The organism is Microbacterium sp. (assembly GCF_026393345.1).
GTDB lineage: Bacteria > Actinomycetota > Actinomycetes > Actinomycetales > Microbacteriaceae > Microbacterium.
In genome coordinates this window covers 1-56422 of record NZ_JAPLAI010000055.1, presented here as the reverse complement: position 1 = coordinate 56422, position 56422 = coordinate 1, and the positions used below count along the sequence as shown (strand labels likewise).

Below are 56422 nucleotides of genomic sequence, written 5' to 3'. Positions count from 1 at the left end.
TGATCCCCTCGCGGACGAAGGGCGGTTCGCGCCGGTACTCCGTGCACGATGTCGCCCTGCTGCGCGAGGTCGGCCGCCTCTCCGCCGACGGCATGAGCCTGCCCGCGATCGCCCGCATCATCGAGCTCGAGAACCGCGTCCGCGAACTCCACGGTCGCGTGCAAGACCTCGAAGCCCGGATGCAGGCGGAGCTGGCGCGCCGGCCCGGCGCCCGCGTGTTCGCCGCCGGCTCCACCGGCTCGGTCATCACTCTGCGCTCCGGCACCCGGGTGCGCCGCGCGACGGACGTCGTGATCTGGCGTCCGCGGCGTGACCTGCCCCACACCGACGAGTAGGTCCACCGCCCCCCGCTCGCCTGTCGCATGTTGCGACCGAGGGTCGCCGTTTGTGACAGGGGAACCGCGTGGACGCGCGGGCTCTCGCCGTAGAGTGCTGCTGTGGAAGCCGGGGGAACGGACGACCGAGGCGGCAACGCGCGCACGCGCGCGTGGGAACGCGTCATGTACTGGCCGTTCACGATCGCCGCACTCATCTTCATCGTCGTCCGCACCGCGCAGGTCGTGGGAGACCTCGACGGCATCGCCCGCGTCATGACCGCAACGGCGACCGCGGCGCTGTGGGTCGTCTTCGTCGTGGACTACCTCGTCCGGCTCCTCCTCGCCGGACGCGAACGCTGGCGGTGGGCGCGCCATCACCTGTTCGATCTCGCCGTGGTGGTCTTCCCCGCGCTGCGGCCGGTGCGGCTGCTCCACGCTGCCACCCGCATCCGCATCTTCACCCGCACGGCCGGCAACTCGCTCCGTGCCCGGCTGCTCATCTACGGTGTCGGCGCGGCCCTGCTGCTGATCTGGGATATCTCCCTCGCCGTGCTCGAGGTCGAACGCCACGCCCCCGGCGCGAACATCACCCGGGTCGGGGATGCGGTCTGGTGGGCGTTCTGCACCGTGACCACGGTGGGGTACGGCGACTACACGCCGGTGACATGGCAGGGACGGTTCCTCGCGGTGCTCCTGATGATCGGCGGCGTCGTGCTGGTCGGCATGATCGTCGCGACGTTCTCGTCGTGGGTCATGGAGCGCGTCACCCGCGGCCACGAGGACCAGCAGCCCGCGACGAAGGCCGACATCACCCGCGCGCTGGCGGCTCTCCGGCCCGCCGACCCCGCGGCGACGACCCCGGACCCCTCACCGCCCGCGCGCCAGGACTGACCCGCCCGCGCGGGCGGGTGTGGCGAGGTCGGACCGTCGTGAGTCCGTCGACTCGGGGTGGGTGACGCTCAGGCGGGCGGCAGCCGCAGGATGCTGTCGGACTCGGCGAGCGGCAGGTCCTCGACGGCGCGGAGCGTGCGGGCGAGCGCGTCCACCGCATCCAGGACCGTCCCGAAGCGCTCGCGGTCGCCGCCGACGGCCTGCAGCGTGACGAGGTGCGTGCCGAGGTCCCAGGTGTACGTCGCGAACGGCGGGGCGGCGGGGTTCTGCGGCAGCGCCACCACGAGCTTCTCGCCGACACCCAGGTGTGGATTGCGGAAGTCCTCGGTGTCGTCGTACTCCATCGGCATCATCGCCCGTGCCGTGCGGAGCTGATTCGTGGCCTCCTGCACCTGTGCGAGCACGACCACGAGCTCCGGATCGGCCTTCCACATCCACGCGAGCACCCGACCCGCGGCCCGTCGCATGAGCAGCGGTGCCGCCTGGCTGGCCGCCCACGCCGCGAAGCCGGAACCCGGACGCGGCTCGGCGCCGGCGGCGGCGTTCGCACCGGACAACAGCATCCCGATCGCGCGCTTGCGGTGCCGTCTTCCGCGCAGGCCCAGCGAACCGGTCACCGGAACCCAGGTCTCGGCGGGCGCATCCGCCTGCAATCGCAGCATGACTCCAGGGTAGGTGGCTCGCCGCGCACGGGGAGGCGTTCCCCGGCCCCGATCGGGCATCGGGGTACAGTGGAGGGGAACGCGCACACCCCGACGCGAACGCCGCAGAGATAGGCAGCCACCATCCCGTGACTTCCCCCGCGACCCCCCCTGACGATTCGGCCGACCCGCGCCTGACGATCCTCATCGGGGCGGACACCTTCACCCCCCATGTGAACGGCGCCGCCCGTTTCGCCGAGCGACTCGCCGCAGGTCTCGTGAGCCGCGGCCACGACGTGCATGTCATGGCGCCCAGCGCCGGGCACGCCAACCACGGCGTCTTCCGCGAAGAGGTCGAGGGCGAGGAGATGACGGTGCACCGGCTGCCGGCCTACCGGTGGCCCCCGCACGACTGGCTGACGTTCGCCCTGCCGTGGCGGGTGCGCGGCTACGCACGCCGGACCATGGATGCCATCAAGCCGGACGTCGTGCATATCCAGTCGCACATCGTGATCGGCCGCGGCCTCGCCCGGGAAGCGCGCCGTCGCGGGATCCCGGTGATCGCCACGAACCACGTCATGGCCGAGAATATCCTCGACTTCACGACGCTGCCGGACGCCTTGAACAAGCTGCTGCTGAAGTTCGCCTGGGGAGACGCCGCCCGCACCTTCGCGCTCACCCGCGCCGTCACCACTCCCACGCGCAAGGCCGCCGATTTCCTCGAGTCGACGATCGACATCACCGGGGTCATCCCCATCAGCTGCGGCATCGACAAGCGGAACTACACACCGGATCTCGGTCCGCGCGAGAGCAACCGCATCCTGTTCGTGGGGCGGCTGACGTCGGAGAAGCAGATCGACGTCGTGCTGCGCGCGATGGCGAAGCTCGACCCGGCGCTCGATGCCACCTTCGACATCGTCGGCAGCGGCGATCAGCGCAAGGCACTGGAGCAGTTGGCGGAGCAGCTCGGCGTCGCGGAGCGGGTCCGCTTCCACGGCCACACGTCGGAGGAGGAGCTGCGCGAGCTCTACTCGCGCGCCACCGTCTTCGCCATCGCCTCGATCGCGGAGCTCCAGTCGATCGCGACCATGGAGGCCATGGCATCCGGTCTGCCGATCGTCGCCGCCAACGCGGTCGCCCTACCGCACCTCGTGCACGACGGCGAGAACGGCTACCTGTTCACCCCCGGCGACTCCGACGAACTCGCCGCCCGGCTCACGGATGTCCTCACCGCATCGCCCGAGGACCGGCGACGGATGCAGCAGGCCTCGCTCGACGGTGTCAACATCCACGACATCAACCGCACCCTCGACACGTTCGAGGCGCTGTACCGCGGCGAACCGTTGCCCGAGTAATCGCCGTGCACGTCGTGTTCTTCGGCGACCAGCACCTGGAGTCGCTGGGCGGGGCGCAGGTGTCGATGCGGCTGCAGCGGCGGTTCCTGGAACGCGCCGGGCACACCGTCACGGTGGTCGCGCCGCGCATGCATCTACCGCGTCCGGGTCTGTCCGATCCCGGCTACCTGGATCTGCCGTCGGTGCCGATCACCCCGGACCGGGAGTACTCGCTCACCTGGCCCGGCGCCCGCACCGACCGGTGGCTCGACGCGGCGATGGCAGGCCGGCCGCCGGTGGACGTCGTGCACGTGCAGGCCGACTTCTGGGGCGCCTTCATCGGTCACCGGTTCGCGGCGCGGCACCGGCTGCCGGTGGTGCACACCATGCACAACCGGGTGGATGTGGGCATCGCCGCCGTCGCCCCGGCACCGGCGCTCGTGCTCCGCGGTCTCAATCTGTGGCAGCGGCGGGTGCTTCGCGGTGTGCCCGCACGGGCAGCGCGGACGGCTGGATCGATGCGCGAACCTCGCAGAATCGCGCGAGCCTCGCAGGATTCGGCGGAAATCCTGCGACCTTCGCGCGATTCTGCGGAGTTCGTGACGGCGGACGCGGACGGCTGGGCGTACCTGCGCCGGTTCGCCGAGCGATCGGATGCGGTCACCGCGCCGTCCGGACACTTCGCCCGGCGCCTCGAAACCCACGGCGCGGCGCCCGAGTCCGGTGCGGTCGACGTGATCTGGAACGGCATCGACGACGACGTGCTGGATGCAGCGCTGTCCGGCGGGGCGCGGGAACCCGGTCGGCCGCGGCTGGTCTGGGTCGGACGGATGAGCCCGGAGAAGCGGCTGCTGCCGTTCCTCGAGGCGATCGTCGCATCGGGGATCGACGCCGACGTCGAGATCATCGGCGGTGGCGGGCAGCTGCGCGCGGCGCGGCGGCTGCTGGCGCGGCGGCCGCCGACCGCATCCGTCTCGTTCGCGGGGCGGCTGCCCTACGCCGAGACGCTTCGCCGGCTGGCCGCGGCCGATGCGGTGGTGCAGACCTCGATCGGCTTCGAGACCCAGGGGATGACGGTGTTCGAGGCGGCGTCGCTCGGCACGCCCGCCGTGGTCAGCGACCCCGACATCGCGGGGGAGCTCGGCGCGGGCGTGTGGGTGCCGGGCGACGGATCCGTCACCGCGCTCGCCCGGACGCTGCGTCGCGCGGTAACCGATATCGCCGCGGGCACCGCGCCCGTGCCCGACCCGACGGTGGCGGAGCGGTTCCGGCAGTCGTCGCGCACCGCCGCGATGGTGGACGTGTACCGGCGGGTCGTCGCGGGCTGACCCACAGACCCGGCCGTCATCGGGTCTGGAGACGCGCGCGAGCGGTGCGCCGGCTGGCGCGGCGGCGGGACACCACTCCTCCGGCCGGGTGGCTGGATGCGGTCTCCGGCGGTGCCGGGGGCAGCTCTTGCGGAGTTGTGTCGGCGGCGACGGCGTTACCGCGTTCGCGGACGCGCGTCCACTCGGTGGGGAGCGGGCGGTAGCCGTCGTTCAGGACGGCGGCGAGGGTGGCGACGATACCGAGGAGGGCGAGGATGCCGAGGATGCTGAGAAGAGTGATCATGGCAGAAACACTACGAATGGCGGAAACTCGCCACGAGTGGCAGGATGGACATGAAGCATCCGATATCTGCCACATGCCTGGAGGTCCCCGTGCACAGCGTCGCCGTCATCGTGCAGCCCGGTTTCGCCCCGTTCGAGTTCGGCCTCGCCTGTGAGGCGTTCGGCCTGGATCGCAGCGACGACGGCATTCCGAACTTCGACTTCCGCATCTGCGCGGCGGAGCCCGGCCTCGTGCCGTCGAACCTCGGCTTCTCGATCACGGTCGACCGCGACCTCTCCGCCGCGGAGGATGCCGATCTCGTCGTCGTGACCCCGGTGCAGAAGGAGCAGTGGCGTCAGATCGACACCCGTATCGCCGGTGTCGTGCGGCGCGCGGCGGAGCGCAACGCCTGGCTCCTCAGCGTCTGCAGCGGTTCGTTCGTCCTCGCCGCCGCCGGGGTGCTCGACGGGCGGAGCGCCACCACCCACTGGCGCTACGCGGACACGATGGCGCGGATGTACCCGGAGGTCACCGTCGACCCGGACGTCCTCTACGTGCAGGACGGCAAGATCATCACGAGCGCGGGCACCGCGGCCGGGCTCGACGCCTGCCTGCATCTGCTGCGTCAGGAGATCGGTGCCGAGGCCGCGAACATCGTGGCGCGACGTATGGTCGTCGCCCCGCAGCGCGACGGCGGCCAGGCGCAGTTCATCGCCAAGCCCATCCCCGAGGCGGCCTCGCTCTCGCTCGCCCCCGTGACCGACTGGATGCTGCAGAACCTGCGCCGTGACCTCACGGTCGAGCAGCTCGCCGCCCGCGCGCACATGTCGCCGCGGACGTTCGCCCGGCGGTTCCGCGCGGACATGGGCACGACGCCCGCCGCGTGGCTGAACCGGCAGCGTGTGCTCCACGCGCAGCGGCTGCTCGAGCAGACGGACCTCGGCCTCGATCGGATCGCCGACGAGTGCGGGTTCGGGTCGGCCGCGGTGCTGCGCCAGAACTTCGCGCGGACGCTCGACACGACGCCCACCGCGTACCGCGCCCGCTTCGCCTGCGTCCCCGCATCCGCATCCGCCGCCTGAGCCGCGCTCTCCCGCAAGACGCACTCTGGCCGCGAGACGGGTTCTGGCCGCGAGACGCGGGGGTTTTCCCACCCCTCGGGGCACAGAACCCCTCTCGCGGAAATGCCTCCGCCCTGGTAAACTTGAGTCAACAAGACTCAAGTTAATACGTCCACGGAAACAGGAGAGCGAATGAACGCCACGCAGCAGCCCGGTCAGGAGGACGCGCGGAGCGCCCTCGAGCAGTTCGGCATCAACCTCACCGAACGCGCGCGGCAGGGCAAGCTCGACCCCGTCATCGGTCGGGACAGCGAAATCCGTCGCGTCAGCCAGGTGCTGACCCGTCGTACCAAGAACAACCCCGTGCTCATCGGTGAGCCCGGCGTCGGCAAGACCGCCGTCGTCGAAGGTCTCGCCCAGCGCATCGTCGCGGGCGACGTCGCCGAGTCGCTGAAGGACAAGGAGCTCGTCTCCCTCGACATCTCCGCGCTCGTCGCGGGCGCCATGTACCGCGGTCAGTTCGAGGAGCGGCTGAAGAGCGTCCTCAAGGAGATCACCGAGTCCGACGGCCAGATCATCACGTTCATCGATGAGCTGCACGTGCTCATGGGGGCCGGTGGCGGCGAAGGATCCGTCGCCGCATCCAACATGCTCAAGCCCATGCTCGCGCGCGGTGAGCTGCGGCTGATCGGCGCGACCACCCTCGACGAGTACCGCGAGTTCATCGAGAAGGATGCGGCGCTGGAACGCCGCTTCCAGCAGGTGTACGTCGGCGAGCCGAGCGTGGAGGACACCATCGCGATCCTCCGCGGGCTCAAGGAAAGGTACGAGGCCCACCACAAGGTCGCCATCGCCGACGGTGCGCTGGTGGCCGCCGCATCCCTGTCGAACCGGTACATCCCGTCGCGGCAGCTGCCCGACAAGGCCATCGACCTGATCGACGAGGCCGCGTCGCGCCTGCGCATGGAGATCGACTCCGCGCCGCTCGAGATCGACGAGCTGCGTCGTCACGTCGACCGCCTGAAGCTGGAAGAGCTCGCGCTGAAGAAGGAGAAGGACCCCGCCTCGCAGGAGCGGCTGGCGAAGCTGCGCACCGACCTTGCCGCCGAGGAAGCCAAGCTCGCCGAGCTGCAGACGCGGTGGGAGCAAGAGCGATCCTCGCTGAACCGCGTCGGTGAGCTGAAGACGCGCCTCGACTCGGCGCGCGTCGAGGCGGAGCGGGCGCAGCGAGAGGGCAACCTCGAGAAGGCGTCGCGACTGCTCTACGCCGAGATCCCGGCCCTCGAGCGCGAGCTGGGCGTGGCCGAGAAGGCCGAGTCCAGCGATGACCGCATGGTCGGCGACCAGGTCACCGACGAGGACATCGCATCGGTCATCGCGATGTGGACCGGCATCCCGGTGGGGCGCCTGCTGCAGGGCGAGACCGAGAAGCTCGTGCACCTCGAGGCGGAGCTCGGCAAGCGGATCATCGGCCAGAAGGAAGCTGTCAAGGCGGTCTCGGATGCGGTCCGCCGCTCTCGCGCCGGCATCAGCGACCCGAACCGGCCCACCGGCTCGTTCCTGTTCCTCGGTCCCACTGGTGTCGGCAAGACCGAGCTCGCCAAGGCGCTCGCCGAATTCCTCTTCGACGACGAGCACGCCATGGTGCGCATCGACATGTCGGAGTACGGCGAGAAGCACTCGGTCTCGCGCCTGGTCGGCGCTCCTCCCGGATACGTCGGGTACGAGCAGGGTGGCCAGCTGACGGAGGCCGTGCGGCGCCGGCCGTACTCGGTCGTGCTGCTTGACGAGGTGGAGAAGGCGCACCCCGAGGTGTTCGACGTGCTGCTGCAGGTCATGGACGACGGGCGCCTGACCGACGGCCAGGGCCGGACGGTCGACTTCCGCAACGTCATCCTCATCCTCACCTCGAACCTGGGCTCGCCGATCCTCATCGATCCGACGCTCTCCCTCGAAGAGAAGCGGATCCAGGTGCAGGCGCTCCTCCGGCAGGCGTTCCGTCCCGAGTTCCTCAACCGGCTCGACGACACCGTCATGTTCGAGGCGCTGTCGCAGGACGACCTCGCGCAGATCGTGGAGCTCTCGGTGGACGCACTGCAGCGCCGTCTCCGCGACCGTCGCCTCATGCTCGCCGTCACCCCCGATGCGCGGGCCTGGCTGGCCGAGCGCGGGTACGACCCGCTCTTCGGGGCGCGGCCGCTGCGCCGCCTCATCCAGTCGGAGATCCAGGACCGCCTCGCCATGGCGATCCTCTCCGGCGGGGTGCGCGACGGCGACACGGTCCGTGTGGACGTCGCCGCCGACGGGTCGCAGCTGGTGCTCACCAGCGAGGGTCCTGCCGGTGCTCCTTCTTCGCGCGACGAGGACGAAGACGACGTGATCGAGGCCGAGCTCCTCGACGACTGACCCCCGCGGCTCCGGTTGTCACGCCGACCCACCCCCGTCCCGCCGACCCACCCCTTTCCGTCCAGCACGGAGAGGGGTGGGTCGCGTATAGGGGGGTGGGTCGGCGAAGGGAAGAGCCGCCAGCATCCGGATGCGGCGGCGGTAGCGTCGGGGCATGCGCTCCGCTCTCGCCGCCCTCCGCGCGCTGTGGGCCTCGTCGCATCCGGGTCCCACCGTGGTCGTCACCGTGCTGTCGTTCGCGCTGGGTCTCGCGGCGGGACTGGATGCGGCCCGGCTCGTGCTCCTGACGCTGTCCGTGTTCGCGGGGCAGCTGTCGATCGGCCTCTCCAACGATGCGATCGACGCGAAGCGCGACCGGCAGGTGGGCCGCACCGACAAGCCGCTCGCCCGCGGCGCCGCCCGCATCCGGACCGCCTGGATTGCGGCTGTCACGACCCTGGTGGTGGCCCTCGCGCTGAGCGCGATCCTCGGCGGCTGGATGCTGCTCGCCCACGCCGTGCTGCTGGCCTCGGCGTGGTCCTACAACGCCGGGCTGAAGGCCACCGTGTTCTCCCTCGCCCCGTTCCTGCTGAGCTTCGGGCTGTTTCCGTCGCTCGCGACCCTCTCCGCTCACGTGCCGGCGCCGGCGGCGTGGTGGGCGACGCTTGCCGGAGCCGTGCTCGGCGGGGCCGTGCACCTCACGAATGTGCTGCCCGACCTCGACGACGACCGGCGCACCGGCATCCGCGGGTTGCCGCACCGGCTGGGTGCGCGCCCGTCGGCGGCGCTCGCGGCGCTGGCCGTCGTCGGTGGAGCCGTCGCCGTGCTCCTGGGCTCGGCGGACGGAGACATCGCCGCGATCAGCGTCCTCTCCTGGGTCTTCTTCGCCGCGGTGGTGGCCGCAGCGGTGCTGGCGGCGGTCCTCGTGCTGCGCGGGTCGCCCGGGCGAGTCGTGTTCCGCCTCGTGATGCTCGCCGCCCTGCTCCTTGCCGTGCAGCTCGTGACCACCGGGGCGGGATTGACCGGGTGAGCCGCCGCGTCGTGTCGGAATTCAGGCTGAGCGGGTGATTCCGGCGGAATGCGCCGCGTTCCGCGCACCACAGCCTGAATTCCGACACTCCCGCACCTGAGCCGGGCCCGGTTCACAGCTCAGGACCGTTCGCGGTGCCCCCGGGGGCTGCCGGGGCGCCGCCGCACGAATGTCCGGAGTTGTGAACGAGCTGCGGCCGGGACGAGGGTCGACTCAGGCGTCGCGGTCGAAGCCCATTGCGTAGGCGTGGGCAAGCAGGCGGCCGGTCGGGGGCGCGAGCAGGATGCGGAGGAGTCGCTGCCGCGCCGCATCCGCGGTCGGTGCGAGGGGGCGCCCGAGCGCGGTGTTCAGGGTCGCGATGGTGGCCGACGTGCGGGCCGAGGCCACCCGTCGACGCTCCCAGTGATCGAGCGCGTCGGTGGGCGGCTCGCCCTGCCTCAGCCACTGCGTCAGCAGCGGCGCGAGGGTCACGGCGTCGAGGAGGCCCAGGTTCATGCCCTGCCCGCCGATGGGGCTCACCTCGTGCGCTGCGTCGCCGATGACGAAGAGTCGGTCGCGGCGCAGCCGCGGGGCGACCGCCCGCCGCACTCGGAAGCCGGTCGCGGCCGTGACCTGCGCGGCGGCCGCGTCGAGTCCGTGTGCGACGAGCGCGGCCTGCAGCCGCTCCCGCTGGTGGGCGGGGTCGTGATCGTCCGGCACAGGATCCCACGCGACGAAGCGCCGACGGCCGCCGGGCAGCGGGAACGACTCCAGCACGCCGGGCCGGTCGAGATGGACGATTGCGACCGGATGCTTCGCGGTGTCGACGGCGACATCGGTCATGAGGTAGCGATCGGCGTAGGCTCGCACCCGGACCGCGCCCTTTCGGTACGCCAGCTCTCGCCCGGCGGCACCTCCGGCGACGACCACGATGCGGGCACGCACGTCGCCGCCGGTGGTGCGCACCCGCATCCGTCCGCCCTCCGGCTCCACCCGCTGGACCCCGGTGCCGCGGTGGACGCCGGGGCCGCCGATCGCGGCCTCGGTGTCGGCCTGCGCGAGGGTGGCGACGAACGGGAACCGCCGGTCGAGTCGGTCGAACCGCACGGTTCCGAGCAGTCCCGCCCGGGATCGCGCCTCCCCCCGGGAGACGCGCGTGGCCGTCGCGAGCAGCCGGTCCGTGATGCCGGACGGTTCGAGTGCGGCGAGCACCGGCGCGTGCACCCCGATGGCGCGGGTGCCCCCGCCGACGCTGCTGCGGCGTTCCAGCAGGAGCGGATCGACGCCGCGCCGCGTGAGTTCGGCCGCGAGGAGCAGCCCGACCGGACCCGCCCCGACAATGACGACCTCCGCGGTATCCGGCAGGGATGCGGCGGCGCCGGGCCGCACCGGCTCAACCATCGCCCTGGCCCACCGCGAGCAGCCGGAACGGTACCGGGCGCGCGATCTCCCAGGTGCCGGTCGAGGCGAGCGCGGCGCCGAGCTCACCGGCGCGGTAGCTGCGGCGGATCGAGCGCAGCCCGTCCGTGCGCAGGAACGTCCCCGGGGCGAACGGGGTGATCCCGACCGCGTAGAGGCCGTAGGCCCGCACGTCGCGGGCGATGTCGGCGTGCAGCACGGGGCCGCTCGAGAGTCGCAGCGAGTCCGCGGCGAACTGTTCCAGTTCCGCCGGCGTCAGATGATGCAGCACATGGTTCGACACGACGAGGTCGAAGCGTTCGCCGCCCCGCAGCAGTGCGGTGGAGTCCGCCTGCACGAACCTCACCCCGTCACCGGCGCGCCGGCGCGCCACCGGCAGCGCCCGCGGATCCGGGTCGGCGCCCACCCACTCCGCCTCGATCCCATCGGCTCGCGCGAGGGCGGCAAGCCGCGCCAGGAGATCGCCGCCGCCGCATCCGAGGTCGAGCACCCGTGCCGGGTGGCCGAGTCGCTGCAACGCCGGGCGCACCCGGTCGCGGTAGACCGTGCCCCAGCCGGAGATCAGCCGGTTCACGGCGCCGAACCGGCGGAGGGTGCGGGCGAGCCGCACCGGGTCGCAGTCGGGGTCGTCCATGAGCTCCGGCAGCGACCGCTCCCGCTCCCGGAGGTTCATGCACCCTCCGCGGTGCGGCGCCGCAGCCGCGCGGATTCGACGGTAAGCCCGGGGCCGAAGGCGAGCGTGCCGATGCTCGCCCCGTCCGCCAGCTCCGGGTCGTGCAGCAGGTCGCGGAGGATGAACAGCACCGTGGCGCTCGACATGTTTCCGTAGTCGCGGAGCACGCGTCGTGACGGCGTCATCGCGGTCTCGTCGAGGCCGAGACCCGCCGCGACCCGGTCGAGGATGCTGCGGCCGCCGGGGTGCACGGCCCACGCGTCCGCATCCAGGAGATGCCCTGCCGCCGCCCGCACCTCCCGGCCGACGATCCGCGGCACCTCGGCGGTGAGCACCATCCGGAAGCCGTCGTCGCCGACGGTCCACGTCATGTCGTCCTCCCCGTCCGGGACGAGCGCGGTGGCGAAGTCGCCGAGCTCCAGCCGCGCGTGCCCCGGCGTGCCCGCCCGGACAACGGCCGCCGCGGCGCCGTCGGCGAAGACGGATGCGGCGACGATCTGCTGCGGATCATCGGAGGTGTGGATGTGCAGCGAGCACAGTTCCGCGCACACCACCAGGACCACCGCGTCCGGTTGTGCGAGGACGAGCCGGTGCGCGGCGCGGAGGGCGGGGAGCGCGGCCGCGCAGCCGACGAAGCCGTGGTGGTAGCGCTCCACCGTGGTGCGAAGGCCCAAGTCGCGGACGAGGAGGACGTCGGGACCGGGGGCGAACACGCCCGTGCACGAGACCGTGATCACGTGGGTGACCGCATCCGGTGCCACCTCGGCGTCGTGGAGTGCACGCGTCGCCGCCTCGGCGAAAAGCGCCGGGACGAGGCGGCGGTACTCGGCACTGCGGGCAGCGGTCGAGGGCGACAGCAGCGTCCCGTCCGCATCCCGCACCCGCAGCGCCTCGGGCTCGTCGGGATCGACGAGCCCCCGCAGGACGGTGTGGCGGTGGGCGATGTCGGCGGCGTTGAACGCCGCGTGGATGAGCCGCTGGCTCCGGCGGTCGAGGCCGGGCTGTGCGGCAAAGAGGTCCCGGACGTCGTCCTGGCGGAGGCGGGTCGACGGCACGGCGGTGCCGATCGCCACGATGCTGGGCGTGACGGGGGGCGCGATCATGCTTCACCGTACGTCCGCCGCGGGTCTGCGGGGCCGGGCTGGTGGTCCGCGGCGCAGCGCCCTACAGTGTCGCGCTCGCGCCGCGCCGACCCACCCCGCTCACGACGAGCCACCCCTATCCGGACGGTGCGGACAGGGGTGGCTGGGTGAGAAAGGGGTGGGTCAGTCGTCGGTGAGAAGCGTCTCGGCCAGCGGGCGACGGGTCCGCGGAGTGGCCTCGCGCTCGCGGATCTGCTCGCTGGCGCCGGCCGGGTCGCCGAGGTGCCCGACAGCCATCACGGCAAGGGGCTGCAGGCGGGCGTCGAGGCCGAACGACTCGGAGATCTGGTCCCGGTGGAAGCCGCCCATCTGGTGGGTGGCGAGACCACCCGCGTGCGCTTGCACGGTGAAGAACGCCGCGGCCTGGCCGGTGTCGTACACGGCCCACGGCAGCGGCTCGCCGTCCTCGCGGAGGGTGTCGGCGATGAAGACGACGAGGGCGGAGGCGTCGCCGGCCCAGGCCTGGTTGAAGCCCATCAGCGCCTCGAAGACCTTGGCGTGCGTCTCGGTGCCCCGGCGGGCGACGATGAGCCGCCACGGCTGGGTGTTGCTGGCCGAGGGCGCCCAGCGGGCGGCCTCGAGGGCGCTGGCGAACGCCTCCTCATCGAGGGGCGCCGTGGCGTCGAAGATGCGGGTCGACCAGCGCTGGGCGAAGACGTCGAGAACGGGGACGTCGGTCTGGGCAGGGTTCGTGACGACGAAAGACATGGGACTCCAGGTGATGCGAGAGATGTACGAGACACCGTCGGCCCGCCTTCCCTTCCACGGTATCGCGCGCAACGCACAGAAGGATCCGTCCGGCAGAAGGACTGGCGAACTTCACGGGTGCGGACCCGGTGCGTTGCCGCATCCGGTCGCTACGGTGGCTGCATGACGATCGCGACGGCAGACCTCTACGACGACCGCGGCGACGCGCTCGACTCGCTCGCGCTGCAGCTCCACGACATCGGCGGCCGGGTGGCCTTCGACGGTCCGATCCGCACCGTGCGGTGCCACCGCGACAACGCGCTCGTGAAGGCGGTGCTCGCGACGCCCGGCGACGGCGCGGTGCTCGTCGTCGACGGCGCGGGGTCGCTGGAGTCCGCCCTGGTGGGAGATCTCATCGCGGCATCCGCCGTCGACAACGGCTGGGCCGGGATCATCGTGCACGGCGCGATCCGGGACCGCGAGGCGATCGGTCGGCTCCCCCTCGGGGTCAAAGCGCTCGGCTCCAACCCGCGCAAGAGCGCCAAGGACGGTGTCGGCGAGGTCGACGTGCCAGTGCAGATCGCCGGGGTCACCTTCACTCCCGGCCGCCACGTGTGGGCGGATGCGGACGGGATCCTCGTCGAGCGCTGACGCCTACGGCAGCGAGGGCCAGGATGCCGGGCCGGCGGTGCCGGCGGAGTATTCGTCGAGCGGAACATCGCCCCGATGCCACGCGTCCAGCACCGGCTGCACGATGCGCCAGCATTGCTCGGCCGCATCCCCACGTACCGACAGGGCGGCGTCGCCGTCGAGGATGTTGGCGAGCACGTCGGCGTAGGCCCGGAGCGCCCCGGTGCCGAGGGCGGTCGACAGCGTCGCCCGCGACAGCGCGAACGGGTCCTCGGCGCCGTTGACGTTCAGTTCGAGCGACATCTCGTCCGGGCCGAGCGAGAACCGCAGCACCGATCCGAGCGCCTGGCCGCTGAACCCGTCCGGCAGGTGCCGCACCGGACGGAATGTGAGCACGATCTCGTGCGTCGCCGAGCCCACGCCCTTGCCTGACCGCAGCGTGAACGGCACCCCGGTCCAGCGGGCCGTGCGGACGTCGAACGTCACCTCGGCCAGTGTCTCGGTGTGCCGCTCCGGGTCGACCCCCGGCTCGTCCGTGTAGGCGGGCATCTCCTCACCACCGGCGCGACCCTCGGTGTAGCGCGCCCGCCGGGAGGAGTGCACCGGGTTGTCGTCCCAGACGGTCGTGGCACGCAACGCCGCCGAGGTCGCGTCTCGCAGGTCGACCTCGTGCAGGCTCGCGGGCGGCTCCATGGCGACGATCGCCAGCACCTGCAGCAGGTGGCTCTGGATCATGTCGCGGAGGGCCCCGGCCTGGTCGTAGTACCCCGCGCGGTCTTCGAGGCCCAGGGTCTCGTCGTATCGGATGAGGACGGACTCGATGTGTTCGGCGCCCCACACCGGCTCCAGCACCCGGTTCGCGAAGCGCACGCCCAGCAGGTTCAGCACCATCGAACGGCCGAGGAAGTGGTCGACGCGGAAGATCTGGTTCTCCGGCACGAGGTGACGCAGCGTCCGGTTGAGCGCGCGGGCGCTCGCCTCGTCGGCGGCGAACGGCTTCTCCATCGCGAGGATCGTGCCCTCGGGCAGGTCGTCGGGTGACAGTGCCTCGCACGCCGCCTGCGCCACGGCGGGCGGCACGGCGAAGTACAGGATGCTGCGTCCGTCGTGCTCCGCGAGCAACGCCCTCAGCTCGGCGGCCTTGGTGATGTCGAGCTGCCGGTAGACGGCGGCCTTCGCCACCGACAGCGCGTGCTCCGACGCGTCGGAGCCGAACGCCGTGCGGATGCGGGTGCGCCAGGCGGTGTCCGATAGCTCTCCGACGCCCGCGCCCACCAGGTTCAGGTGGCGCTTGGGCTCATCATCGAGCAGCTGCGCGAGGGCGGGCAGGAGCAGGCGGGAGGTGAGATCTCCCGTGGCACCGAGGATGATCAGCGTCGTCGCGTCCGTCACCGTCCTCACGTTAGTGCCCGGCAGGGCAGAATCGAGCCGTGACCGCAGCCATCGAGGACTATGCCATCATCAGCAACTGCCGGACCGCGGCGCTGGTGTCCCGCGACGGCAGCATCGATTGGTTCTGCGCACCGCGCTACGACTCCCCGTCCCTGTTCGGCGCCCTCCTCGGCACCGAGGAGCACGGCTGCTGGCGCCTCGTCCCCACCGATCCGGGGGCCGTCGCCACGCGCCGCTACGACGGCGACACCATGATCCTCGTGACGCGCTGGCAGACCGCATCCGGCGTCGCGGAGGTCTTCGACTTCATGCCCACCGACGGGGATCGGGTCGACATCGCCCGCCGCATCGTGGGGGTCTCGGGCGAGGTGGAGTTCGCCACCGAGCTCCGGATGCGGTTCGACTACGCCCGCGCCATCCCGTGGGTGCGGCAGACCGGCGATGGCGCCACCCCGGCGCTCCAGGCGACCGCGGGGCCGGACACGCTCGTGATCCGCGGCATCGCGCTCGTGTCCAACGATCACGCGCACCGCGGCGTCGTCACGGTGGCCGCCGGTGGCACCGAGGATCTGACGGCGACCTGGTACCGGTCCTACCGCCGCGAACCGCGCCCCCTCGACGTGGCCACCGCGCTCACCGAGACCCGGGACTGGTGGCGACAGTGGGCGACGACGATCGCCTACCAAGGCCCTCACCACGAGCAGGTGACCCGGTCGCTGCTGGTGCTGCGCGCCCTGTCGCACGAAGACACCGGCGGCATCGTGGCGGCCGCGACCACGTCGCTGCCGGAGCAGTTCGGTGGCGCTCGCAACTGGGACTACCGCTACGTCTGGCTGCGCGACGCCGCCCTCACCCTGGAGGCGCTCGTCGACCACGGGTTCCTCTCGGTCGCGGAGCGCTGGCGGATGTGGCTGCTGCGGGCCGTTGCGGGCAAGCCCTCGCAGATGCAGATCATGTACGGGCTCGCCGGGGAACGCGACCTCGCCGAACGCGAGCTCACGAGCCTCCCCGGGTATCAGGGAGCCTCGCCGGTGCGGATCGGCAACGGCGCGGTCGATCAGTACCAGGGCGACGTGATCGGCGAGGTCATGGTGGCGCTGGAGGCCGCCCGCCTCGCCGGTCTCGAAGAGGACGACTTCTCGTGGCCGCTGCAGCGTGCCCTCCTCGATCGCGTCGAGGCCGGCATGGACCAGCCCGACAACGGCATCTGGGAGGTGCGGGGGCCGCGGCGGATGTTCACGCAGTCCCGCGCGATGATGTGGGCCGCGTTCGATCGCGGTGTGCGGGCGGTGGAGCGCTGGGGACTCGACGGCCCGGCGGAGAAATGGCGGACGCTGCGGGCCCGGCTCTCCGCCGAGATCCACGAGCGCGGTGTGCACGCAGAGGGCGGCTACTTCACCCAGCACTATGAGACGGACGAGGTGGACGCGTCGCTGCTGCTGTTGCCGCAGGTGGGATTTTGCGCGCCGGATGACCCGCGGATGGTGGCGACCGTCGCCCGGATCGAGGACACCCTGATGGAGTCGGGCCTCGTCACCCGCTACCGGTCGTCGACCGGGGTCGACGGTCTCGCCGGTGGCGAGAACGCGTTCATCGCCTGCTCGTTCTGGCTGGTGGAGCAGTACGCCAGCATGGGCCGACCCGAGGATGCCGCGCGGCTCATGGCGCTCGCGGGGCGCGCCGCGAACGACGTCGGCCTCATCGCGGAGGAGTACGACCCGGTGTCGGGGCGTCAGGCGGGGAACACCCCGCAGGCGCTGTCCCATCTGGCGCTGGTGCGTGCCGCCGACGCCCTCGCCGGCCACCCCGGCCGCGCCGCCCACCGCCGCTGACACCCCTCGCGGGGATGCCGGGCGACGTCAGGAGCCGCGCGGTGGCTTCAGGCGCCGTGCGGGACTCGTCGCGCGTGCTTCGGGTGGCAGTCGGGGTGGGATCGGCATGCGGGAACCCGCCCGGAGTGCCACGCGAGCACGGGGTGCCACGCGAGCACGGGGTGCCACGCGAGCACGAGGATGCTGCGCGAGCACCGGGACTGAGGCTCGGCGTCAGCCGAAGATCATCGGCATGTCGTCGTCGTCCGGACCCTCGAGGTCCAGGTCGACCACCACCGGCACGTGGTCGCTGGGGATCTCGCCCTTGCGCTCGTCCCGATGGATGGCGGCTCCGGTCACGGCGTCCGTGAACGCGTGCGAGCCGAGCACGAAGTCGATGCGCAGCCCCTGGTTCCGGGGGAAGCGCAGCTGCTTGTAGTCCCAGTACGTGTAGCCGGCCGGGACGAGCGGGCGCACCGCATCCGACAGTCCCGCATCCAGGAGCGCCTGGAACGCGGCGCGCTCCGGCGGCGACACGTGCGTCGAGACGCCCTCGACGAGGGTCGGGTCGCCGTTGTCCTCGTCGGTGGGGGCGATGTTGAAGTCGCCCACCAGTGCGAGGGCGAGATCGGGCTGCGCGGCCAGCGCCGAGCGGGTGTAGTCGGCGAGGGCGCCGAGCCAGTCGAGCTTGTAGACGTAGTGCGGGTCGTCCAGGGATCGGCCGTTCGGCACATACAGGCTCCACACCTTCACGCCGCCGACCGTGGCGCCGAGCGCCCGCGCCTCCTGCGGGGCGGCCGGTCCTTCATGCCCCTTGAGGAATCCCGGCATGCCGGGAAACGCGGTTTCGACGTCCTCGATCGGCTCCCGGCTCGCGAGGGCGACGCCGTTCCACTGATTCAGCCCGTGCGCGACGACGTGGTAGCCGGCGTCTTCGAACGGCCCGTACGGGAACTGCTCCGGCTTGCACTTGATCTCCTGCATGGCGAGCACGTCGACGTTCTCCCGCACGCAGAATTCGACGGTGCGCGCCACCCGGGCGCGAATGGAGTTGACGTTCCAGGTGGCAAGCCGCATGAACCCAGCCTACGAGGTGGCCAGGGCCCGCAGGATGTCCTCCACCCGATCCTTCGCGTCACCGAACAGCATCTGCGCGTTGTCCCGGAAGAACAGCGGATTCTGCACACCGGCGTACCCGGAGGCCATGGAGCGCTTGAAGACGACGACGTTCTCGGCCTCCCACACCCGCAGCACCGGCATCCCCGCGATGGGGCTCCCCGGGTCTTCGGAGGCCGCGGGGTTGACGGTGTCGTTCGCCCCGATCACCAGCACGACGCTGGTCGATGCCAGGTCGTCGTTGATCTCGTCCATCTCCAGCACGATGTCGTAGGGGACCTTCGCCTCGGCCAGCAGCACGTTCATGTGACCGGGCAGGCGCCCGGCCACCGGGTGGATGCCGAACTTCACGTCCACACCACGCGCACGCAGCTGGCTGGCGAGCTCCGCCACCGGGTACTGCGCCTGCGCGACCGCCATGCCGTAGCCGGGGGTGATGACGACGGAGGATGCGGCGGCCAGCAGTTCCGCGACCTGCTCGGCATCCGTCTCCCGGTGTTCACCCTCGGCGTCTGCGCTCGCCGAGGGAGCGGCGATGCCGAAGCCGCCGGCGATCACGGAGAGGAACGACCGGTTCATCGCCTTGCACATGACGAACGACAGGTACGCACCGGACGAGCCGACCAGAGCGCCGGTGACGATCAGCAGGTCGTTGTTCAGCAGGAAGCCCGCGGCAGCCGCCGCCCAGCCGGAGTAGCTGTTGAGCATGGAGACGACCACCGGCATGTCGCCGCCGCCGATCGAGGCGACCAGGTGCCAGCCGAGCGCGAGAGCGAGGAGAGTGACGACGATGAGCAGCCACAGTTCCGGCGTGATGACGTACCAGACGGTCAGCGCGAGGAACAGCACGAGCGCGCCGACGTTCAGGACGTTCTTGCCCGGCAGCATGAGGGGCTTCGAAGAGATCTTGGCCGACAGCTTCAGGTAGGCCACGATCGACCCGGTGAAGGTGACGCCGCCGATGAACACGCCGATGAACACCTCGGCGTGGTGGATGTCGCGAAGAGCGCCGTGGAGGCCCTCCCCGTCGAGCGCGCCGTTCCAGCCGACGAGCACCGCGGCCAGTCCCACGAAGGAGTGGAACAGGGCGATGAGCTCCGGCATCCCGGTCATCTCCACCGATCGCGCCCGCCACAGCCCGATTGCGGCGCCGCCGACGACCGCGACCAGCAGCAGGACGAGACCCACGGTGGCGGATGTGGACCCCCATGCCTGTGTGACGGTCACCCACACGGTCGCGGCGAGCGCGATGGTCATGCCCGTGATGCCGAAACCGACGCCGCGGCGGGCGGTCTCGTGCTTGCTCAGCCCGGCGAGGCTCAGCACGAACAGCAGGGCCGCGACGATGTACGCCGCCCCGGCGACGGCGCCGGACGCGCCGATCAGCGCCGCGCTCATCGGCGACCGTCCTTCTGGAACATGGCGAGCATTCGCCGGGTGACGGCGAAGCCGCCGAAGACGTTGATGGAGGCCAGCAGCACGGCCACGGCGGCGAGGATCTGTACCAGCAGCGACCCCGAGGTGATCTGCACGATCGCACCGACCACGATGATGCCGGAGATCGCGTTCGTGACGCTCATGAGCGGGGTGTGCAGGGCGTGTGCGACGTGTCCGATGACGTAGAAGCCGATGATGACCGAGAGCACCAGCACGAGGAAGTGCTGCGGCAGCGGGGCGGGCGCGACGGCGCACACCGCGAACAGCGCGGCGATGCCGACGGCGGTGAGGCCGAGTTTTGCGCGCGCGGACATCGTCTTTTTCGCGGTCACGGGCGCCGCCTCGACGGGCGTCGCCTGCGGTGCGGCGGAGACCTGCACCGGCGGTGGCGGCCAGGTGATCTCGCCCTCGCGCACCACGGTCACCGAGCGCTGCACGATGTCGTCGAAGTCGAGGGTGAGCACCCCATCCTTCTCCGGGGTGAGGAGCTTCAGCAGGTTCAGCACGTTCGTGCCGTAGAGCTGGGAGGCCTGCGTGGGGAGGCGCCCGGCGAGGTCGGTGTACCCGAGGATGACCACACCGTTGTCTGTGACCACGCGCTCGCCGGCGACGGAGCCCTCGACGTTGCCGCCGTGGGACGCCGCCATATCCACGATGACGCTGCCGGGCTTCATCAGCGCGACGTCCGCGGCGGTCAGCAGCCGCGGCGCGGCGCGACCCGGGATGAGTGCGGTGGTCACGACGATGTCGACGTCCGCGGCCTGCTCGGAGTAGATCTCCGCCGCGCGCCGGTCGTATGCCTCGCTCGTGGCCTTGGCGTAGCCGTCGGCGGACTCCATCTGCTCGTCTACCTCGACGGCGAGGTACTCGCCGCCGATCGAACGCACCTGGTCGGCGACCTCGGGGCGCGGGTCGGTGGCGCGCACGATGGCGCCGAGGCTCGAGGCGGCGCCGATCGCGGCGAGGCCGGCCACACCGGCGCCGGCGACGAGCACCTTGGCGGGCGGGATCTTCCCCGCGGCGGTCACCTGGCCGGTGAAGAAACGACCGAACTCGTTCGCCGCCTCGACGACCGCGCGGTAGCCGGAGATGTTGGCCATCGAGCTGAGCACGTCCATCGACTGCGCGCGCGAGATGCGGGGGACCGCATCCATCGCGAGCGCCGTGACACCGCGCGCCGCGAGCGCCTCCAGGAGCTCCGTCCGGAAGGCAGGGCTGAGCAGGCCCACGATCAGCGCGCCGCGACGGAGCCGGGCGATGTCGTCCGGGGTGGGGGCGCTGACGGTGAGGACGACGTCCGCGCCCCAGGCCGCATCCGTGTCCACGATCTCGGCGCCCGCGTCGCGGTAGGCATGGTCGGGGAACGAGGAGGCGGTGCCGGCGCCGGACTCCACCGCGACCTCGTAACCGAGGGCGCGGATCTTCACGATGGTCGCGGGGGTCGCTGCCACACGATTCTCGCCGGGGTGCTCGGCGACGATGCCGATGAGCGTCATACGGGCTCCTGTGCTCGGGGCGTGTCCGGGCGTGCGTCATCGACGCGCCGGATGCGGGTGGCACGAACCTATCCGCACCGAGCGGGGTTATCGGCGGAATTCCGTCCCGGGGGCAGCGAAGTTTCGGCGATTCTTGACTACGTGTGATGTCCGTAGACTCGTGGCGTGAGCACCGCATCCACTCCCGAACTCGAGGCCGACCGCCAGGCCCTCATCGCCCTGATCAAGGACGAGGCCGTGTTCCACGGCGACTTCACGCTCTCCAGTGGCAAGAAGGCGACGTACTACGTCGATATGCGAAAGCTCACGCTGGACCATCGGGCGGCGCCCGCGATCGGTCGCATCATGCTCGATCTGATCCGTGATGTCGACGGCGTCGTGGCCGTCGGTGGCCTCACCCTCGGCGCCGACCCGATCGCCAACGCGGTCATGCACGAGTCGGTGCACGCGGGCACCCCGCTCGACGCGTTCGTCGTGCGCAAGGAGCCCAAGGATCACGGTCGTGGGCGTCAGATCGAGGGAGCGGATGTCGCGGGCAAGCGCGTCGTCGTCGTTGAGGACACCTCCACCACCGGGCAGTCCGCGCTGAAGGCCGTCGAGGCGCTTCGCCGTGAGGGCGCCGAGCCGGTCGCGGTCGCGGTGATCGTCGATCGTCGCACCGGTGCGCAGGCCGCCGTCGAGGCCGAGGGACTGCGGTGGATCGCCGCGATCGACCTCGATGACCTAGGGCTCGCCCCGCAGTAGGGCGTCGTGTCGGTCACGGCCGCTGCCCGTCCGCGGCCTTCGCGACGAGGGGGACGATCCGCGCCGCGCGGGTCTCCGGGCGACGCGCGGTGTCGACGTTCGCGATGCCGACTTTGCGCGCGGAGGGTGGGAACGCATCCCAGGCCGCGCGGGCCACGGGAACCGCATCCAGGGCCGCCGCCAGGTCGCCGGGCTCGCGCAGCGCCTCCGCGTTGTCGAGCACGCTCCACGACCCGTTCGCCTTGGCGGCCTGGATGGCGCGAACACCGGCCTCCTCGAGCAGGCCTGCCTGCTCGAGCTGTGCGACCCGGGCCTTGTTCGTCGCCGCCCAGCCACTTGAGGCACGCCGCGGCGTGAACCACAGTCCGGCGCGCAGCTCGTCGAAGGTGCGCACGGGACCGTCGATCCAGCCGAAGCACAGCGCCTGCAGGATCGCCTCCTCGTAGCCGACGAGGTCGAGCCCCGAGCCTGGCCGTGGTCGCACGAGCCACGCGCCGCGCGACGTCAGATGATGCTCGGCCAGCCAGGCACGCCAGGCGGCCGCGTCCTGCGCCTCGACGCGATCACCGTCGTCGAGGGCTCCCATCACAGTCCCTGGGTCGGATCGGAGTCTGGCAGCTCCGACTCCTGGGGCTCGGAGGCGAGGAGGTCGGCCACCGAGTCGAGCACCTCGTCCGGACGGAACGGGTACCGCTCGATCTCGGCGGGGTCGCTGATGCCCGTCATCACGAGGACGGTGTGCAGGCCCGCCTCGATGCCGGCGACCACATCGGTGTCCATGCGGTCGCCGATCATGCCGGTGTTCTCGGAGTGCGCGCCGATGCGGTTGAGCGCGGAGCGGAACATCATCGGGTTCGGCTTGCCGACGACATACGGCTTCTTGCCCGTTGCGTGGGTGATCATCGCGGCGAACGATCCGGTCGCGGGAACCACGCCGTACGGCGTCGGCCCGGTCGCGTCCGGATTCGTGACGATGAAGCGCGCGCCGTCGTTGATGAAGCGAATCGCCTGCGTGATGGCCTCGAACGAGTACTGCCGGGTCTCTCCCACGACGACGTAGTCCGGCTGCGTCTCGGTCATGATGATCCCCGCCTCGTGGAGCGCGGTGGTCAGCCCCGCCTCGCCGATGACGAACGCCGTCGCCCCCGGCATCTGGGAGGCGAGAAAATCGGCGGTCGCGAGGGCGGAGGTCCAGATGCGCTCCTCCGGCACGTCGAGCCCCGACCGGGCGAGCCGTGCGCTCAGATCGCGCGGCGTGAAGATCGGATTGTTCGTCAGCACGAGGAACGGGGTGCCGTTATCGCGCCACTGCGCGAGGAGTTCCGCGGCCCCCGGGATCGGGCGGTTCTCGTGCACGAGCACGCCGTCCATGTCGGTCAGCCAGCACTCGATGTCGTCGCGCGTGCGCATGGCCTCAGCCTAAGGCTCCGGGGGCGGCCGGGACACGGATGCGGCAGGTCTAGGCTCGACGCGTGAGCCCTCGTGCGGCGGACTGGGATCCGCGCCACCTTCCCGACCTGAGGGGTCGTACCTACCTCGTCACGGGCTCCAACGCGGGCCTGGGGTTCTTCGCGTCCGAGCAGCTCGCCGGGGCCGGCGCGACGGTCGTGATGACGGGCCGGAGCCCGAACCGTCTGGCCGCCGCACGCGCCGCCGTGCTCGGTCGCGCCGCCGAGCACGGGCACGCGATCGGCACCGTCGAGACGCTGCTGCTGGACACGAGCAATCTCGGCTCGGTGCGGGCAGCCGCCGCGACCGCCCGCCAGCGCGGCCGGATCGACGGGCTGCTCCTGAACGCGGGCATCGTGCACGCGCCCAAGCAGCGGGAGACGACGCGCGACGGCAACGAACTCGTCTTCGCCACGAACGTGCTCGGGCACTTCGCGCTGGCGGGTGCGCTGCTGACGGCACTCGCCGCGGCCCGGGGCCGGATGGTGTGGCTCGGCAGCATGTCGACGTCGATGTGGGCGAAGGACCCGGTCGATCCGCAGCTGACTACCGGTTACACCGCGTGGCGGGCGTATGTGCAGTCCAAGATCGCGACGACCGCCGTGGGTCTGGAGGCCGACCGTCGCCTGCGCGCCGCGGGCGTGCCGGTCAAGAGCGTGATCGCCCACCCCGGGTATTCCCCGAGTGGCCGGACCCCCGGCATCCATGGCGTGAACGAGCCGAGCCGGCTGGGACGGTTCGCCGACAACCTGCAGGCGCCCGTGACGCAGTCGAAGGAGCACGGCGCCTGGTCGCTGGTGCGCGCGCTCGCCGACGTGTCCGTCGAGGGCGGCGAGATGTGGGGGCCGCAGCGGATCGTGCACGGGTCCCCGCACCGGGCGACGCCGTCGCGCATCACCCGCGATCCCGCGGTGGGCGAGCGGCTGTGGGTGGTGTGCGAGAACACCACCCGGATGCGGTGGCCGTTCGAGGCCGCGCGCCGCTGAGCCCGTGCCGCCCGAAGCTCACGACAGTGCCCCGCGCGAAGCCGCCGGATGCCGCCGGAGCGATGATCAGGCCGGGTCGAGGCCGCGCGCGATCGTCGCGCCCGCGGACAGCCAGGCGCGCTGCGTGGCCGGGCGCAGATTGTCGAACCGCAGCGCCCCGCCGATCATCGCCGGGTCGTACGGGATGGTGGCCACATCGCGGGCGAGCCCGCCGAAGCCGTCCACCACGCGACGCACCTCATCGGTCGACGCGGCGGGGTCGGCCTGGCTGACGATCGTCACCGCGCCGTGCGCGAGGGCCGCAGTGCGCTCGTCGCGCTTCGCGAGCGCCTCGAGCAACAGCGCCCCGGCCTCGGCGTGCTCGCCGCGGGTGGTGGTGGCGACGACGAGCTGGTCGGTGTGGTCGATCATCCGCAGCCACATCGGGTCGGACTCGTCGTTACCGGAATCCATGATGATGAGGCGGTAGTACTTCGCGGCCACGGCATGGATGCGTGACACATCCTCGGAGTCCATCCGCTGTTCCTCCGCCAGCGCGATGGGCTTCGAGCGGAGCACGTCGAACCGGTCGCGGGCCTGGTGGTGCACGAACCGGGCGAGGTCGGCCGACTGCGCCTCCGACGTCAGCAGCCGCGCGGTCTCGGGCAACAGATCGTGCAGGGTCGCGTCGTGCTCGGACCTCTCGGTGCGCCATCCCAGCGTGCCGCGGGTCTGGTTGTTGTCCCAGGCCAGGACCCCGGCACCGCCGCGGCGCGCGAAGACGGCGGCCAGCAGGATCGCGGTCGGTGTTTTGCCCGACCCGCCCTTGCCGTTCACGACGGCGATGGTGCGCGGCTCCGACCAGAGCCGGGAGACTGCAGCGATGTCCTCCCGCTCGCGGCGCTCTGCGCTGTTCGGCGGGACCCGCAGTCCGATGGCCACGAGACCGCGACGCCACCCCTGGGTGGCGGGCTCTTCCGCCCGCTCGGGTACGAGGAAGGACGGGCGCGCGCCGTGGCGCGTGGCATGGCGCGACGACACCGGGGTGTCCGCGTCGGCCGGGAGTCCGGCGTCGGCGGGCACCTCGGATGCGGATGCGGGCACCGGGGCCTCCGCAGGGACCGGAAGGCGCGTCGGGATGTCGCGGGTGTCGGCGTCGAGTTCGGTCGGCGCAGGAGTAGCCGCGTCGCGGGCGGCCGGTGCCGCGGGCTCGGAGATCACGGGGCGGGGTGCCCGGTCGACGATGACGGTGGCCTCGACCGCGTCCGCATCCGCATCCGCCTCGTCCGCGTCCGCGTCCGGATCCGCCTCGTCCGAGGTGACCGGCTGCGGCGCACTCTCGATGACCGGCGCCGCTCGCGGTGCCCACGCGGATTCCGGTGCCGCGGACGCCGGCGCCGAGGCGGTGCCGGCGGGTGCCCACTGGGCGGCGGCCTCGGCGATGGCGGGGTCTTCGGGGGTGGGGTCCGCGGTGACGGTCGAGGACGTGAACGCCGTGTCGGCCGCGGGCGGAGAGGGCGTGGGTGCCCACTGGTTCGCCGCCTCGGCGATGGCGTCGATGTCGTCCCCGGCGCCCTCGGCGTGGTCGTCCGCGGGCTCCGGTGCGTCGCCGTTGTCCGGGGCGTCGTCGTCCGCCCCCGGAACGTCGGCGTCTTCGACCGGAACCGGCGCATCGGCCGCCGATGCGGGGTCGTCGACCGGATCCGCATCCCTGCGTGCGCGGCCCTCGTCGGATTCCACCGCGCCGTCGGGGTGGACGAGCAGCGGCCAGGTTCCGTCGGGCTCGTGCACGACGAGCGGGACGGGATGCCCGACGAGCTGCGCGATGGCGGCGGCGCGTTCCACGATCTCCCGCCGTGCGTCCTCCGCAGCCGAGGTGGCGATCTCCTGCGGGGTCTCATCGACCGTCAGGACCGCCGACCCGTCGGGGTGGATCACGGCGTGCAGGCCGCTCGCGCCGTCATCGTTCATCGTGATGTGTCTCCTCCGGAGTGGCCGGTCGTCGGTCCACGGTATCCGGCCCGGCTGCGCAGCACATCCCCGCGATCACGCGGAAAGCCAGACCGCGGCGGCGGCGTGGGCGGGGAGCGCGACGGTTTTCTCACCGAAGCGGAGCGTGCCCGCATCCGTCACCCGCGCCTCCCGGCCGACGTCCACACCGAGCTGTTCGAGTTCGCGCAGCAGGTCCGGATCCCGGTCGCTCACCCGCAGGATGCGCCCCGCGTGGCCGGCTGCCGCGTCGCAGAGACGCACGAACGGTGCCCGCTCGGTGGTCCCGTCGGCGAGCGGAATGGCGTCGCCGTGCGGGTCGAAGCGGGGGTGCCCCAGCCGCTCGTCGATCCGCGCGAGAAGTCGGTCGCTCAGGGCGTGTTCGAGCACCTCGGCCTCGTCGTGCACCTCATCCCAGGTGTAGCCGTACTCCTGCACCAGCCACGTCTCGATGAGTCGGTGCCGACGCACGATGGCTGCGGCGCGGCGGTGGCCGTCGGCCGTGAGCGAGATCGGACCGTAGCGCCGGTGGTTCACGAGTCCCTGCGCCGCGAGCTTCTGCACCATCTCGGTGACGCTCGACGGCGCCAGCCCGAGCTCGGTGGCCAGCTGGGAGGGCGTGATCCGCTCGTCCTGCCACTCGGTGTGGTGGTAGATCGACTTCAGGTAGTCGTCGACGACGGCGGAGGTGGGCACCGAATCAGGCTACCCGCCGGTGATGAGCAGCCACAGGAGCACGGCGTTGAGGGAGATCAGCAGCACGGATGCGGTCACCCCGGCTGCCGTCGTGAGCCACCGGTTGCGGAAGGTGCCGAGCACGTCGCGCCGCGCCGTCAGCCGGACCAGGGGGATGAGGGCGAACGGGATGCCGAACGACAACACGACCTGGCTGAGCACGAGCGCCCACGTCGGATCGATCCCGACGGCCAGCACGATGAGCGCCGGGATGAGGGTGACCAGGCGCCGTGCCAGCATCGGCACGCGGATGTGCAGCAGCCCCGCCATGATCTCCGACCCGGCGTACGCGCCAACGGCGGTCGAGGCCAGGCCGCTGGCGAGCAGCCCCACGGCGAACATGGTGGCGATGACGGGGCCGAGGCCCGCGCGGAGCGCGGCGTGCGCGCCCTCGAGGGTGTTGGTGCCCGGCACGCCGGCGAGGCTGGATGCGGCCAGCAGCAGCATCGCGAGGTTCACGGTTCCCGCCACCGCCATGGCGACCGTGACGTCCCAGCGCGTCGCGCGCAGCAGCATCCGGATGCGGCCCTCGCCGAAGCGATCCTCGCGCGAGGGGGCATTCGTCGCGGATTCCGTGGCCCTCGAGTCCACCCCTGCCCACTCGCGCAGGGGCGCGGGGTGGAAGCGGTCGCGGGCGAGCGCCGAGTGGGCGTAGATGGCGTGCGGCATGATCGTCGCGCCGAGGATGGAGGCGGCCAGCAGCACTGATCCCGTGCCCTCGAAGCGCGGCACCAGGCCCGCGGCGACGCCCGCCGGATCGGGCGGGGAGACGACGACCCCGGCGCAGAAACCGATGGCGATCACCAGCAGCATCCCCATGACGACGATCTCGAACGCTCGCGCCCCCCGCCGCGCCTGATAGACCAGCAGCAGGATCGACACCGCACCCGTGATGAGACCGCCCGCCAGCAGCGGCAGGCCGAACAGCAGGTGCAGGGCGACGGCGCCGCCGATGACCTCGGCGATGTCCGTGGCCATGGCGACGAGCTCGGCCTGCAGCCAGTACGCGCGCCGCGCCCACCGGTTCGGCATGTTCTCGCCCACGAGCTGCGGCAGGCTCCGGCCGGTGACGATGCCGAGCTTCGCGGAGAGGTACTGCACGAGCCACGCCATGAGGTTGCCGACCACGACGACCCACACCAGCCGGTAGCCGAAGACCGCGCCCGCGGTCATGTTGCTCGCGACGTTGCCGGGGTCGAGGTAGGCGACACCGGCAACCAGCGCCGGTCCCAGCAGCCACACCAGCCGGTTCGCGCGCGCGGGGGCGACGAGTGGCTCCCGCACGGCAGTTTTCGGCATACCGAAAACATAGCGAGCAGAGGGGGCCGGGGGGAACCCCCTACGGCGATGCGCTGTCGGAATTCAGGCTGAGCGCCCCGGATCAGCCCCACAGCGGCCGGCCATCACGGCTCAGCCTGAATTCCGACGGGGGACCCCGGCGTTCCACGCGGCCGACGGAACGGCCGGGGCGGGCGGGTAGCCTGACCGGGTGAGTGACGGCAGCGATCGGGCGGGGGATGCGGCCGGAGACACCCCGGCGGATGCGGTGCTCGACCCGGCTGCGGACACCGCACCCGAGCACGGGGTGGGCCCGTGGGAGGGGCCGTGGCCGACCGAGCCGCACTTCGACCCCGAGCTCCTGGCCGAGGGCGACCGCCGCAATGTGATCGACCGGTACCGCTACTGGCGGATGGATGCGATCGTCGCCGACCTGGATGTTCGCCGGCACGGGTTCCACGTCGCGATCGAGAACTGGCAGCACGACATGAACATCGGTTCGATCGTGCGGAGCGCGAATGCCTTCCTCGCCGAGAGCGTGCACATCATCGGCCGGCGCCGGTGGAATCGCCGTGGCGCCATGGTGACCGACCGCTATCAGCACGTCATGCACCACGAGGACGTCGCGGCCTTCACCGCCTGGGCGGCCGCCGAGCACCTCGCCGTGATCGCGGTCGACAACGTCGCGGGATCGGTCCCGGTCGACCGTGCCGAGCTGCCGGAGCGCTGCGTGCTGCTGTTCGGTCAGGAGGGCCCGGGGCTCTCCGCGGAGGCGCTCGCCGCCGCATCCGGGCACGTCGAGATCACCCAGTACGGCTCGACCCGGTCGATCAACGCGGCCGCGGCGGCCGCCGTCGTCATGTACGAGTGGTGCCGCCGCTGGGCGTGAGCGCGCTCAGCCGCCGACGGTGAGCCACCGCGCACCGCGCACCCGCGCCGCCAGCGTGATCAGCCGGGCGAGCATGTACACGCCGAAGAACGCCACCGCCAGCCACGCGAGCCCCGCCGCACCGGTCGTGCCCAGCCACGCGATCACGAGCAGCACCGGGACGAACGGGACGAGGTTCAGCACACCGACCAGCGCCAGATAGCGCCCGTCGCCCGCGCCGATCAGCACGCCGTCGAGCACGAACACCACGCCGCACACCGGCTGCGCCACCGCGAGCACGATCAGCGCGGGCTGGACGAGCGCCGCGATCGCCGGGTCGCTGGTGAACAGCAGCCCGATCACGCCCGAGAGCGCGCCGATGATGAGGCCGACGACCACCCCGAACCACACGCCCCACGCGATCGTGCGGCCGAGGACTCGCCGGACGAACCCCTCGTCGCCCGCGCCGAGTCCCCGCCCGATGAGCGCCTGCGCGGCGATCGCCAGCGCGTCCAGCGCGAACGCCGCGGTGGTGAAGATCGTGAACGCCACCTGCCAGCCGGCCAGCTCGTCGGTGCCGAGGGTCGTCGCCACGAACACCGTGGCGAGCAGTGCGGCGCGCAGCGACACGGTGCGCAGGAACATCCAGCCGCCGGCACGGGCGCTCGCCGTCACGCTGTCGGCGCGGGGGCGGAGGGATGCGGAATGGCGCCGTGCGAGCCGGCCCACCACGACCGCGTACGCCGCCACCATCGCCCACTGCGCGACCACGGTTCCGGCGGCGGACCCCGCGACGCCCCACCCGACGCCATAGATGAAGAACGCGTTCAACGCCGCATTGGCGGTAAATCCCGCTCCCGCGATCCACAGTGGCGTGACGGTGTCCTGCATCCCGCGGAGTAGTCCGGTGGCGGCGAAGACGATCAGCATCGCCGGCAACCCCCACATCGAGATGCCGAGATACGACTCCGCCTGCGCCGACACTGCCGCATCCGCGCCGAGCAGCGACACCAGCCACGGGGTGGCGAGCGAGCCGATGGTCGCCAGGACGAACCCGAGCCCGAGCGCCAGCCACATGCCGTCGATGCCGGCCGAGACCGCGCTGCCATGGTTGCCGGCACCGAACCGGCGGGCCACGGCGGGGGTCGTGGAGTAGGCGAGGAACACCATGAGTCCGACGATGGTCTGCAGCACCGCGGAGGCGATGCCGAGCGCCGCGAGGGGCACGACACCGAGGTGGCCGACGAGGGCCGCGTCGACGATGAGGAACAGCGGCTCGGCGACGAGCGCCCCGAGCGCCGGGACGGCCAGCGCGAGGATCTCCCGGTTGAGGGTCATCCCGCGCGCTGCCATGCACACGACCTTAGGGCGCCCCGGCGACACCCCGGCCCCGCTGGGTTTCGTCCCGCGGCGCTCGCTCAGGCGTGCAGCGGCACCTCGGCGGCGGTCGCGGTGCCCGCCGTCTTTCCGGGCGCGCTCTGGAAGCTCCAGTAGAGGTTCGTGTGCGCGATGACATCGGGCACCGGCGGCGCACCCCAGGCGGTCTTATCGCCGGCGGTGTGCGCATCGCTGACCAGCACCGTGTCGTAGCCACGGGCGAAGGCGCCGTGGATCGTCGACCGGATGCAGGCGTCGGTCTCGGCCCCCGCGACCACCAGGCGGTCGACGGCCAGCCGGGCGAGAACCTCCTCGAGGTCCGTCCCCTCGAACGCGTCGCCGTGGCGCTTGTGTACGCGGTCCTCCTCGTCCGCCGGCTCGAGCTCGGCGACGATCTCCCAGTCCGCCGTGCCGGCCGCGAGCTCCTCGTCCTCGTGCTGCACCCACACCACCGGCACCCGCTCCCGGCGGGCACGGTCGACGAGTTCTGCGATGCGAGCGACCACCCCGTCGCGGTCGTGGGCCTCGGCCACCACGCCGGTCTGCACATCCACGACGAGCAGTGCGGTCTCGGACCGGCCGTCCAGTGTCGACATGCTGTCCTCCTCGAAGGGTCAACGGATGACCGGCACGCTACGCCGGTGCACCGACATCCGCAGCCGCATCCCGCCCCCGCATTCCGCACCGTCGGTCCGAGCACAGGAACGGCGTCATATCCTGGACCCCATGACCGCTTCCCCCCGTCCCTCCGGTCTCGCGCTCGACGAGCTGAGCACCACCATCCGCCCCCAGGACGACCTCTTCCGTTACGTCAACGGCAGCTGGATCGAGCGCACCGAGATCCCCGACGACAAGGCGCGGTGGGGGTCCTTCCACGTGCTCGCCGAGCAGGCCGAGAAGCACGTGCAGCAGATCGTCGAGGAGTCCCAGGCGGCCGATCCGGGCACCGAGACCCGCAAGATCGGCGACCTGTTCGCGAGCTTCATGGACACCGAGCGCATCGCCGCGCTGGGTGCCGCACCGCTCGAACCGCAGCTCGCCCGGGTCGACGAGATCGACTCGATCCCGGCGCTCCTGCGCACCGTCGGCGAGCTCGAACGCGACGGCGTCGGCGGCATCATCGACCTCTACGTCGAGCCCGACCCCGGCAACCCGCAGCGGTATGTGCCGTTCCTCATCCAGTCCGGCCTCACCCTGCCCGACGAGTCGTACTACCGACTCGAGTCCTTCCAGGAGACCCGCGTCGCCTACCGCACGCACATCGAGCGCATCCTCGGCCTCGCCGGGGTGGCCGACCCGGCTGCCGCAGCCGACCGCATCGTCGCGCTCGAGACGGAGCTGGCCACCCACCACTGGGACAACGTGCGCAGTCGCGACGCGGTCGCCACCTACAACCTGACCACCTGGGACGAGGTGGTCGCCCAGACCGGCGTCGACCTGCAGCCGTGGCTCGACGGCGTCGCACCGCAGCATCCGGACGCCTTCGCCGAGGTTGTCGTGTCGCAGCCGAGCTTCCTCACCGGGCTCGGCGTCGTGCTCACCGAGGAGCGACTGGACGACTGGAAGGCGTGGCTGCGCTTCAAGATCGTGCACGCCGCCGCCGCGTTCCTGCCCGACGAGTTCGTCGCCGAGAACTTCTCGTTCTACGGCACCCAGCTCACCGGCGTGCCGGTCAACCGCGAACGGTGGAAGCGGGGCGTCAGCCTCGTTGAGGCCGCGCTCGGCGAGGCCATCGGCAAGGTGTACGTCGAGCGTCACTTCCCGGCCAAGGCCAAGGAGGAGATGGACGACCTGGTCGCGCATGTCATCGAGGCGTACCGGCAGTCGATCTCCGCGCTGGAGTGGATGAGCCCCGAGACCCGGGAGCGTGCGCTCGCGAAGCTCGACGCCTTCACGCCCAAGATCGGGTACCCGGTGAAATGGCGCGAGTACGACGGTCTCGAGATCGACGCGACCGACCTCGTCGGCAACGTCCGCCGTGCCCACGTGCACGAGCACGACCGCCAGCTCGGCAAGGTCGGCCAGCCCATCGACCGCGACGAGTGGTACATGACGCCGCAGACCGTCAACGCGTACTACAACCCGCTGATGAACGAGATCGTGTTCCCCGCGGCGATCCTGCAGTACCCGTTCTTCGACGCGGACCGGGACGCGGCGGCGAATTACGGCGGCATCGGCGCCGTGATCGGCCATGAGATCGGCCACGGCTTCGACGACCAGGGCAGCCGCTTCGACGGCGACGGGTCGCTCCGGGACTGGTGGACGGATGCGGACCGCGAGGCGTTCGAAGAGCGCACGAAGAACCTCATCGCGCAGTACGACACCCTCGTGCCGCTGGGCCTCCCGCCGGAGAACCACGTCAACGGCGCCCTCACCATCGGCGAGAACATCGGCGACCTGGGCGGGCTCGGCATCGCGCTCAAGGCATACCTGCTCTCGCTCGACGGCGCCGAGGACCCCGTGATCGACGGCCTCACCGGTGTGCAGCGGTTGCTGCTGAGCTGGGCGCAGGTGTGGCAGCAGAAGGGCCGCGACGCCGAGACCATTCGCCTCCTCACGATCGACCCGCACTCGCCGAATGAGTTCCGCTGCAATCAGATCGTGCGCAACATCGACGCGTTCTACGAGGCGTTCGATGTGACCGAAGGCGACGCCCTGTGGCTCGCGCCGGAGGCACGCGTCACCATCTGGTAACCCCGTCGTGATGCGGACGGCGTAACGTCGCCGCCGCACCCTCCATCCACTTCCACCGGAAGGATTCGCCGTGGCCACGCCATCCGAGCCCACGCGGGGGGCGGATGCTGCTGTCCGGCGTCGTGCGGGCGGGACCCGGCAGACACGCCGTGCGGCGCCCTCGCGGCGGTCTTTCACCTCGACGCTGAAGACGCTGGACGCGCTCGCCGCCTCTGGCGCGCAGGTGTCCGTTCGGGTCGACGACCTGGATCTCGGCACCGAGGTGCTCGCCGGGGACGACTTCACCAGCGTCCCGATCGCCGGGCTCGGGGTGGTGCCGCTGCTGATCGAGGTGGCGGCACAGTTCGAGGCCGGCACGCTGAACCCGCTGGAGATCGTGGAACGCAGCGCCCTGGAGCCGGTCACGGTGTCGGGTCTGTGGCGGCACCTGGCGGCGCCCGCACTGCCGCTGCGGGACCTGGCCGTGCTGGCGGCGGCCGCCGGCGACGCGCTTGCCACCAACGCGCTGCTCGCCCGGGTGGGACTGCCGGCGGTCCGCGCCCGGATCGGCGCACTCGGCCTCAGCCGCTCGGCCATGATGGACAGTTTCCGCGACCTTCGCGGCCCGGACGACGCCCCGCACGTCGCGGTGGGCTCGGCGCGGGAGTATGCGCGCCTGTTCGCCGCGCTGGTCAACGCGGATGCGGTGAGCGCCGGCGTCAGTGCGCAGGTCGCGGAGTGGCTCAGCCTCGGTCAGGACCTGTCGCTCGTCGCCGCCGCCACCGGGCTCGACCCGTTCGGGCACGACGACGATGAGCACGGTCTGCTGTTCGTGAACAAGACCGGCCGGGCGCGCGGCATCCGTGCCGAGGCGGGCGTCCTCGCCGGCCCCCGTGCGGGTGTCTCGTACGCCCTCCTCGTGGGATTCGACGACCTCTCGATCGCGCACCGGCTGCGCGCGCACGACGCCTTCCGGGTGCTCGGCGTCGAACTCATGGAGTACGTGTTCTGAGCCGCATCCGGGCCATCGCCTGCACAGCGACCGCGTGTCGCACCGTGACGGCGGGGGTGCCCTGCGCGAGCGGACGGAATACCATCGGGAGGTGACCGATCGCCCTCCCTTCCGCGCCGACATCGTCGGTAGCTTCCTCCGTCCCGCCGACCTCGCCGATGCCCGCCGTCGATTCGCCGACGGTGAGATCGACGCCGAGGCGCTCCGTGCCGTCGAGGACGCCGCCATCGCCGACCTCGTCGCGAAGCAGGTCGACGCGGGCCTGCGGGTCGTCAGCGACGGCGAGTTCCGTCGCTCCTGGTGGCATTTCGACTTCTTCGGCTTCCTCGATGGCGTCGACGTCGTCGAGCTCGACCACGGCATCCAGTTCCAGGGCGTGCAGACCCGCCCCCGCGGCCTTCGCATCTCCGGGCCCATCGGCTTTTCCGGCACCCACCCGTTCCTCACCCACTTCCGCGCGTTGCAGGATGCCGCCGCCGGGACCGGCGCGACCGTGAAGTTCACGATCCCGGCGCCCACCGTGCTCGACTTCCGGCTGGAGCCGGAGAACATCGACCCCGCCGTGTACTCCGGCCGTGACGCGATCACCGACGACCTGGTGCAGGCCTATCGCGACGCACTCGCCGCGTTCTACGCTGCCGGTGCCCGTTACCTGCAGTTCGACGACACTGCCTGGGCGTACCTCTGCTCCGAGGCCGAGCTCGCCAAGGCACGGGAGCGCGGCATCGACACCGACGGCATCGCCGAGCGGTACGCCACCCTGCTCAACCGCATCCTGGACGGCAAGCCCGCCGACCTCGTCGTCACCACCCACGTGTGTCGCGGCAATTTCCGCTCCACCTGGATCTCTTCCGGGGGCTACGAGCCCGTCGCCGAACAGCTGCTCGGCAACACCGCGTACGACGGCTACTTCCTCGAGTACGACTCCGACCGGGCGGGCGGGTTCGAGCCGCTCCGCTTCCTGCCGAAGGGCGAGAAAGTCGTGGTGCTGGGACTGGTCACCACGAAGACGGGCGAGCTCGAGGACGCCGAGACCGTGCGCCGCCGTATCGACGAGGCGGCGCAGTTCGCCCCGCTCGCGCAGCTGGCTCTCAGCCCGCAGTGCGGCTTCGCGTCCACCGAGGAGGGCAACGCGCTCACCGAGGACCAGCAGTGGGCGAAGATCCGCCTGGTCGTCGAGACCGCGGATGCCGTCTGGGGCTGACCTACTCGGCCCGGGTCTGCAGCACGGCGCGCAGCGCCTCCCGGAGGCCCGTTCTCATGTCCGGGGTGAGGGCGCCGGTGAGGGCGTCCTCGACCTGTGCCACGAGGGGCCGGAGCCGGATCCGCTCCGCGCGTCCATGATCGGTGAGGGTCACGGTGTTGCGCCGTGCATCCTCTCGGGAGCGCTGCCGCGCGATGAGGTCCCGCCGCTCCATCCGTGACACGAGGTCCGCGATCGTCGACCGGTCCAGGTCGATCTCGTCGCAGAGTTCGCGCTGGCTGGCCTCACCGAGCCGGTCGAGGGTCACGAGGATCGCGTACTGCACGCTCGAGATCTCGGTGGACACGATCCGGGTCCACGCCGCGAGGTGCGCTTGCTGGGCGCGCCGGATGAGGTACCCGGTGTGGCGCTGCGGTTCCTGTTCGAGCGGCGATTCGGTCACCTCAGCACAGTACTGCCCTGCTCCACGAGGAATCCGGCGAAGAAGTCGGCCAGCTCGGTGCGTGCGTTCAGCGGCAGCACGTGCGCGACGTACTGGTCGGGGCGCACCACCACGACGGCGCCGGATGCGGCGATGCCGCGGGCCGCGAAGACGTCGTTGCGTGGATCGCTCGCCCACACCTTCTCCCAGTCCTGCAGCCCGAGCGGGCCCGAGCGCGGGATGAGGATCTCCGGCAGGGCGGTGACGTCGACGCCGTGGTGGGTGCCACGGAGGATGCCGTGCACGTCGATGACCGCATCCAGGTCCGCTCCGTCGGCACGGAACCGCTGCACCGGGGACTCGGGTGCGGTGCCCAGCCAGTCGGCGAACTCGCGCAGGCCGCCGTCGACGCCGTCTAAGGCGTAGATGCGCCAGCGTCCATCCGCCCGGTGGGCGTGGCCGAGGTGAAGCGGCTTCGCGTCGGCGACGCGGATCGCGGGCGTGGCGTGGAACCGGGTGCCGACCTCGAACCCGGTGGCCAGCTCCTGATGCGTGTCCGTGCCGGTGAGGGCGGACGGGCGGTATCGCGTGGCGAGGCCCGCGGTGTAGCGGCCCTGGCGGGCGAACTCGGCCTGCATCGCCTCGGCCGTCACACCGCCGAGTTCCGGGTGCGCAGGATCGACCGTGGGCTGGGCGACGAACGCCGACCAGAACTTGTCGAACTCGATGAGGTCCTTCGCAACGCTCTGCCGCTCCGCCGAGTAGCTGTGCAGCAGGGCGGCGTCCGAGCGGCCCTCCAGCACCGCGGCGAGCTTCCAGCCCAGGTTGAACGCATCCTGCATCGACACGTTCATGCCCTGCCCGGCCTTGGCGGAGTGGGTGTGGCAGGCGTCGCCCGCGATGAACACGTGCGGCAGGCGCCCGGTGGCGTCGTCGTCGGGGACGTCGTCGAACCTGTCGGTGAGGCGCTGGCCCACCTCGTACACGGAGGACCAGGCGACGGACTTCACATCGATCGAATACGGATGCAGGATCGCGTTCGCCACCGCGGTGAGCTGCGGGACGCTGGTGTTCCGGATCGCGGCGTCGCCCGCCTCGACCTCGCCGAGGTCGACGTAGCAGCGCACCATGTTGCCGCCCTCGCGGGGGATCATCAGCAGGCTTCCCTTGCCGGCCGACTGGATGACGTTCTTGGTGCGCCAGTCCGGGAAATCGGTGACGGCGAGGACGTCCATGACGCCCCAGGCGTGGTTGGCCGCGTCACCCTCGAGCCGGTGGCCGATCGCGCGGCGCACGTTGCTGCGGGCGCCGTCGCAGCCCACGACGTACCGTGCGCGGACGGTGAACTCCTCGCCCGTCTGCGGGCCCTCGGTGTGGCGCAGGGTCACCTCGACCGGGTGTTCGCCGTCGCCGACCGTGAGGGTGACGAACGCGAGGCCGTAGTCGACTTCGAGCTTGCTCGATGAGCGCGCCGCGTGGTCGAGCAGGTACTGCTGCATCCGCGCCTGGTTGACGATGACGTGCGGGAACTCACTGAGCCCCTCCGGGGTGTCCTCGACCCAGCCGGTGCGGACGATCTGCGACCGGTCCGACTCGGACGGGCCCCAGAAGCGCACTTCGTTGACCCAGTACGCCTCGCGCAGAAGCGCCTCGGCGAGACCGAAGGAGTGGAACATCTCGACCGTGCGGCACGCGACCCCGTCGGCCTGGCCGACCAGCAGCGGGCCGCCGCGGCGCTCGATGATGCGCGTGGAGATGCCGGGGAACGCGGCAAGCTGTGCCGCGAGCACCGTGCCGGCAGGGCCCGTGCCGACGATGAGCACGTCGACCTCGGCGGGGAACTCGGTGCCCCGGGTGAGCGCCTCGGGCGCGGGGAGCTGGATGTCCGGGTCGCCCGGCCGATATCCGTCACGGTAGAACTGCATCCTGATCTCCCTCGATCGTCATCCGACGCTGGTGTGCGCCCACCATATGCTCAGTACCCCAACTAATGCAAGCGCCGGTGTTCCGGCTGGACGCAGCGAGACCACATCCGCCGCGCGAGACCACATCCGATCGGATGTGGTCTCGGCGAACGGATGTGGTCTCGGCAGCGTGACGGTGGCGTGCGGTGCGGATTACTCGCCGGGCTCGGCGGAGTCGTCCGCGGGCACGTAGGGGACGCCAGCGAGGGCGGCGGCGTCGATCGCCGCCTGGTCCTTCACGTACGGGGTGCCGTGCGTGTGGAAGGTGGCGACGGTCTTCATGCCCCAGGCCTGACCCTTCGCCCGCTCGGCCTGGCTCCACTCCACCACGGGCCAGTCGGGGTCGAGGATGAGGCGCGCCTGCGCGTTGGCGAACTCGATGCGGTTGCCGCCCGGCTCCCAGACGTAGAGGAAGAAGGTCTGGTTGATCGCGTGCTTGTACGGTCCGTACTCGATGTAGATGCCGTTCTCGAGGCAGATATCGGCGGCCTTGAGGATGTCCTCGCGCGAGTCGGGGGAGAACGCGAAGTGGTGGAACCGTCCGCGCTCACCGGTCCAGTCGTCCGAGTACACGACGTCGTACGACTTCTGGTGGAAGCGGAACCACCAGGCGCCGTGACGACCGTCGTCCAGCCGCACCCGCTCCGACTCGCGCGACATCATGACATCGCGCCAGAACTCGCCCGCCGCATCCACGTCGCTGGCGAGGTAGTTGATGTGGTCGAGCCGACGCGCGTTGATGCCGCGCCCCGGGTAGGCGGAGGCCTGGTTCTTCAGGGCCGGGCGGTCCTCGTCGTCCGGCACGTAGTGGTCGGTGTCGAAGTACAGCGCCATGAGGTGCCCGTCCGGGTCCTCGAACTCGAACGAGCGACCGACGCCCACCTCGGGCTCGCGCCAGCCGTGGCCGAGGCCGCGGGCCTCGATGGCGGCGACGCGGCGCTGCAGCGCCTCTTCGCTCGTCGTGCGGAAGAGGGTCCGTCCGACGCCGTTGGTGTCGCTCGCGGTGAGCTTGAGCGAGTACACCTGGTACTCGTCCCAGGTGCGCAGGTACGCGGAGTCGCCGATCCGTGCCACCTCACGCATGGCGCAGATGTCGCGGAAGAAGTGCAGGCTCTCCTCGAACTTCGGGGTGAACAGCTCGATCGCGCCGACGTGGGCGAGATCGAAGTTCTCGGTAACGGCCATGGGATGTCCTCTCTGACAGGAAGTGCGGGTGGTTAGAGTCGCGGCCGGGGAAAGACGCGGCCGTCGAAGATCTTGCGGGCGGTGCGGACGGAGCGGGATGCGGCGTGCCAGGTGCCGGCGTCGTCCTGGTGCACCGTCACCTCCGCGGGCATCGTGCCGCCGGGATGCTCGATGAGCGTCGGGCCGTCGCCGTCGGGCAGTGCGGCCATCTCGGCGCCGACGGCACCGGGGATGCGGATGCCCGCCGCGACGGACGCCGCCATGAGGACGCCGATCGAGGTGTGCACCCGGTGAGGGATGAACGCGCGGGTCGACACGGCGCCGCCAGACCGGGGCGGCGACAGCAGGAACATCTTCGGTACGGTCTGCGCGGTGACGTCGCCGAGCCCCATGAGGCGCCCGGCGGCGAGCCGCACCTCCTCGAGCTGCGCGGCGAGCTCCGTCCGCCCCTCGAGCTCGGCGGGCGTCTCGTCTCCGGTGACCCCGAACTCCGCCGCATCCAGCAGGACGACGGGCATCCCGTTGTCGATGAGCGTCGCCCGGTGGCCGACGACCTCGTCGGCGACCCGGCCGGTGGGGAGCAAGTGCTTGCCCGCGGCGGCCGTGACCTCGAGCTCGATCCGCCCGGCGGTGCCGGGGACGCCGTCGATGGCGGTGTCGCCGTCGTACTCCACGCGGCCGTCGTGGCTCGGGAAGACCGCGGTGGCGATGTCGCCGGTGTTCACCAGTCGGATGCGGACGGTCGTCGTCCCGGAGCCGGCGGGCACGAGGCCCCGCTCCACGGCGAACGGTCCGACGCCGGCGAGGAGATTGCCGCAGGTCTGCGCGGTGCTCACGAGCGCCTCGTCGACCGTGACCTGCAGGAACAGGTAGTCGATGTCGACGCCGGGAAGCGCCGACGGCGACACGATCGCAACCTTGCTGGTGAGCGGATGCGCACCACCGAGCCCGTCGATCTGGGTGTGATCGGGGCTGCCCATGACCCGCAGCAGCAGCTCGTCGCGGGCGTCCGGGTCGGACGGCACGTCGTCGGCGAGGAAGTACGCGCCCTTGGAAGTGCCCCCGCGCAGGAGCATGCAGGGGATGCCTTCTTGGACCGGGTCAGTGTCCGCCACGCTCGTACTCCGCCTGCGTCAGGTAGGTCACGCCGAGCTGGGTGAGGAGGGGGCGGAGCCCCTTGCGGTCGAGGCTCAGCTCCCGGCCGCTGCCGTAGGCCTCGCGGTCGGCGGCCTCCTTCGCCACACGTGCGTCGGCCGCGGCGAGGGTCTCCGCCGCGCGGGCACGGGGGACGACGACGATGCCGTCGTCGTCGGCGATCACGATGTCGCCCGGATTCACGACGGCGCCGTCGACGACGATCGGGACGTTGACGGATCCGGGGGTCGCCTTCACCGTGCCCTGCGAATGCACCGCACGCGACCACACCGGGAAGTCCATCTCCCGAAGGTCAGCGATGTCGCGGACGCCTCCCGCGGTGATCATGCCGCGGACGCCGCGGGCCTTCAGTGCCGTGGCGAACAGGTCGCCGAACGCGCCGTCGGTCGAGGGTGACGTCGTCGCGATGACGAGGACGTCACCTGACCGGCACTGCTCGACAGCCGCGTGGATCATGAGGTTGTCACCGGGGGCCTGCAGGATCGTGACGGCGGTCCCGGCGATGCGGGCGCCATCCTGGATCGGCCGGATCCCCGGACCGACGAGACCCGTGCGTCCCATGGCCTCGTGCACGGTGGCGACACCGTGCACGGCGAGGGCATCGGCGGTGTCCGCATCCGCCCGGGCGATGTCGGTGACGATGACCGGCTGGTTCACGAGAGCTCCGCGGTGACCTGGGGGTAGTAGCGCACGTACGCCTCGCCCATCGTGTCGTGGGGCAGGCCGAGGTTCGGGCCGGCGTTGCGCTTGACCTGCACGCCGCGGCGGACGGCGAGGTCGGTGTAGTACGACCACATGTGCTTCTGTGCCGGGAGGCACTCCATCGCGGCGCGCTTGAGCGGGAACGCCTCGGTGATGTCGAGCAGCACGTTGGGCTTGAAGTCGCTCTGCTCGCTCTGGTGCGGTTCGAAGAAGTACACCGGCGGGGCGCCGATGATGTCGTCCTTCGTGGGGAACGAGCCGTCGGAGTTCGCGACACCGATGGCCTGGGCGAGCACGCGGGCCTCCAGCGCCATGCGGGCCGCGGCCGGGTGGTCGCCGTTGTACGGATCGGCGAGCGGGTGGGTGAGCACCACGGTCGGCTGCACGCGCCGGTACACGTCCACGAGCTTCGCCACCGCCTCGGGCGTCTCGCGGAGCGGGTAGTCGCCGAGGTCGAGGAATTCGATCTCGGCTCCCAGTGCGGATGCGGCGGCTTCGGCCTCCGCGCGGCGGATCGCCTTGATCTCGTCGAGGGACTTGCCCGCCAGCCACTGGCTCGCGGACTCGCCGCGCTCGCCGTAGGAGAGGCACACGATCGTGGCGCGCTCTCCGCGCTGGGTGGCGGAGGCGACGGCACCGCCCGCGCGCCAGACGAAGTCGCCGGCGTGGGCGCTCACGACGAGAAGGGATGCGGTGGTCTCGGACATGGATCTCCTCGAAGACAGGCAGCGCCGACACTGCTCCTTCGAGAGAACCACACCTCCCACAGATTGGTCAAGAAATTGTTTACAATCCTGGGCTTCCGGCACTCCGACGCAAATAACCGTTGACATCCCCGGTCCGCAAAGTCACTATCTACAGAGGGAAACCGGACGGTTCCCCACACACGTCGCGACGAGGAAGTCGAGGGTAAGCCGATGGCACGCAGCCTGCAGAACCTGCTGGACGAGACCGGGGGCACGGTGCAGATGCTCCGCGACTCCAAGCTGGGCACCTACATCTATCCGGTGGTGCCGGCCGAGTTCACGAACTGGCGTCGTGAGCAGAAGGCGTGGCGTCACACCGCCGTGCTCTACGACCAGACGCACCACATGGTCAACTTCTTCATCTCCGGCCCGGACGCTCTGAAGCTCCTGAGCGACACCGGCATCAACTCGTTCGCGAACTTCCCGCTGAACACGGCGAAGCAGTTCGTCCCGACCGCATCCAACGGCGGCGTCATCGGCGACGGCATCCTCTTCCACGAGGGCGAGAACGAGTACGTGTACGTCGGTCGTGCCCCGGGTGCCAACTGGCTGCAGTTCCACGCCGAAACCGGTGGCTACGACGTCGAGTATCGCTACGACGACCGGTCGCCGTCCCGCCCGTACGGCAAGGCCGTGCACCGCGAGTACTACCGCTTCCAGATCCAGGGTCCGCGGGCGTGGGACATCATCGAGAAGCTCAACGGCGGCACGCTCGAGAAGGTCCGCTTCTTCCACATGGGCGAGATGACGATCGAGGGCCAGAAGGTCCGGACGCTGCGTCACGGCATGGCGGGCGCTCCCGGCCTCGAGCTGTGGGGCCCGTATGAGCAGCACGAGCAGATCCGCAACGCCATCCTGACCGCCGGCGCCGAGTTCGGCATCGAGCCCTGCGGCTCGCGCGCCTACTCCTCCAACACGCTGGAGTCGGGCTGGATCCCGTCGCCGCTGCCCGCGATCTACTCCAGCGAGGGCGAGCGCGCGTACCGCGAGTGGCTGCCCGACACGAGCTATGAGGCCATCAACGCCCTGGCCGGATCCTTCGTCTCCGCGAACATCGAGGACTACTACCTCAACCCGTGGGAGCTCGGCTACGGCTCGTTCGTGAAGTTCGACCACGACTTCATCGGCCGCGACGCGCTGGAGAAGCTCGACCCCGCCGCGCAGCGGAAGAAGGTCACGCTGGCCTGGAACGACGAGGACCTTACCAAGGTGCTCGCGACCGTCCTCGACCGTGAGGGCCCCGGGTACCAGTTCTTCGACCTGCCGAACGCGAACTACGGCTCGTCGAACTACGACGCCGTGATCGACGCCGACGGCAACACGGTCGGACTCTCCCTGTTCACCGGTGTCACCGCGAACGAGAAGCGCGGGCTGTCGCTCGCGACGGTCTCCGCCGACGTGCCGGTGGGCGCCGAGGTGCGTGTGGTCTGGGGCGAGCCCGATGGCGGCTCCGGCAAGACCACCGTCGAGCCGCACGAGCAGATCGCGATCCGCGCGGTCGTCAGCCCGGTGCCGTACGCCGAGACCGCCCGCTCCGAGTACCACGGCGGCTGGCGCACCGGCGCGACCCTCGCGCAGTAGCTCTCTCCTCGCCGAGACCATATCCCTCGCCCGAGACCACATCCGATCGGATGCAGTCTCGGCGAACGGATGTGGTCTCGGCGTTGTTGCGGCGGGGCGAGGGACTCAGGATGCGGCCGACTCAGGATGCGGCGGCGTCGCCGTGGATGACCTGGAACCGCCCGGACGACCCGCGCACGGCACGCGCCACGACATCGAAGAGCCAGTCCAGTGCGGCGGCGTGCTGCGTGGTGGAACGGCGGTAGAGCCGCACCTGCACGGGCGCCATCTCGAACGGCAGCGGCTCCACGACGAGCGGCCACGAATGCGTCCATCCCTCGGCGACGGAGTCGGGCATGGTCGCCACCAGGTCGTGCCCGGCGGTCAGCAGTGGGGGCAGCGAGGCGAACTGGTTCAGCGCCACGCGTGGTTCGATCTCCACGCCCTGCGCCCGGAGCGCCAGGGTCACCGCGGGGGCGCCCGAGTCGCCGGTGACGACCGCGTGCGCCGCTGCCGCGTACTCCTCCAGCGACATCCCGGTGCCCGCCAGCGGATGCCGGCGCGACAACACGACGCCGTAGGCCTGCGACTTCAACAGCACCCGCTCGAACCGGCCCGGCACCGGTGACGGCGTGATCGCAAGATCGACGGTGCCGCGGCCCAGCCACTCCGGCAAGGCGTCCGCATCCATCGGCACCACCTCGATGCGCATGCGCGGAGCCTTCGCGCGGACCGCGCCGACGACCGCCGGCAGCCAGCCGATCTCGCCGAGCTCAGACATCGCGATCCGGAACAGGCGATCGGAGGACGCCGGGTCGAACCGGTGCACGGCATCCAGGGTGCGGTCGACGGAGGAGACCGCCTCGCGGAACCCCGGGTACACCGACTCGGCAAGGGGGGTCGCGACCATCGTCCGCCCGACCCGGGTGAACAGCGGGTCATCGAGTTCGCGGCGGAGCCGCGCGAGCGCCTGACTCACCGCCGGCTGCGTCACGAACAGGCGGGATGCGGCGGCCGTGAGGCTGCGAGTTTCGGCGATCGCCACGAACACCCGGATGAGGTTCAGATCCACGGCGCCTCCTCGGTCACGCATCCTTGCGGGTCCATAAGCATTCATTATGCGCGGGCGGTGTGCGGATAGGGAGGGCTTCCTACGCTGGAGGCGATACCGAACGAAGGAGTTCCCCATGGCAGAGTCCGCCGCCGACGCGATCGCCCGCGCCGGAAGCCCCGTCGAGGTGCTGCGCCACGCGCAGGCCCGGCCCACGATCTTCCCCGTCACCCCGGAGTTCTCGAACTGGCGCAGCGAGCAGCGGTCCTGGCGCGAGAGCGTCGCGCTGCTGGATCAGTCGCACCACATGACGGATCTGTTCATCTCCGGGCCCGACGCGCTGCGCCTGCTCCGCGACACCGGCGTGAACAGCTTCGCCACCTTCCCGGTGGATGCGGCCAAGCAGTTCGTCGCGGTGAACCATGAGGGGTACCTCATCGGCGACGCGATCCTCTTCCACCTCGAGGAGGATCGCTACGACCTCGTCGGCTGGTTCATGGTGCTCGACTGGGTGCAGTTCGTCGGCGAGACCGGGGATTACGACGTCATCTTCGAGCGCGATGCGAACTCGCTCATGCGCGAACCCGGCATCGACCCCGTGCTCTACCGCTACGAGCTGCAGGGGCCGCATGCCCTCGCGCTGATGGAGAAGCTCACCGGCGCGCCCGTGCCCCCGACGAAGTTCTTCGGCATGGCGACGTTCCCCATCGCGGGTACGACCGTCCGGTCGCTGCGTCATGGCATGGCCGGTCAGCCCGGGTTCGAGCTGTTCGGGCCGTGGGCCGACGGCGAGCGGGTCCGCGAGGCGATCCTGACCGCGGGGGAGGAGTTCGGCCTCGTCCGCGTCGGGGCGAAGGCGTACTCCTCGGCCAACCTGGAGTCGGCTTGGGTCCCGTCGCCGCTGCCGGCGATCTTCACCGGGGAGCGCACCGCGGAGTATCTCGCCTGGCTGCCCGCGAACCGCCTCGGCTCCCTCGCCGGCAGCTTCGCCTCCGACGACATCGAGGACTACTACCTCACCCCGGCAGACCTGGGCTATGGCCGCACCGTCGCCTTCGACCACGACTTCATCGGACGCGAGGCGCTGGAGAGCCGGGCGGCGGAGGGCGCCCGGCACAAGGTGACCCTGGTGTGGGAGCCCGCCGACGTCGCCGCCGCGCAGCGATCGCTCTACGAGCCCGGCACCCCCGCGAAGTACCTGGACTTCCCGAAGGCCCGGTACGGGGTCTATCAGGTCGACCGGGTCGAGGCCGGCGACCGGGTGGTCGGGATCTCGCACGACTGCGGCTACATCACCAACGAGCAGGCGTTCGTGTCGCTCGCGAGCGTCGACGCGTCGGTGGCCGAGGGCGACGAGGTCGTCGTGGTGTGGGGCGAGGAGCCGAATTCTCGGAAGCCCGCCGTGGAGCCGCACCGGCAGGTCCGCATCCGAGCCACGGTCGCCCCGGCACCGTTCTCGCGCTTCGCACGGGAGAACTACCGCAAGAGCTGACCCGCGGGGCGCCGCATCCACCGCGAGACCACATTCGCCCTGCGAGACCACATCCCATCGGGTGTGGTCTCGACGAACGGATGTGGTCTCGGCGGCGCTCGCCGGATCGGGTCAGCCGTCGGCGAGGATGCGGCGATACCAGGTGGCGGTGGCGCGGGTCATGTCGGCGTGCTGCCCGGCGGCCTCCAGCGCGGCGAGTGCGTCGCGCACCTCGCGTTCGCGGCGCTCGATGTGGGTGTAGGTGCCGGTCACGAGGTGGTCGACCTTCGCGGCGCCGCCCGGGCCGAACTCCTGCGCCATCTGATCGTGCAGCCACTGCTCCGCGCCGGCCGCGCGCGCAGCGCTCAGACCCTCGATGACGACGGCGGCGAGCCCCTTCATGAAGACGCTGCGCAGCAGCTTCAGCTGCGCGGCGTCCCCGGCGACTCCCGGCATGACCTCGACCGGGGCGCCGAGCGGCCCGAGGAGCGCCGCGAACCGGACGGCGCCGTCGCCACTGGCGAGCAACGGCGTGCGCCCGGCCTCCCGCGGCACCCGGGCGAGCACCGCGACATCGGCGACCGCCACGCCGTGGGCGGCGCCGGTCGCGGCGACAGCCGACTTCACCTCGCGTGCCGCCGTGTTGAGGTCGGCGAACACGGCCGACCGGTCGAGCAGCGGGATCGCCTCCTGCGCCACCTCGACCGCCGTGCGGGCCCAGACGAGGCTCAGCACGAGATCCGCGCCCGACACCGCCTCTGCGAGGTCGGCGACCTGCGCGACGCCGTCGGCGGCGCGGTCGCGCCGGTCGTAGCCGCGCACTTCCGCACCGGCCGCGCGAAGCCCGCGGGCGTAGAGACTGCCGGCCTCGCCGAGACCGATGACGGTGATCCTGGTCATGGCGGTCACCCTAAACCCGCGGAGCCGGATTCACGCCAATTTCATCGCCAATCGGATGTTTGGTCGCTCGGGCGAGCGCGGCGATGTACTCCCACGAGGCGGCGGCGACGCCCGCATCCGGCCCCGGGCCGTGCCAGGAGTCGGTGCCGCGCGCGTACGTGTCGGCGAGGCTCCGCGCGACGCCGGATGCCGCGACCCGCAGCGTCTCGATCACGTCGTACGCGGGGCCGTCGGTGTTCCGGATGACGGCGCTGAGAGCGGCGTAGACGGAGCCGTCGGGACCGCGTACCGGCACCCCGAGCCCGCGCGCGTCCTCATGGATGTGCCCACGGAGATCCGCATAGCCCTCGGCGCGCACGCGCCGGAGCGTCCGGTGCAGCTCGGTCGCGGTGCGGATCGTCGCCGCCGTGTAGCTGCGCAGGTCGGCGGCCAGCACCGCCTCGAGCACGGTCGGCTCCGCGTACGCGAGCAACACGAGCCCGCTCGCGGAGGCGTGCAGCGGGATGCGGCCGCCGATGAGGGTGGCGTTGACCACGGCGTCGCGCGCCGACAGACGTTCCACGAACAGCACGTCGGTGCCGGCGAGGACCCCGAGCTGGATGTGCTGCCGGATGCGGACGTGCGCGGCCTGCAGCCAGGGGCGTGCCACCTCGCGCAGCCCCAGCGCGCCGGGCGTGCGCGACGCGTACTCCCACAGTCGGATGCCGAGGCGGTATGTGCGGTCGGGGAGCCGCTCCAGGAGCCCCTCCGCGGTGAGCTCCGCCACGAGCCGGTGGGTGGTGGAGGGGGCCAGGTCGGCCGCCTCCGCGATCTGGCCGAGCGTGCGGAACGGATGCAGTGTGTCGAACGTGTCGAGCACCCGCAGGTGGCGGTGCAGCGCCGATTCGCCGGCCGATCCGCGTGCCATCGCGTCCTCCTCGGGGCCGATGCGTCGTCGCGCCGGCCGTCCTCAGCGTATGTACCATTCCGTTGATGCGAAAGAGCAACCCGGCTCGACGGAGACCGTCCTACCGTGGCGACACGCGACGAGGCGAGGAGGCCGACGATGGCGGAAATGGTGCAGGGTGCGGTCGAGGACCGTGGCGTCGTCGTGATCGAGGCCCGGCGCGAGCTCACCGAGGGCGTGGTCGAGCTCACTCTCGCCCGCCCGGACGGCTCCCGGCTGCCGGACTGGGCGCCCGGCGCGCACATCGACCTCGTGCTCGCGGACGGCACCGTGCGGCAGTACTCGCTGTGCGGAGACCGGTGGGACGCGCACCGGTACCGGATCGCGGTGCAGCGCGAGGACGACGGTCGCGGCGGGTCGCGGGCCGTGCATGCGCTTCGCTCAGGCGACACCATCGGGTTCGGCGGACCGCGCAACACCTTCCGCCTGGCGCCGGCCCCCGAGTACCTGTTCGTCGCCGGGGGGATCGGCATCACGCCGCTCCTGCCGATGGTGCGGCAGGCGGAACTGCTCGACATCCCGTGGCGGATGCTGTACCTCGGCCGTTCGCGGGAGCGGCTGGCCTACCTCGACGAACTGTCCCGGCACGGCGACCGGGTGCATGTGCACGACGCCGGTGAACTCGGCCGCGCCGACCTGGACACGTGGCGGCCGGCGGATGCGGCGACGCGGGTGTATGCCTGCGGGCCGTCGCGGCTGCTCGACGCCGTCGAGGCGTGGGGCGCTCCGCCCGCCGGCCACGCGCCGCGGGTGGAGCGGTTCACCGCGCTCACCGACACCACCGCGGCCGCGACCCGGTTCGAGGCGGTCGCCGCCCGCTCCGGGGTGCGGGTCACGGTCGAGCCGCACGAGACCCTGGCCGGCGCGCTCGCCCGCGGCGGTGTGCGCGTCGTGACCTCCTGCGGTCAGGGGGTGTGCGGCACCTGCGAGACCGATGTCTTGGCGGGCGTGCCGGACCACCGCGACACCCTGCTCGACGACGACGAACGCCGGGCGGGCCAGTGCATGTTCCCGTGCGTCTCCCGCAGCCGCGGGGACCTGCTCGTGCTCGACCTCTGACGACCGCCCGATTTTTCGAAAGGCGTGACCATGACCCTCACCGCCACCGCGGTCCCCTCGACCGACCTCGATCCGTTCTCCCCTGAGGTGCTGGCCGATCCGCTCCCCGCGCACGAGACCCTCCGCGACCTCGGACCGGTCGTCCACCTGGCCGCCTACGACGTCTACGCCGTGGCGCGGTACGCCGAGGTGCACCGCGCGCTCACCGACTGGCAGGGCCTGCGGTCGGGCGCGGGCGTCGGGCTCGCCGACTTCTCGCGCGAGACGCCGTGGCGCCCCCCGAGCCTGCTGCTGGAGGCGGACCCGCCCCGGCACGACGCCCCGCGGTCCGTGCTCGCGAAGATCCTCTCCCCCCGGAAGCTGCGCGGTCTCACCCCGCAATGGCGGGCGGATGCGGACGTCCTCGTCGACCGGGTGCTCGCCGCGGGTGCCGAGTTCGACGCCGTCACCGACCTCGCTGAGGTCTTTCCGTTGCGAGTGTTCCCCGACGCGGTGGGTTTGGGGGAGTCGGGGCGCGAGAACCTGCTCCCGTACGGCGACTTCGCCTTCAACGCCTTCGGGCCGCGCGAGGGCATCGTCGCCGCGCTGGAACCGACGATGCCCTCCGTCATCGGCTGGATCGGTGAGCAGTGCCGCCGCGAGAACCTCAGCGAGACCGGCATCGGCGCGCAGATCTGGGCGGCCGCCGACCGGGGAGACATCACGCCCGAGCAGGCGCCGTTGATCGTGCGGTCGCTGCTCACCGCGGGGGTCGACACGACCGTGACGGGCATCGCCGCCGTCGTGCACGCCGTTGCGACGCATCCGGACCAGTGGCAGCGCCTGCGCGCCGATCGCGGCCTCCTTGCGCGCGCGTTCGAAGAGGCCGTGCGGCTCGAGTCGCCGGTGCAGACGTTCTTTCGCACCACGACCAGCGAGGTCGAGATCGGCGGCGCGGTGATCGGCCCCGGACGCAAGGTGCTCATGTTCCTCGGTGCGGCGAATCGCGACCCGCGGCGGTGGCCGGACGCGGACCGCTTCGACCTGGATCGCGACCCCTCGGGCCACGTGGCATTCGGCATGGGGCTGCACCAGTGCGTCGGCCAGCACATCGCGCGGATGGAGGCGATGGCAGTCCTCGAAGCGCTCCTGGACCACGTCCAGTCGGTCGAACTCGCCGGCGTTCCGCGCCGTCATCTCAACAACACGCTGCGCGGCTGGGAGAGCATGCCCGTCCGAATTCAGGCTGCCTGAGATTGCTTTCCGGCTGTGACCGAACTGTCACACCAAAATCGTTGACAATCCGATTTCCGATCCGTACCGTCCAAAGCGGGGCGCACGCTCCCGTCGTCCGCACCGTTGCAACGACCCGGAAGGCAGCCGATGGCAGCTCGTCTGACACTGACCGATGTGAACCTCCACTTCGGGGGCATCACCGTGCTCAAGGATGTCGGCTTCGACGTCGACCCGGGCCAGATCCTCGGCCTCGTGGGGCCCAACGGCGCCGGGAAGACCTCGCTGTTCAACTGCATCAGCGGCCACTACAAGCCGAGTTCCGGCACGATCGCCATCGACGGTGAGCCGGTGCAGGGCGCTGCGCCCGCGTCGCTCGCCAGTTACGGGCTGGCCCGGACCTTCCAGCATCCGGCGCTGCAGCTGCACGCGACCGTGCTGGAGAACGTGCTCCTGGGCGCTCACACCCGGCTGCCCGGCGGCCCGTTGGAGTGGTCGGTGCGGTTGCCGCGCACGGTCCGCTCCGAGCGGGCGCTGCGCGCCGAGGCCCTCGCGCTGCTCGAGCGTCACGGCCTCGGCTGGGCGGCGAAGCGGCGCGCTGACGAGCTCTCGCACGGACTCCACAAGGGCGTCGAGCTGTGCCGCGCCCTCCTCTCCCGGCCTGCGCTGTTGCTCCTCGACGAGCCCGCGGCGGGCCTCCCCCACTCCGAGGTGGAACAGCTCATCGCGACGGTGCGCCGCATCCGCGACGAGGACGACATCACCGTCGTGATCGTGGAGCACCACATGGGGCTCATCGCCGCGCTCACCGACCGGGTGGTGGTGCTCGACCACGGCCGCAAGCTCATGGAGGGCACGGCCGTGGAGGCCCAGTCGGACCCGCGCGTCATCGAGGCGTACATCGGAAAGGATGCTGCGGATGACGCTGCTTGAGCTCGAAGACGTCACCGCGTCGTACGGCCCGGTACAGGTGCTCGACGGCGTCTCGCTGAGCGTGCCGGAGGGCGGTGCGGTCGGCATCCTCGGTGCCAACGGCGCCGGGAAGACCACGACGCTCCGCGCCATCAGCGGCATCGTCCGTACCGGCGGACGCATCGTCTTCGACGGCACCGACATCCGCGGCAAGCGGCCCGAGCAGGTCGCCGGCATCGGCATCGCCCACGTCCCGGAGGGCCGGGGGACGCTGACTGACCTCACGGTACGCGAGAACCTGAAGGTCGGCGCGTACCTGCGGAAGGACCGCAAGGGCATCGAGTCGGACATCGAGTACCTGCTCGAACTGTTCCCGAACCTCAAGGAGCGGTACCGGTCGCACGGCTCGGCGCTCTCCGGCGGTGAGCAGCAGATGCTCGCGGTCGCCCGTGCGTTCATGGCCCGCCCGCGGCTGCTGCTGCTTGATGAGGCCTCGCTCGGACTCGCGCCCAGCACCGCGAAGAACGTGTACGACGCGATCCGCCGGCTTCGTGAGGAGTCCGGCATCGCGATGCTCGTGGTCGAGCAGAACGCGAACCTCGCCTTCACCCTCGTCGAAAGTGCGACGGTGCTCGAGACCGGCCGGAGCGTCCTCTCCGGTTCGTCGGCGGAGCTCCGCGGCATGGACGAAATCCGACGCGCTTACCTGGGAGGCTGACCGATGGGGACCTTCATCCAGCTCGTCGTCGACGGGCTCTCAACCGGATCGATCTACGCCGCGCTGGCGCTGGCGATCGTGCTGGTGAACCAGGCCACCGGCCTCATCAACTTCGCGCAGGGCGGGATGGCCGTGCTCTCGGCCTACGTCGCCTGGTGGTTCACGACCATCGGGGTGCCGCTCATCCTCGCCATCCTGCTGTCGGTGCTGTTCTCCTTCGTTCTCGGTGCGTTCCTCGAGCGGTACGTCATGCGCCGCTTCGAGCGGGGCGACCCGGACACCGCCGTCGTCGTCACGATCGGCCTGCTCACCCTCATCACCGGCATCTGCGGGTGGCTCTGGAGCTACAACAACCAGCAGATGCCCTCGCTGTTCCCGCTCGACACGGTGCAGGTGCTCGGCGCCTCCATCAGCGTCCGCTCCATCGGCACCACCGTGGTGATCATCGCGATCATGCTGCTGCTGCAGGGACTGTTCATCGGCACCAAGTTCGGCCTCGCCCTCCGGGCGGTCGCGGTCAACCCGCAGTCCGCATCCTTCTCCGGTCTGCCGGTCGGGCGCCTCCTCATGGCCGGCTGGGGTCTCGCCGCCGTCCTCGGTGCCGTCGCCGGCGCGCTCGTCGCACCGCAGCTCACCCTCACCCCGGGGATGATGGACAACGCTCTGGTCTACGCGCTCGCCGCCGTGATCCTCGGCGGCTTGTCCAGCCCCATCGGGGTCGTGATCGCCGCCTGGATGATCGGGGTCCTCGAGAACCTCGCCGCCGTCTACGTACCGTTCATCGGTTACGACCTCAAGGTGGTCGTGCCGTTCGCGCTCATCTTCGTCGTGCTGCTGGTGCGACCACAGGGTCTGTTCGGCCGGAAAGCGGTGGTGCGCGTCTGATGTCGGCTGCAACGGAATTCCTCTCCCGCGCCTGGGTGCGCTGGGCACTCATCGCGCTCGTCGTGGTGGTGCTCCTCGTGCTCCCGTTGGTGCTCCCGGAGCTCGCCAACCAGCGCCTCGCCCGGATCGGTGTGTTCGCCGTCGCGGTCCTCGGCCTCAACGTCGTCATGGGCTACACCGGTCAGGTCTCGCTGGGTCAGATCTTCTTCGTCGGCGTGGGCGCCTACGCCACTGCCTGGGGGGTCGAGCAGGACTGGAACATCACGCTGGTGTTCCTGCTCAGCATCCTGGTCCCCGGCATTCTCGGGCTCATCGTCGCGCTCGCCGCGGCACGGCTCGGCGGGCTCGCCATCGCCATGGTCACGATCGCGCTACCCATCGTGGGCGTGCCGCTCGCCAAGCGACTCTCGGACATCACCGGCGGCTCGCAGGGCATGTCGACGCGGTTCTCCGATGCCCCCGAGTGGTCGGGTCTGTACAACGACCAGTGGCAGCTGTACATCGTGATCCTCATCGGCGGGATCGTGTTCCTCCTCACCCGGAACCTCGTGCACGGCAAGTACGGGCGCGCCTTCGCGATCGTGAAGTCGAACGAGGCCGTCGCCTCCTCGATGGGCATCTCGCCCTACCGCTACAAGGTGATGGCGTTCACCGTGGCGGCGATCATCGGTGGCGTCAGCGGGTTTCTCTACATGGTGGTGGTGCAGTACACCTCGCCCGAGACCATGAGCTTCGGGCACTCCATCACGCTGCTGGCCTCCATGGTCATCGGGGGCGCTGCCAGCATCATCGGCTCGCTGCTCGGCGGCGCGTACTACGTGGTCGTCCCCGAGCTCACGAACCTCATCGACCCCAGCCTCACGGCACTGCTGCAGGGAGCCCTCCTGCTGCTCGTGCTGTTCGTCCTCCCCGGCGGACTCGTCTCGCTCCCCCGCGTCATCGCGCGGACGGTGCGCCGGTCGCGCCGGGGTGCCGGCCCGACCGGCGCACCACCCGCCACTCCCACGAGCCCCGCCGAGGGGCGGGCAGCCACGGAGGGCACCCACACAGAGAGGCAAGATCAGGCATGAACATGCGAAAGAGCACGAGGAGCGTTGTCGGCATCGTCGCCCTCACCTCCGCCGTCGCACTCACGCTCGCCGGTTGTGCGCGCGGCGGGGACAGCGGCGGTGGCGCGGACGCCTCGGCCGAACCGAGCCCCGGAATCACCGACACCACCCTGACCCTCGGCATCACGACCCCGCTCAGCGGCGCCACCGCCGGCCCCGGCACCTGCACCGTGGCGGGGGTCACCGCCTACTTCGGCGCGGTCAACGCCGCCGGCGGCGTGGAGTTCGGTGACGGCAAGACCCGCACGATCGAGATCAACGCGCTCGACGACGGCTACGACCCGCAGAAGGCGAAGTCGAACTACGACCAGCTGAAGGACAGCGTCTTCGCGATGACGGCGGGGCTCGGCACGCCGACCAACCGCGCGTACCGTGAGGCTGCCATCGCCGACGAGGTGCCGCAGGTGCTCGTCATGACGGGGGACCCGATCTTCAGCGACCAAGAGGAGAGCCCGTGGCAGCTCGGCTTCGTGCCGATCTACCAGAACGAGGGCGAGGCCTTCGGCAAGCTGCTGGCCGAGTCCGGTGAAGACCACAAGGTCGCCGTCCTGTTGCAGAACGACGACTACGGCGACGGGTACGTCGAGGGCTTCAAGCAGGGCATCGAGGGCGCCGACAACATCGAGATCGTCAAGGAGCTCACCTACGAGGCCACCGACACCTCGGTCGACGCGCAGCTCACCGAGCTGGCCTCGACGGGCGCCGACGTGTTCTTCAACGCCATGTCGATCACCCCGCTGGTGATCTCGTCGCTGCAGAAGGCGCAGCAGCTCAGCTGGCTGCCCAGCTGGTTCCTGCCCTCGAACACGTCGAGCCCGGGCGCCATCGTCACCCCCGGTGGCGGCGAGGCATTCCCCGGTGTCTACACTGTCGCGTTCGCGCAGTCCGCATCCAGCCCCACGTTCGCCGAGGCACCCGAGGGGCAGCAGTTCCTCGACGACCTGAAGCAGTACGCGGACTACCCCGACACCCCGGCGTTCCCGCACTGCGTGTGGAGCTACCAGGTCGGTGCGACGCTGCAGCAGGTGTTCGAGAAGATGACCGAGCCGACCCGTGAGAACTTCATGGAGACGCTGCGCACTATCGAGGGCTTCGAGGCACCGTTCATGCTCGAGGGCACCGCGGTGAACACGACCGAGGACGGCCTCCCCGCCGTTTCGACCGTGGTCGTGCAGAAGTACAACGGCAAGGGCTACGCCACGGTCGAGGACTTCGGCTGATCCGTCCCTGACGCCGAGACTGCAACTGGGCGCCGAGACAGCGGGGTAACTCCGCAGTCTCGGCGCCCAGAAGCAGTTTCGCGGTCCGTGCGGCCAGTGCGCTCAGGCGAGGGATGCGGTCAGTCGAGGGTGTGCAGCACCTCGACGATGCCCTGCAGGTGGGCGCGGGTGGCGGCCTCCGCCGCATCCGGGTCCTTCGCGATGATGGCGTCGATGATGGCGATGTGCTCGGGGGCGGACTGCCCGGCCCGGCCGGGGTGGAACGCCAACCGGAACTGGTGCCGCGCCGACTGGGCGCGCAGCCGTTCGAGCAGCTGCGTCGCGGTGGCGTGACCACTGAGGTCGCGCACCTGCCGGTCCATCTCCTGGTTCAGCCGCGAGTACTCCAGCAGGTCGCCGCGCTCGACCGCGTCCACGATGGCGACGCGGAGGCCCCGGAGGTCTGCGATGGCGTCGTCGTCGGCGTTCTCCGCCGCCTTCCGGGCGCACAGCGACTCCAGCCCCACGCGCACCTCGACGATCTCCACCGCCTCGGCGACCGAGATCGCCCGCACCCGGGCCCCGCGGTTCGGCAGTCGTTCCACGAGCCCCCCGTTCGCGAGGTTCAGCAGGGCCGTCGCGATGAAGCGCTCCGACAGATCGGCCTCGATGAGGCGCTGATGCGGGACGAAGTCTCCGCGCAAGATCGCGTCACGGATCTGCTGGGTCAGGTCGGCGGCGACGGGTGCGCTCTCATCGGTCGAGATGGCGGTCATGCGCTCATCCTCTCGCGCCGGGACCACCCAGGTACAGATTGTCGCCGACATTCACGCCAATCCGAGTATCATCGGCGGCAGAGCATGCCGCGGCGGACCACGCCCGGGCGGTGCGAAGCTGCGGCATCCTGCGATCCGTGTCGTCCGGCGCGGACAGGATGATGCACGAAGGAGTGCAGGACACATGACTATTGCAGACACGTCCGCCGCGGTGCGGACAGGACTCTTCATCGGGGGGCGCGAGCGGTTCACCGACGACGTCCTGCAGGTCGCCGACCCGGCCAAATCCGGTGTCATCGTGGGGGAGGCGGCCGCCGCATCCGCCGCCGATGTCGCGGATGCCATTGCCGCGGCCCACACGGCGTACCCGGCCTGGGCGGCCCTCGGCGCCACCGAGCGCGCGCGGCTCATGGCCGAGGCCATTGCCGATGTCGCCGCCGAGCGGGATGCGGACGCCGCGATCCTCTCGCAGGAGAACGGCAAGATCCGGATGGAGTCGTGGGTCGACGCCCTCGTCTTCGAGATCCGCTGGAACCTCGCCCTCATGCTCGCCGACGAGGTCGACCGCGGGCACACACTGCCCGTCGTGCCCGGCGCCATCCCGGTCTCAACCGAGGTCGCGTACCAGTCCCTCGGGGTGGTGACGGTCATCGTGCCGTTCAACTGGCCGATCGCGATCCTCGGCGCGGCGCTGCCCCACGCCCTGCTGGCGGGCAACACCGCGATCGTGAAGCCGCCGCCCTCCGCACCCCTCGCGACCGCGCGCGTGGTGCAGCGCGTGGCGGAGAAGCTCCCGCCGGGCGTCCTCAACGTCGTGACCGGCCGCGACCAGGACATGGCGGAACTCATCCAGAGCCCGGATGTGGCGAAGGTGTGTTTCACCGGCAGTGTGAATGGCGGGAAGCGGATCATGGAGATGGCGTCGAAGACGTTGACCCGGGTGACGCTGGAGCTCGGCGGCAACGACGCGGCGGTGTTCCTCGAGGACGCGATCCTCGATGACACGCACCTCGACCGCCTGTTCGCGGCGATCTACGACACGACCGGGCAGATCTGCATGAACGCGAAGCGCGTCTTCGTGCACCGCTCTCGTCGCGATGAGCTGGTGGCGGGCCTCGAGGCGCGC

Annotated in this window: 52 protein-coding genes (1 of these 52 cut by a window edge); 25 read left to right on the top strand and 27 right to left on the bottom strand. The window is 71.1% G+C overall.

All coding sequences use genetic code 11. The features are described 5' to 3' along the window. Window positions 1-335, top strand: partial view of a MerR family transcriptional regulator gene (locus NT132_RS11075; RefSeq protein ID WP_297788613.1) — the 3' portion only. It extends 112 nt beyond the left edge of the window; only the last 335 of its 447 coding nucleotides appear in the window; its start codon lies beyond the left edge, outside the window; the stop codon is at window positions 333-335. 102 nt (window positions 336-437) lie between these two features. Beyond that, window positions 438-1208, top strand: coding sequence for a potassium channel family protein (locus tag NT132_RS11070; RefSeq protein ID WP_297788610.1), 771 nt, complete (start codon window positions 438-440; stop codon window positions 1206-1208). A gap of 68 nt (window positions 1209-1276) precedes the next feature. Here the strand turns inward: NT132_RS11070 and NT132_RS11065 are convergent, their stop codons facing one another. Continuing rightward, window positions 1277-1870 carry a hypothetical protein gene (locus NT132_RS11065; protein ID WP_297788608.1) on the bottom strand — a complete coding sequence of 198 codons (594 nt, stop codon included), beginning with the start codon at window positions 1868-1870 and terminating at the stop codon, window positions 1277-1279. Window positions 1871-1998: 128 nt separating this feature from the next. Here NT132_RS11065 and NT132_RS11060 point away from each other — a divergent pair, with 128 nt between their 5' ends. Then, complete coding sequence (locus NT132_RS11060) at window positions 1999-3204, top strand: glycosyltransferase (protein WP_297788606.1); 1206 nt, start codon at window positions 1999-2001, stop codon at window positions 3202-3204. 5 nt (window positions 3205-3209) lie between these two features. Continuing rightward, the gene (locus NT132_RS11055) at window positions 3210-4511 is read left to right on the top strand and encodes a glycosyltransferase family 4 protein (protein WP_297788603.1); all 1302 of its coding nucleotides are present in this window, start codon (window positions 3210-3212) and stop codon (window positions 4509-4511) included. 16 nt (window positions 4512-4527) lie between these two features. Here the strand turns inward: NT132_RS11055 and NT132_RS11050 are convergent, their stop codons facing one another. Beyond that, a complete protein-coding gene (locus NT132_RS11050) occupies window positions 4528-4794 on the bottom strand; it encodes a hypothetical protein (protein WP_297788600.1) in 267 nt (88 codons plus the stop codon). Window positions 4795-4883: 89 nt separating this feature from the next. Here NT132_RS11050 and NT132_RS11045 point away from each other — a divergent pair, with 89 nt between their 5' ends. From NT132_RS11045 to NT132_RS11035, 3 genes are all read left to right on the top strand, one after another. Next, entirely contained in the window at window positions 4884-5855 is a 972-nt protein-coding gene (locus tag NT132_RS11045; protein ID WP_297788597.1) for a helix-turn-helix domain-containing protein, read from the top strand. Between the two features lie 171 nt (window positions 5856-6026). Then, window positions 6027-8240 carry an AAA family ATPase gene (locus NT132_RS11040; protein ID WP_297788594.1) on the top strand — a complete coding sequence of 738 codons (2214 nt, stop codon included), beginning with the start codon at window positions 6027-6029 and terminating at the stop codon, window positions 8238-8240. A 154-nt stretch (window positions 8241-8394) separates the two neighbouring features. Beyond that, window positions 8395-9249 carry a UbiA family prenyltransferase gene (locus tag NT132_RS11035; protein WP_297788591.1) on the top strand — a complete coding sequence of 285 codons (855 nt, stop codon included), beginning with the start codon at window positions 8395-8397 and terminating at the stop codon, window positions 9247-9249. Window positions 9250-9462: 213 nt separating this feature from the next. Here NT132_RS11035 and NT132_RS11030 read toward each other — a convergent pair whose 3' ends face one another. The 4 genes from NT132_RS11030 to NT132_RS11015 all read right to left on the bottom strand — a co-directional run bounded on the left by NT132_RS11030 (window position 9463) and on the right by NT132_RS11015 (window position 13170). Further along, window positions 9463-10629: an NAD(P)/FAD-dependent oxidoreductase gene (locus tag NT132_RS11030; protein ID WP_297788588.1), complete on the bottom strand. Its 1167-nt coding sequence runs from the start codon at window positions 10627-10629 to the stop codon at window positions 9463-9465. Further along, window positions 10622-11320 (bottom strand): methyltransferase domain-containing protein, encoded by a 699-nt coding sequence (locus NT132_RS11025; RefSeq protein ID WP_297788585.1) that lies wholly within the window; start codon window positions 11318-11320, stop codon window positions 10622-10624. Before NT132_RS11025 ends, NT132_RS11030 begins: the two co-directional genes overlap by 8 nt. Beyond that, on the bottom strand, window positions 11317-12423 hold the full coding sequence (locus NT132_RS11020; RefSeq protein ID WP_297788582.1) for a 3-oxoacyl-[acyl-carrier-protein] synthase III C-terminal domain-containing protein: 1107 nt from the start codon (window positions 12421-12423) through the stop codon (window positions 11317-11319). The genes NT132_RS11025 and NT132_RS11020 overlap by 4 nt, the downstream gene beginning before the upstream one ends. Before the next feature lie 162 nt (window positions 12424-12585). Beyond that, window positions 12586-13170 carry a nitroreductase family protein gene (locus NT132_RS11015; protein WP_297788579.1) on the bottom strand — a complete coding sequence of 195 codons (585 nt, stop codon included), beginning with the start codon at window positions 13168-13170 and terminating at the stop codon, window positions 12586-12588. A gap of 162 nt (window positions 13171-13332) precedes the next feature. Between NT132_RS11015 and rraA the strand changes: the two genes are divergently transcribed. Then, on the top strand, window positions 13333-13800 hold the full coding sequence (rraA, locus tag NT132_RS11010; protein WP_297788576.1) for a ribonuclease E activity regulator RraA: 468 nt from the start codon (window positions 13333-13335) through the stop codon (window positions 13798-13800). 3 nt (window positions 13801-13803) lie between these two features. Here rraA and NT132_RS11005 read toward each other — a convergent pair whose 3' ends face one another. After that, a complete protein-coding gene (locus NT132_RS11005; protein WP_297788574.1) occupies window positions 13804-15171 on the bottom strand; it encodes a glucose-6-phosphate dehydrogenase in 1368 nt (455 codons plus the stop codon). Window positions 15172-15209: 38 nt separating this feature from the next. Between NT132_RS11005 and NT132_RS11000 the strand changes: the two genes are divergently transcribed. After that, complete coding sequence (locus NT132_RS11000; protein ID WP_297788571.1) at window positions 15210-17003, top strand: glycoside hydrolase family 15 protein; 1794 nt, start codon at window positions 15210-15212, stop codon at window positions 17001-17003. Between the two features lie 213 nt (window positions 17004-17216). Here NT132_RS11000 and NT132_RS10995 read toward each other — a convergent pair whose 3' ends face one another. The 3 genes from NT132_RS10995 to NT132_RS10985 are packed head-to-tail and all read right to left on the bottom strand — an operon-like array spanning window position 17217 to window position 21031. Next, window positions 17217-18059 carry an exodeoxyribonuclease III gene (locus NT132_RS10995; RefSeq protein WP_297788568.1) on the bottom strand — a complete coding sequence of 281 codons (843 nt, stop codon included), beginning with the start codon at window positions 18057-18059 and terminating at the stop codon, window positions 17217-17219. A 9-nt stretch (window positions 18060-18068) separates the two neighbouring features. Next, window positions 18069-19496 (bottom strand): Re/Si-specific NAD(P)(+) transhydrogenase subunit beta, encoded by a 1428-nt coding sequence (gene pntB / locus NT132_RS10990; protein WP_297788565.1) that lies wholly within the window; start codon window positions 19494-19496, stop codon window positions 18069-18071. Next, complete coding sequence (locus NT132_RS10985; RefSeq protein ID WP_297788562.1) at window positions 19493-21031, bottom strand: Re/Si-specific NAD(P)(+) transhydrogenase subunit alpha; 1539 nt, start codon at window positions 21029-21031, stop codon at window positions 19493-19495. The genes pntB and NT132_RS10985 overlap by 4 nt, the downstream gene beginning before the upstream one ends. Before the next feature lie 165 nt (window positions 21032-21196). On the opposite strand from NT132_RS10985, the gene pyrE reads away from it, so the two are divergent. After that, entirely contained in the window at window positions 21197-21775 is a 579-nt protein-coding gene (pyrE, locus tag NT132_RS10980; RefSeq protein ID WP_297788560.1) for an orotate phosphoribosyltransferase, read from the top strand. A gap of 13 nt (window positions 21776-21788) precedes the next feature. Here the strand turns inward: pyrE and NT132_RS10975 are convergent, their stop codons facing one another. Further along, a complete protein-coding gene (locus tag NT132_RS10975) occupies window positions 21789-22361 on the bottom strand; it encodes a YdeI family protein (protein ID WP_297788557.1) in 573 nt (190 codons plus the stop codon). After that, window positions 22361-23185: an HAD-IIA family hydrolase gene (locus tag NT132_RS10970; protein WP_297788554.1), complete on the bottom strand. Its 825-nt coding sequence runs from the start codon at window positions 23183-23185 to the stop codon at window positions 22361-22363. Before NT132_RS10970 ends, NT132_RS10975 begins: the two co-directional genes overlap by 1 nt. Before the next feature lie 62 nt (window positions 23186-23247). Here NT132_RS10970 and NT132_RS10965 point away from each other — a divergent pair, with 62 nt between their 5' ends. Further along, the gene (locus NT132_RS10965; protein ID WP_297788552.1) at window positions 23248-24210 is read left to right on the top strand and encodes an SDR family NAD(P)-dependent oxidoreductase; all 963 of its coding nucleotides are present in this window, start codon (window positions 23248-23250) and stop codon (window positions 24208-24210) included. Between the two features lie 66 nt (window positions 24211-24276). On the opposite strand, the gene NT132_RS10960 is transcribed toward NT132_RS10965, so the two are convergent. The 3 genes from NT132_RS10960 to NT132_RS10950 all read right to left on the bottom strand — a co-directional run bounded on the left by NT132_RS10960 (window position 24277) and on the right by NT132_RS10950 (window position 28212). After that, entirely contained in the window at window positions 24277-26160 is a 1884-nt protein-coding gene (locus tag NT132_RS10960; protein ID WP_297788549.1) for an AAA family ATPase, read from the bottom strand. 75 nt (window positions 26161-26235) lie between these two features. Then, window positions 26236-26874 (bottom strand): metal-dependent transcriptional regulator, encoded by a 639-nt coding sequence (locus tag NT132_RS10955; protein WP_297788546.1) that lies wholly within the window; start codon window positions 26872-26874, stop codon window positions 26236-26238. A gap of 9 nt (window positions 26875-26883) precedes the next feature. Then, window positions 26884-28212: an Nramp family divalent metal transporter gene (locus tag NT132_RS10950; protein ID WP_297788543.1), complete on the bottom strand. Its 1329-nt coding sequence runs from the start codon at window positions 28210-28212 to the stop codon at window positions 26884-26886. A 247-nt stretch (window positions 28213-28459) separates the two neighbouring features. Here NT132_RS10950 and NT132_RS10945 point away from each other — a divergent pair, with 247 nt between their 5' ends. Continuing rightward, window positions 28460-29080: a TrmH family RNA methyltransferase gene (locus NT132_RS10945; protein WP_297788670.1), complete on the top strand. Its 621-nt coding sequence runs from the start codon at window positions 28460-28462 to the stop codon at window positions 29078-29080. 6 nt (window positions 29081-29086) lie between these two features. Here the strand turns inward: NT132_RS10945 and NT132_RS10940 are convergent, their stop codons facing one another. Beyond that, window positions 29087-30412 carry an MATE family efflux transporter gene (locus NT132_RS10940; RefSeq protein WP_297788541.1) on the bottom strand — a complete coding sequence of 442 codons (1326 nt, stop codon included), beginning with the start codon at window positions 30410-30412 and terminating at the stop codon, window positions 29087-29089. 65 nt (window positions 30413-30477) lie between these two features. Further along, on the bottom strand, window positions 30478-31032 hold the full coding sequence (locus NT132_RS10935) for an isochorismatase family protein (protein WP_297788538.1): 555 nt from the start codon (window positions 31030-31032) through the stop codon (window positions 30478-30480). A gap of 130 nt (window positions 31033-31162) precedes the next feature. Between NT132_RS10935 and NT132_RS10930 the strand changes: the two genes are divergently transcribed. The 3 genes from NT132_RS10930 to NT132_RS10920 all read left to right on the top strand — a co-directional run bounded on the left by NT132_RS10930 (window position 31163) and on the right by NT132_RS10920 (window position 35325). Next, a complete protein-coding gene (locus tag NT132_RS10930) occupies window positions 31163-33130 on the top strand; it encodes a M13-type metalloendopeptidase (protein ID WP_297788535.1) in 1968 nt (655 codons plus the stop codon). 70 nt (window positions 33131-33200) lie between these two features. Beyond that, a complete protein-coding gene (locus tag NT132_RS10925) occupies window positions 33201-34121 on the top strand; it encodes a serine hydrolase (protein WP_297788533.1) in 921 nt (306 codons plus the stop codon). 91 nt (window positions 34122-34212) lie between these two features. After that, complete coding sequence (locus tag NT132_RS10920; RefSeq protein ID WP_297788530.1) at window positions 34213-35325, top strand: 5-methyltetrahydropteroyltriglutamate--homocysteine S-methyltransferase; 1113 nt, start codon at window positions 34213-34215, stop codon at window positions 35323-35325. Window position 35326: 1 nt separating this feature from the next. On the opposite strand, the gene NT132_RS10915 is transcribed toward NT132_RS10920, so the two are convergent. The 6 genes from NT132_RS10915 to NT132_RS10890 form a co-directional block, all read right to left on the bottom strand. Then, window positions 35327-35767, bottom strand: coding sequence for a MarR family winged helix-turn-helix transcriptional regulator (locus NT132_RS10915; RefSeq protein WP_297788527.1), 441 nt, complete (start codon window positions 35765-35767; stop codon window positions 35327-35329). Next, window positions 35764-37671, bottom strand: a complete 1908-nt coding sequence (locus NT132_RS10910; protein WP_297788524.1) for an FAD-dependent monooxygenase — start codon at window positions 37669-37671, stop codon at window positions 35764-35766. The genes NT132_RS10915 and NT132_RS10910 overlap by 4 nt, the downstream gene beginning before the upstream one ends. A 192-nt stretch (window positions 37672-37863) precedes the next feature. Then, window positions 37864-38895 carry a VOC family protein gene (locus NT132_RS10905; RefSeq protein ID WP_297788521.1) on the bottom strand — a complete coding sequence of 344 codons (1032 nt, stop codon included), beginning with the start codon at window positions 38893-38895 and terminating at the stop codon, window positions 37864-37866. A 32-nt stretch (window positions 38896-38927) separates the two neighbouring features. After that, window positions 38928-40010 (bottom strand): 4-oxalomesaconate tautomerase, encoded by a 1083-nt coding sequence (locus NT132_RS10900; RefSeq protein WP_297788518.1) that lies wholly within the window; start codon window positions 40008-40010, stop codon window positions 38928-38930. Further along, on the bottom strand, window positions 39997-40707 hold the full coding sequence (locus NT132_RS10895; RefSeq protein WP_297788515.1) for a 4-carboxy-4-hydroxy-2-oxoadipate aldolase/oxaloacetate decarboxylase: 711 nt from the start codon (window positions 40705-40707) through the stop codon (window positions 39997-39999). The genes NT132_RS10900 and NT132_RS10895 overlap by 14 nt, the downstream gene beginning before the upstream one ends. Then, a complete protein-coding gene (locus NT132_RS10890; protein WP_297788512.1) occupies window positions 40704-41459 on the bottom strand; it encodes a PIG-L deacetylase family protein in 756 nt (251 codons plus the stop codon). Before NT132_RS10890 ends, NT132_RS10895 begins: the two co-directional genes overlap by 4 nt. Before the next feature lie 210 nt (window positions 41460-41669). Between NT132_RS10890 and NT132_RS10885 the strand changes: the two genes are divergently transcribed. Further along, window positions 41670-43079: an aminomethyl transferase family protein gene (locus NT132_RS10885; protein ID WP_297788509.1), complete on the top strand. Its 1410-nt coding sequence runs from the start codon at window positions 41670-41672 to the stop codon at window positions 43077-43079. Between the two features lie 121 nt (window positions 43080-43200). Here NT132_RS10885 and NT132_RS10880 read toward each other — a convergent pair whose 3' ends face one another. Then, on the bottom strand, window positions 43201-44130 hold the full coding sequence (locus NT132_RS10880; protein WP_297788507.1) for a LysR family transcriptional regulator: 930 nt from the start codon (window positions 44128-44130) through the stop codon (window positions 43201-43203). A 115-nt stretch (window positions 44131-44245) separates the two neighbouring features. Between NT132_RS10880 and NT132_RS10875 the strand changes: the two genes are divergently transcribed. Beyond that, entirely contained in the window at window positions 44246-45601 is a 1356-nt protein-coding gene (locus tag NT132_RS10875) for an aminomethyl transferase family protein (protein WP_297788504.1), read from the top strand. A gap of 111 nt (window positions 45602-45712) precedes the next feature. Here the strand turns inward: NT132_RS10875 and NT132_RS10870 are convergent, their stop codons facing one another. Both NT132_RS10870 and NT132_RS10865 read right to left on the bottom strand, forming a co-directional pair. Beyond that, on the bottom strand, window positions 45713-46480 hold the full coding sequence (locus tag NT132_RS10870; protein WP_297788501.1) for a DUF1932 domain-containing protein: 768 nt from the start codon (window positions 46478-46480) through the stop codon (window positions 45713-45715). 10 nt (window positions 46481-46490) lie between these two features. Then, complete coding sequence (locus NT132_RS10865; protein WP_297788498.1) at window positions 46491-47387, bottom strand: IclR family transcriptional regulator; 897 nt, start codon at window positions 47385-47387, stop codon at window positions 46491-46493. A 138-nt stretch (window positions 47388-47525) separates the two neighbouring features. On the opposite strand from NT132_RS10865, the gene NT132_RS10860 reads away from it, so the two are divergent. The 7 genes from NT132_RS10860 (at window position 47526) to NT132_RS10830 (ending at window position 54541) form a co-directional block, all read left to right on the top strand. Further along, complete coding sequence (locus tag NT132_RS10860; protein ID WP_297788495.1) at window positions 47526-48485, top strand: PDR/VanB family oxidoreductase; 960 nt, start codon at window positions 47526-47528, stop codon at window positions 48483-48485. A gap of 30 nt (window positions 48486-48515) precedes the next feature. Next, window positions 48516-49718, top strand: a complete 1203-nt coding sequence (locus NT132_RS10855) for a cytochrome P450 (RefSeq protein WP_297788492.1) — start codon at window positions 48516-48518, stop codon at window positions 49716-49718. Window positions 49719-49847: 129 nt separating this feature from the next. Then, a complete protein-coding gene (locus tag NT132_RS10850) occupies window positions 49848-50630 on the top strand; it encodes an ATP-binding cassette domain-containing protein (protein ID WP_297788489.1) in 783 nt (260 codons plus the stop codon). Next, window positions 50617-51327, top strand: coding sequence for an ABC transporter ATP-binding protein (locus NT132_RS10845; protein ID WP_297788485.1), 711 nt, complete (start codon window positions 50617-50619; stop codon window positions 51325-51327). The genes NT132_RS10850 and NT132_RS10845 overlap by 14 nt, the downstream gene beginning before the upstream one ends. Window positions 51328-51330: 3 nt before the next feature. Then, entirely contained in the window at window positions 51331-52212 is an 882-nt protein-coding gene (locus tag NT132_RS10840) for a branched-chain amino acid ABC transporter permease (protein ID WP_297788482.1), read from the top strand. Continuing rightward, window positions 52212-53282 (top strand): branched-chain amino acid ABC transporter permease, encoded by a 1071-nt coding sequence (locus NT132_RS10835; protein WP_297788479.1) that lies wholly within the window; start codon window positions 52212-52214, stop codon window positions 53280-53282. The genes NT132_RS10840 and NT132_RS10835 overlap by 1 nt, the downstream gene beginning before the upstream one ends. Further along, on the top strand, window positions 53279-54541 hold the full coding sequence (locus NT132_RS10830; protein ID WP_297788476.1) for an ABC transporter substrate-binding protein: 1263 nt from the start codon (window positions 53279-53281) through the stop codon (window positions 54539-54541). The genes NT132_RS10835 and NT132_RS10830 overlap by 4 nt, the downstream gene beginning before the upstream one ends. 119 nt (window positions 54542-54660) lie before the next feature. Here the strand turns inward: NT132_RS10830 and NT132_RS10825 are convergent, their stop codons facing one another. Continuing rightward, a complete protein-coding gene (locus NT132_RS10825) occupies window positions 54661-55296 on the bottom strand; it encodes a GntR family transcriptional regulator (RefSeq protein WP_297788473.1) in 636 nt (211 codons plus the stop codon). 184 nt (window positions 55297-55480) lie between these two features. Between NT132_RS10825 and NT132_RS10820 the strand changes: the two genes are divergently transcribed. Further along, window positions 55481-56422 (top strand): aldehyde dehydrogenase family protein (locus NT132_RS10820; RefSeq protein WP_297788470.1); only part of this gene is annotated, 942 nt, incomplete at its 3' end.

Excerpts from the sequence above, each read along its gene's own strand:
- NT132_RS11065 (WP_297788608.1), bottom strand. The coding sequence starts at position 1,870 with ATGCTGCGATTGCAGGCGGATGCGCCCGCCGAGACCTGGGTTCCGGTG.
- NT132_RS11050 (WP_297788600.1), bottom strand. The coding sequence starts at position 4,794 with ATGATCACTCTTCTCAGCATCCTCGGCATCCTCGCCCTCCTCGGTATC.
- NT132_RS11040 (WP_297788594.1), top strand. The coding sequence starts at position 6,027 with ATGAACGCCACGCAGCAGCCCGGTCAGGAGGACGCGCGGAGCGCCCTC.
- NT132_RS11035 (WP_297788591.1), top strand. The coding sequence starts at position 8,395 with ATGCGCTCCGCTCTCGCCGCCCTCCGCGCGCTGTGGGCCTCGTCGCAT.
- NT132_RS11030 (WP_297788588.1), bottom strand. The coding sequence starts at position 10,629 with ATGGTTGAGCCGGTGCGGCCCGGCGCCGCCGCATCCCTGCCGGATACC.
- NT132_RS11025 (WP_297788585.1), bottom strand. The coding sequence starts at position 11,320 with ATGAACCTCCGGGAGCGGGAGCGGTCGCTGCCGGAGCTCATGGACGAC.
- NT132_RS11020 (WP_297788582.1), bottom strand. The coding sequence starts at position 12,423 with ATGATCGCGCCCCCCGTCACGCCCAGCATCGTGGCGATCGGCACCGCC.
- NT132_RS11015 (WP_297788579.1), bottom strand. The coding sequence starts at position 13,170 with ATGTCTTTCGTCGTCACGAACCCTGCCCAGACCGACGTCCCCGTTCTC.
- rraA (WP_297788576.1), top strand. The coding sequence starts at position 13,333 with ATGACGATCGCGACGGCAGACCTCTACGACGACCGCGGCGACGCGCTC.
- NT132_RS10995 (WP_297788568.1), bottom strand. The coding sequence starts at position 18,059 with ATGCGGCTTGCCACCTGGAACGTCAACTCCATTCGCGCCCGGGTGGCG.
- pntB (WP_297788565.1), bottom strand. The coding sequence starts at position 19,496 with ATGAGCGCGGCGCTGATCGGCGCGTCCGGCGCCGTCGCCGGGGCGGCG.
- NT132_RS10985 (WP_297788562.1), bottom strand. The coding sequence starts at position 21,031 with ATGACGCTCATCGGCATCGTCGCCGAGCACCCCGGCGAGAATCGTGTG.
- NT132_RS10975 (WP_297788557.1), bottom strand. The coding sequence starts at position 22,361 with ATGGGAGCCCTCGACGACGGTGATCGCGTCGAGGCGCAGGACGCGGCC.
- NT132_RS10970 (WP_297788554.1), bottom strand. The coding sequence starts at position 23,185 with ATGCGCACGCGCGACGACATCGAGTGCTGGCTGACCGACATGGACGGC.
- NT132_RS10960 (WP_297788549.1), bottom strand. The coding sequence starts at position 26,160 with ATGAACGATGACGGCGCGAGCGGCCTGCACGCCGTGATCCACCCCGAC.
- NT132_RS10950 (WP_297788543.1), bottom strand. The coding sequence starts at position 28,212 with ATGCCGAAAACTGCCGTGCGGGAGCCACTCGTCGCCCCCGCGCGCGCG.
- NT132_RS10940 (WP_297788541.1), bottom strand. The coding sequence starts at position 30,412 with ATGGCAGCGCGCGGGATGACCCTCAACCGGGAGATCCTCGCGCTGGCC.
- NT132_RS10935 (WP_297788538.1), bottom strand. The coding sequence starts at position 31,032 with ATGTCGACACTGGACGGCCGGTCCGAGACCGCACTGCTCGTCGTGGAT.
- NT132_RS10930 (WP_297788535.1), top strand. The coding sequence starts at position 31,163 with ATGACCGCTTCCCCCCGTCCCTCCGGTCTCGCGCTCGACGAGCTGAGC.
- NT132_RS10910 (WP_297788524.1), bottom strand. The coding sequence starts at position 37,671 with ATGCAGTTCTACCGTGACGGATATCGGCCGGGCGACCCGGACATCCAG.
- NT132_RS10905 (WP_297788521.1), bottom strand. The coding sequence starts at position 38,895 with ATGGCCGTTACCGAGAACTTCGATCTCGCCCACGTCGGCGCGATCGAG.
- NT132_RS10890 (WP_297788512.1), bottom strand. The coding sequence starts at position 41,459 with ATGTCCGAGACCACCGCATCCCTTCTCGTCGTGAGCGCCCACGCCGGC.
- NT132_RS10885 (WP_297788509.1), top strand. The coding sequence starts at position 41,670 with ATGGCACGCAGCCTGCAGAACCTGCTGGACGAGACCGGGGGCACGGTG.
- NT132_RS10875 (WP_297788504.1), top strand. The coding sequence starts at position 44,246 with ATGGCAGAGTCCGCCGCCGACGCGATCGCCCGCGCCGGAAGCCCCGTC.
- NT132_RS10870 (WP_297788501.1), bottom strand. The coding sequence starts at position 46,480 with ATGACCAGGATCACCGTCATCGGTCTCGGCGAGGCCGGCAGTCTCTAC.
- NT132_RS10865 (WP_297788498.1), bottom strand. The coding sequence starts at position 47,387 with ATGGCACGCGGATCGGCCGGCGAATCGGCGCTGCACCGCCACCTGCGG.
- NT132_RS10860 (WP_297788495.1), top strand. The coding sequence starts at position 47,526 with ATGGCGGAAATGGTGCAGGGTGCGGTCGAGGACCGTGGCGTCGTCGTG.
- NT132_RS10855 (WP_297788492.1), top strand. The coding sequence starts at position 48,516 with ATGACCCTCACCGCCACCGCGGTCCCCTCGACCGACCTCGATCCGTTC.
- NT132_RS10850 (WP_297788489.1), top strand. The coding sequence starts at position 49,848 with ATGGCAGCTCGTCTGACACTGACCGATGTGAACCTCCACTTCGGGGGC.
- NT132_RS10845 (WP_297788485.1), top strand. The coding sequence starts at position 50,617 with ATGACGCTGCTTGAGCTCGAAGACGTCACCGCGTCGTACGGCCCGGTA.
- NT132_RS10840 (WP_297788482.1), top strand. The coding sequence starts at position 51,331 with ATGGGGACCTTCATCCAGCTCGTCGTCGACGGGCTCTCAACCGGATCG.
- NT132_RS10835 (WP_297788479.1), top strand. The coding sequence starts at position 52,212 with ATGTCGGCTGCAACGGAATTCCTCTCCCGCGCCTGGGTGCGCTGGGCA.
- NT132_RS10830 (WP_297788476.1), top strand. The coding sequence starts at position 53,279 with ATGAACATGCGAAAGAGCACGAGGAGCGTTGTCGGCATCGTCGCCCTC.
- NT132_RS10825 (WP_297788473.1), bottom strand. The coding sequence starts at position 55,296 with ATGACCGCCATCTCGACCGATGAGAGCGCACCCGTCGCCGCCGACCTG.